Origin of the sequence: Micromonospora sp. NPDC005215, assembly GCF_040607915.1 — a bacterium.
Classification (GTDB): Bacteria; Actinomycetota; Actinomycetes; order Mycobacteriales; family Micromonosporaceae; genus Micromonospora.
This window is the reverse complement of record NZ_JBEXHQ010000011.1, coordinates 75,516-133,186: the sequence shown is the minus strand read 5'-3', so window position 1 is coordinate 133,186 and position 57,671 is coordinate 75,516. Positions and strand designations below refer to the sequence as shown.

Annotated in this window: 49 protein-coding genes and 1 tRNA gene (2 of these 50 cut by a window edge); 19 read left to right on the top strand and 31 right to left on the bottom strand. The window is 67.0% G+C overall.

The features are described from left to right. A protein-coding gene (locus tag ABZU25_RS11785; protein ID WP_355029299.1) for a TetR/AcrR family transcriptional regulator crosses the window boundary here: on the top strand, positions 1–629 show its 3' portion. Its footprint begins 16 nt before the window's first position; the window shows 629 of its 645 coding nt (coding positions 17–645); the start codon falls outside the window, past its left edge; it ends in the stop codon at positions 627–629. Positions 630–753: 124 nt separating this feature from the next. Here ABZU25_RS11785 and ABZU25_RS11780 read toward each other — a convergent pair whose 3' ends face one another. The 7 genes from ABZU25_RS11780 to ABZU25_RS11750 all read right to left on the bottom strand — a co-directional run bounded on the left by ABZU25_RS11780 (position 754) and on the right by ABZU25_RS11750 (position 9,626). Next, positions 754–2,790: an ABC transporter permease subunit gene (locus ABZU25_RS11780; RefSeq protein ID WP_355029298.1), complete on the bottom strand. Its 2,037-nt coding sequence runs from the start codon at positions 2,788–2,790 to the stop codon at positions 754–756. Beyond that, positions 2,787–4,217, bottom strand: a complete 1,431-nt coding sequence (locus ABZU25_RS11775) for an extracellular solute-binding protein (protein WP_355029297.1) — start codon at positions 4,215–4,217, stop codon at positions 2,787–2,789. The genes ABZU25_RS11780 and ABZU25_RS11775 overlap by 4 nt, the downstream gene beginning before the upstream one ends. A 463-nt stretch (positions 4,218–4,680) precedes the next feature. After that, positions 4,681–5,451 (bottom strand): IclR family transcriptional regulator, encoded by a 771-nt coding sequence (locus ABZU25_RS11770; protein ID WP_355029296.1) that lies wholly within the window; start codon positions 5,449–5,451, stop codon positions 4,681–4,683. Between the two features lie 163 nt (positions 5,452–5,614). After that, positions 5,615–6,541, bottom strand: coding sequence for a SpoIID/LytB domain-containing protein (locus ABZU25_RS11765; protein ID WP_355029295.1), 927 nt, complete (start codon positions 6,539–6,541; stop codon positions 5,615–5,617). A 6-nt stretch (positions 6,542–6,547) separates the two neighbouring features. Further along, on the bottom strand, positions 6,548–7,432 hold the full coding sequence (locus tag ABZU25_RS11760; protein WP_355029294.1) for a peptidase inhibitor family I36 protein: 885 nt from the start codon (positions 7,430–7,432) through the stop codon (positions 6,548–6,550). A 53-nt stretch (positions 7,433–7,485) separates the two neighbouring features. Continuing rightward, a complete protein-coding gene (locus ABZU25_RS11755) occupies positions 7,486–8,349 on the bottom strand; it encodes a peptidoglycan-binding protein (RefSeq protein WP_355029293.1) in 864 nt (287 codons plus the stop codon). 248 nt (positions 8,350–8,597) lie between these two features. Further along, on the bottom strand, positions 8,598–9,626 hold the full coding sequence (locus ABZU25_RS11750; RefSeq protein WP_355029292.1) for an NBR1-Ig-like domain-containing protein: 1,029 nt from the start codon (positions 9,624–9,626) through the stop codon (positions 8,598–8,600). Positions 9,627–9,759: 133 nt separating this feature from the next. On the opposite strand from ABZU25_RS11750, the gene ABZU25_RS11745 reads away from it, so the two are divergent. From ABZU25_RS11745 to ABZU25_RS11735, 3 genes are all read left to right on the top strand, one after another. Beyond that, the gene (locus ABZU25_RS11745; RefSeq protein WP_355029291.1) at positions 9,760–10,176 is read left to right on the top strand and encodes a hypothetical protein; all 417 of its coding nucleotides are present in this window, start codon (positions 9,760–9,762) and stop codon (positions 10,174–10,176) included. A 236-nt stretch (positions 10,177–10,412) separates the two neighbouring features. After that, a complete protein-coding gene (locus ABZU25_RS11740; RefSeq protein WP_355029290.1) occupies positions 10,413–11,672 on the top strand; it encodes an acyltransferase in 1,260 nt (419 codons plus the stop codon). 280 nt (positions 11,673–11,952) lie between these two features. Continuing rightward, positions 11,953–12,327 carry a hypothetical protein gene (locus ABZU25_RS11735; RefSeq protein ID WP_355029289.1) on the top strand — a complete coding sequence of 125 codons (375 nt, stop codon included), beginning with the start codon at positions 11,953–11,955 and terminating at the stop codon, positions 12,325–12,327. Positions 12,328–12,861: 534 nt separating this feature from the next. On the opposite strand, the gene ABZU25_RS11730 is transcribed toward ABZU25_RS11735, so the two are convergent. After that, positions 12,862–13,035 (bottom strand): hypothetical protein, encoded by a 174-nt coding sequence (locus ABZU25_RS11730; protein WP_355029288.1) that lies wholly within the window; start codon positions 13,033–13,035, stop codon positions 12,862–12,864. A gap of 482 nt (positions 13,036–13,517) precedes the next feature. Between ABZU25_RS11730 and ABZU25_RS11725 the strand changes: the two genes are divergently transcribed. The 3 genes from ABZU25_RS11725 (at position 13,518) to ABZU25_RS11715 (ending at position 15,375) form a co-directional block, all read left to right on the top strand. Then, positions 13,518–13,919: a winged helix-turn-helix domain-containing protein gene (locus ABZU25_RS11725; RefSeq protein ID WP_355029287.1), complete on the top strand. Its 402-nt coding sequence runs from the start codon at positions 13,518–13,520 to the stop codon at positions 13,917–13,919. 219 nt (positions 13,920–14,138) lie between these two features. Beyond that, on the top strand, positions 14,139–14,672 hold the full coding sequence (locus ABZU25_RS11720; protein ID WP_355029286.1) for an AAA family ATPase: 534 nt from the start codon (positions 14,139–14,141) through the stop codon (positions 14,670–14,672). A 199-nt stretch (positions 14,673–14,871) separates the two neighbouring features. Beyond that, complete coding sequence (locus ABZU25_RS11715; protein WP_355029285.1) at positions 14,872–15,375, top strand: O-acetyl-ADP-ribose deacetylase; 504 nt, start codon at positions 14,872–14,874, stop codon at positions 15,373–15,375. A gap of 257 nt (positions 15,376–15,632) precedes the next feature. Here the strand turns inward: ABZU25_RS11715 and ABZU25_RS11710 are convergent, their stop codons facing one another. Continuing rightward, the gene (locus ABZU25_RS11710; protein WP_120328095.1) at positions 15,633–15,890 is read right to left on the bottom strand and encodes a Txe/YoeB family addiction module toxin; all 258 of its coding nucleotides are present in this window, start codon (positions 15,888–15,890) and stop codon (positions 15,633–15,635) included. Then, a complete protein-coding gene (locus ABZU25_RS11705) occupies positions 15,887–16,162 on the bottom strand; it encodes a type II toxin-antitoxin system prevent-host-death family antitoxin (protein ID WP_355029284.1) in 276 nt (91 codons plus the stop codon). The genes ABZU25_RS11710 and ABZU25_RS11705 overlap by 4 nt, the downstream gene beginning before the upstream one ends. A 1,234-nt stretch (positions 16,163–17,396) precedes the next feature. On the opposite strand from ABZU25_RS11705, the gene ABZU25_RS11700 reads away from it, so the two are divergent. Together ABZU25_RS11700 and ABZU25_RS11695 are read left to right on the top strand one after the other, a co-directional pair. Beyond that, positions 17,397–22,688 (top strand): RHS repeat-associated core domain-containing protein, encoded by a 5,292-nt coding sequence (locus ABZU25_RS11700; RefSeq protein WP_355029283.1) that lies wholly within the window; start codon positions 17,397–17,399, stop codon positions 22,686–22,688. Then, positions 22,685–22,942: a hypothetical protein gene (locus ABZU25_RS11695; RefSeq protein ID WP_355029282.1), complete on the top strand. Its 258-nt coding sequence runs from the start codon at positions 22,685–22,687 to the stop codon at positions 22,940–22,942. Before ABZU25_RS11700 ends, ABZU25_RS11695 begins: the two co-directional genes overlap by 4 nt. Positions 22,943–23,193: 251 nt before the next feature. Here the strand turns inward: ABZU25_RS11695 and ABZU25_RS11690 are convergent, their stop codons facing one another. Both ABZU25_RS11690 and ABZU25_RS11685 read right to left on the bottom strand, forming a co-directional pair. Continuing rightward, on the bottom strand, positions 23,194–26,790 hold the full coding sequence (locus tag ABZU25_RS11690; protein WP_355029281.1) for an AAA domain-containing protein: 3,597 nt from the start codon (positions 26,788–26,790) through the stop codon (positions 23,194–23,196). Then, entirely contained in the window at positions 26,790–27,170 is a 381-nt protein-coding gene (locus ABZU25_RS11685) for a hypothetical protein (RefSeq protein WP_355029280.1), read from the bottom strand. The genes ABZU25_RS11690 and ABZU25_RS11685 overlap by 1 nt, the downstream gene beginning before the upstream one ends. A 583-nt stretch (positions 27,171–27,753) precedes the next feature. On the opposite strand from ABZU25_RS11685, the gene ABZU25_RS11680 reads away from it, so the two are divergent. Continuing rightward, on the top strand, positions 27,754–28,761 hold the full coding sequence (locus tag ABZU25_RS11680; RefSeq protein WP_355029279.1) for a Shedu anti-phage system protein SduA domain-containing protein: 1,008 nt from the start codon (positions 27,754–27,756) through the stop codon (positions 28,759–28,761). Positions 28,762–28,819: 58 nt separating this feature from the next. On the opposite strand, the gene ABZU25_RS11675 is transcribed toward ABZU25_RS11680, so the two are convergent. Then, a complete protein-coding gene (locus ABZU25_RS11675) occupies positions 28,820–30,868 on the bottom strand; it encodes a hypothetical protein (protein ID WP_355029278.1) in 2,049 nt (682 codons plus the stop codon). Between the two features lie 273 nt (positions 30,869–31,141). On the opposite strand from ABZU25_RS11675, the gene ABZU25_RS11670 reads away from it, so the two are divergent. After that, entirely contained in the window at positions 31,142–31,294 is a 153-nt protein-coding gene (locus tag ABZU25_RS11670) for a hypothetical protein (RefSeq protein ID WP_354948851.1), read from the top strand. A 279-nt stretch (positions 31,295–31,573) separates the two neighbouring features. Here ABZU25_RS11670 and ABZU25_RS11665 read toward each other — a convergent pair whose 3' ends face one another. The 7 genes from ABZU25_RS11665 to ABZU25_RS11635 form a co-directional block, all read right to left on the bottom strand. After that, positions 31,574–33,115, bottom strand: a complete 1,542-nt coding sequence (locus ABZU25_RS11665) for a hypothetical protein (RefSeq protein ID WP_355029277.1) — start codon at positions 33,113–33,115, stop codon at positions 31,574–31,576. A gap of 239 nt (positions 33,116–33,354) precedes the next feature. Beyond that, entirely contained in the window at positions 33,355–34,098 is a 744-nt protein-coding gene (locus ABZU25_RS11660; RefSeq protein ID WP_355029276.1) for a serine/threonine protein kinase, read from the bottom strand. 29 nt (positions 34,099–34,127) lie between these two features. Next, positions 34,128–35,369 carry an NUDIX domain-containing protein gene (locus ABZU25_RS11655; RefSeq protein ID WP_355029275.1) on the bottom strand — a complete coding sequence of 414 codons (1,242 nt, stop codon included), beginning with the start codon at positions 35,367–35,369 and terminating at the stop codon, positions 34,128–34,130. 120 nt (positions 35,370–35,489) lie between these two features. Continuing rightward, entirely contained in the window at positions 35,490–35,939 is a 450-nt protein-coding gene (locus ABZU25_RS11650) for a SitI3 family protein (RefSeq protein WP_355029274.1), read from the bottom strand. Between the two features lie 15 nt (positions 35,940–35,954). Next, complete coding sequence (locus ABZU25_RS11645; protein ID WP_355029273.1) at positions 35,955–36,353, bottom strand: hypothetical protein; 399 nt, start codon at positions 36,351–36,353, stop codon at positions 35,955–35,957. 194 nt (positions 36,354–36,547) lie between these two features. Then, positions 36,548–37,075: a DUF6244 family protein gene (locus ABZU25_RS11640; protein ID WP_355029272.1), complete on the bottom strand. Its 528-nt coding sequence runs from the start codon at positions 37,073–37,075 to the stop codon at positions 36,548–36,550. A gap of 213 nt (positions 37,076–37,288) precedes the next feature. Beyond that, positions 37,289–38,092: a class I SAM-dependent methyltransferase gene (locus ABZU25_RS11635; RefSeq protein ID WP_355029271.1), complete on the bottom strand. Its 804-nt coding sequence runs from the start codon at positions 38,090–38,092 to the stop codon at positions 37,289–37,291. A 145-nt stretch (positions 38,093–38,237) separates the two neighbouring features. Between ABZU25_RS11635 and ABZU25_RS11630 the strand changes: the two genes are divergently transcribed. Continuing rightward, the gene (locus ABZU25_RS11630) at positions 38,238–39,227 is read left to right on the top strand and encodes an aminoglycoside phosphotransferase family protein (protein ID WP_355029270.1); all 990 of its coding nucleotides are present in this window, start codon (positions 38,238–38,240) and stop codon (positions 39,225–39,227) included. On the opposite strand, the gene ABZU25_RS11625 is transcribed toward ABZU25_RS11630, so the two are convergent. The 9 genes from ABZU25_RS11625 to ABZU25_RS11585 form a co-directional block, all read right to left on the bottom strand. After that, the gene (locus ABZU25_RS11625; protein WP_355029269.1) at positions 39,220–40,050 is read right to left on the bottom strand and encodes a class I SAM-dependent methyltransferase; all 831 of its coding nucleotides are present in this window, start codon (positions 40,048–40,050) and stop codon (positions 39,220–39,222) included. The two genes, ABZU25_RS11630 and ABZU25_RS11625, sit on opposite strands and share 8 nt — an antisense overlap. Next, complete coding sequence (locus ABZU25_RS11620) at positions 40,047–41,354, bottom strand: ATP-grasp domain-containing protein (protein ID WP_355029268.1); 1,308 nt, start codon at positions 41,352–41,354, stop codon at positions 40,047–40,049. The genes ABZU25_RS11625 and ABZU25_RS11620 overlap by 4 nt, the downstream gene beginning before the upstream one ends. Then, complete coding sequence (locus ABZU25_RS11615) at positions 41,351–42,556, bottom strand: glycine amidinotransferase (RefSeq protein ID WP_355029267.1); 1,206 nt, start codon at positions 42,554–42,556, stop codon at positions 41,351–41,353. The genes ABZU25_RS11620 and ABZU25_RS11615 overlap by 4 nt, the downstream gene beginning before the upstream one ends. Continuing rightward, the gene (locus tag ABZU25_RS11610) at positions 42,553–43,515 is read right to left on the bottom strand and encodes an aspartyl/asparaginyl beta-hydroxylase domain-containing protein (RefSeq protein ID WP_355029266.1); all 963 of its coding nucleotides are present in this window, start codon (positions 43,513–43,515) and stop codon (positions 42,553–42,555) included. The genes ABZU25_RS11615 and ABZU25_RS11610 overlap by 4 nt, the downstream gene beginning before the upstream one ends. Before the next feature lie 76 nt (positions 43,516–43,591). Continuing rightward, a complete protein-coding gene (locus ABZU25_RS11605; protein WP_355029265.1) occupies positions 43,592–44,935 on the bottom strand; it encodes a hypothetical protein in 1,344 nt (447 codons plus the stop codon). A 92-nt stretch (positions 44,936–45,027) separates the two neighbouring features. Then, positions 45,028–46,191, bottom strand: coding sequence for a cytochrome P450 (locus ABZU25_RS11600; protein WP_355029264.1), 1,164 nt, complete (start codon positions 46,189–46,191; stop codon positions 45,028–45,030). A gap of 278 nt (positions 46,192–46,469) precedes the next feature. Further along, positions 46,470–46,904 carry an NUDIX domain-containing protein gene (locus ABZU25_RS11595; RefSeq protein WP_355029263.1) on the bottom strand — a complete coding sequence of 145 codons (435 nt, stop codon included), beginning with the start codon at positions 46,902–46,904 and terminating at the stop codon, positions 46,470–46,472. 275 nt (positions 46,905–47,179) lie between these two features. After that, positions 47,180–47,896: a creatininase family protein gene (locus tag ABZU25_RS11590; protein WP_355029262.1), complete on the bottom strand. Its 717-nt coding sequence runs from the start codon at positions 47,894–47,896 to the stop codon at positions 47,180–47,182. Positions 47,897–47,899: 3 nt separating this feature from the next. Continuing rightward, the gene (locus tag ABZU25_RS11585; RefSeq protein WP_355029261.1) at positions 47,900–49,132 is read right to left on the bottom strand and encodes a helix-turn-helix transcriptional regulator; all 1,233 of its coding nucleotides are present in this window, start codon (positions 49,130–49,132) and stop codon (positions 47,900–47,902) included. Between the two features lie 278 nt (positions 49,133–49,410). On the opposite strand from ABZU25_RS11585, the gene ABZU25_RS11580 reads away from it, so the two are divergent. The 7 genes from ABZU25_RS11580 (at position 49,411) to ABZU25_RS11550 (ending at position 54,613) form a co-directional block, all read left to right on the top strand. After that, complete coding sequence (locus ABZU25_RS11580; RefSeq protein ID WP_355029260.1) at positions 49,411–50,817, top strand: APC family permease; 1,407 nt, start codon at positions 49,411–49,413, stop codon at positions 50,815–50,817. Further along, positions 50,814–51,827: an acetamidase/formamidase family protein gene (locus ABZU25_RS11575; RefSeq protein WP_355029259.1), complete on the top strand. Its 1,014-nt coding sequence runs from the start codon at positions 50,814–50,816 to the stop codon at positions 51,825–51,827. Before ABZU25_RS11580 ends, ABZU25_RS11575 begins: the two co-directional genes overlap by 4 nt. Before the next feature lie 10 nt (positions 51,828–51,837). Then, complete coding sequence (locus ABZU25_RS11570; protein ID WP_355029258.1) at positions 51,838–52,515, top strand: GPP34 family phosphoprotein; 678 nt, start codon at positions 51,838–51,840, stop codon at positions 52,513–52,515. Between the two features lie 32 nt (positions 52,516–52,547). After that, positions 52,548–53,516, top strand: a complete 969-nt coding sequence (locus ABZU25_RS11565; protein WP_355029257.1) for a hypothetical protein — start codon at positions 52,548–52,550, stop codon at positions 53,514–53,516. Between the two features lie 35 nt (positions 53,517–53,551). Continuing rightward, positions 53,552–54,181: an N-acetyltransferase gene (locus ABZU25_RS11560; RefSeq protein WP_355029256.1), complete on the top strand. Its 630-nt coding sequence runs from the start codon at positions 53,552–53,554 to the stop codon at positions 54,179–54,181. Between the two features lie 74 nt (positions 54,182–54,255). Continuing rightward, positions 54,256–54,327, top strand: a tRNA-Lys gene (locus ABZU25_RS11555). 61 nt (positions 54,328–54,388) lie between these two features. Further along, complete coding sequence (locus ABZU25_RS11550; protein ID WP_355029255.1) at positions 54,389–54,613, top strand: hypothetical protein; 225 nt, start codon at positions 54,389–54,391, stop codon at positions 54,611–54,613. Positions 54,614–54,800: 187 nt separating this feature from the next. Here the strand turns inward: ABZU25_RS11550 and ABZU25_RS11545 are convergent, their stop codons facing one another. Then, positions 54,801–55,409: a DNA-binding response regulator gene (locus tag ABZU25_RS11545; RefSeq protein WP_355029254.1), complete on the bottom strand. Its 609-nt coding sequence runs from the start codon at positions 55,407–55,409 to the stop codon at positions 54,801–54,803. A 488-nt stretch (positions 55,410–55,897) separates the two neighbouring features. Beyond that, positions 55,898–57,671, bottom strand: partial view of an AAA family ATPase gene (locus ABZU25_RS11540; protein ID WP_355029253.1) — the end only. Its footprint extends 2,438 nt past the window's final position; only the last 1,774 of its 4,212 coding nucleotides appear in the window; its start codon lies beyond the right edge, outside the window; it ends in the stop codon at positions 55,898–55,900.

The following is a 57,671-nucleotide window of genomic DNA, read 5'->3' as shown; positions in this document are numbered from 1 at the left end:
GTTATGACTCTTCCCGCCGACAGGAGCAGGCCCGACAGACCCGGCGAGCAATCCTCGAAGCGGCTGGCCGGCTGTTCGTCGACCCGGGCTACGCGGCCACACCGCTGACCGCTGTCGCCGTGGAAGCCGGCGTCGCGGTCCAGACCCTGTACGCGGTGTTCGGCAGCAAACGGCAACTGCTCTCCCAGTTGGTGGACGTCACTCTGGCTGGAGACGACGAACCGGTGGCCCTGCCGGACCGGCCCTTCGTCGCCGAGATCCGCGCACTCACCGACCCCCGCGCCAAGCTCGCCCGCTACGCCCGCCATCTGGCCGAGGTCAACGCCCGGCAGGCTCAGGTGATGCTCGCGCTGGCCGGGGCTGCCACGGCCGATCCGGACGCCGCCGAGATCTGGCGCAAGAACATCGACGACCGCCGCCGCGGCATGGCCATGTTCGCCGCGGAACTCGTCGGCACGGGGGGCCTCCGCCCTGACCTGGACGTCGAACAGGTGGCCGACATCCTCTGGTTGGCCCAGGACGTCCGCAACTTCGACTGGCTCGTCCGGCAACGCGGCTGGCGGCTGGAGCAGTACCAGCGCTGGTATGTCGACACCGTGAGCGGCGCCCTGGTCGTCAACACCGACTAGCGGACAGGCCCAGCCCACCACCGCATCTCGACCGAGCAGCAATGGTCGAGATGCGGTGGTGGCGGCGAATGCTCGGATGGGTCCGTCTCGGTGCCGGTGCGACAAGAGTTGCGGCCAGCCCCGATCAGCCCTTCACCGCGCCAGCGGTGAGCCCTTCGGTCAGGAAGCGCTGCCCGAGGGCGTACATGACGACCACCGGGATGCTGACGAGCAGCGACGCGGCGGCGAGTTGTCCCTGCGGCACCACATCTCCGGCGATCATCGACTGCATCCCGACGGGAAGCGTCTTGTACTCGTCCTTCGTGATGAACACGAAGGCGAACAGGAATTCGTTCCAGGCATTGGTCAGGGTGAAGAGTGCGACAGCCAGCAGCCCTGGCTTGGCGAGGGGCAGCACCACCCGGCCGAACGCCTGGATGCGGGTGCAGCCGTCGACGAGCGCGGCCTCCTCCAGCTCGATGGGGATCGACGAGAAGTACCCGACCAGCAGCCAGGTGGCGAACGGAAGCGTGAAGGTCGGGTACGTCACCACCAGGGACCACAACGAGTCGGTGAGCCGCGCGCCGATGAGCATCTGGTAGAGCGGGATGAACAGCAGCGCGCCCGGCATCACGTAGGTGAGCAGCACCGTGACGGTGAAGCCCTGCGCCCCGCGGAACCGCAGCCGGGCCAGCGCGTAGCCCGCCAGGGCGGCGCAGACCAACGCCACCGCTGTGGACGCCGCGGACACCAGCAGGGTGTTGAGATACCAGCGGCCGAACGGCTGGTTGTCGAAGAGCGCGCCGAACTGCTCCAAAGTCCACGGCGTTGGCCACAGGTCGTCGGTGCGCATGACGACCTGGCCCTCGGACTTGAAGGCCGTGACGGCGATCCAGTACAAGGGGCCCAGCACGAAGAAGAGCAACCCGGCCAGCGCGACACCGGACCCCAGGCCCGACACCGCCGACGACGCCCGGCGACCGCCCCGGGACTGGAGCGTCGAGACCACCCGGCCGACCGCCGCCGCGATCAGCAGAATCACCCCGAGGACCACCGCTGCCTTCCAGAAGATCTCTGGCGATGCCCAGAAGAGCAGACCGGTGACCACTGCGGCGACAACCCACGGCAGCGCCCTGCGCGCCGTCCCGGCCCACCGTCGCGCCCCGATCCGCCACGCTGCCTGGCGTCCCCGGGGCAGTCTGATGTTGGTGTCCTGGCGTAACAACCGGACCAGGACGAACACCAGCCCGCCGATGACCGGCAGCATGACGAGCGTGACCGCCGCGCCGGCGCCGTACTGCAACTGCAGAATCGCCTTCGAGTACGCGATGAGCACGTACGGCGCTGTCACGTCACCCGGGCCGCCCTGCGTCAACAGCCAGACCAGGTCGAAGTTGTTGAACGTCCAGATCGACGACAGGGTCACCGTCACGGTGATCACGTGGCGAAGTCCGGGCAGCGTCACGTTGACGAACCGCTGCAACGACGAGGCACCGTCGATTGTCGCCGCCTCGTACAGATCCGCCGGGATGGCCTTCAACCCCGCGAGAAAACACACTGTGAAGAACGGCACCCCCTTCCAGACGTTGACCAGGATCACCGACGGCATGGCCAGTGACGGATCGGACAGCCAGCCCGCGGGCCAGCTGTCCACCAGGTGCGCGCTGGCCAGCAGCGGCCCGATTCCCGAGGCGGTGAGCAGCGTGTTGACGCTGCCGAAGATCGGGTCGAGCAGCGCGCGCCAACTGAACGCCGTCACCACCGTCGGCACCACCCACGGCACGAGCAGCAGCCCGGTCAGCACGGCCCGCCCGCGACGCCGGTGGTGCAGCAGCAGAGCCGCGGACAACCCCAGCACAACCTTGAAGACCTCGGCGTACGCGGTGAAGACGAACGAGTTCACCACGCCCGTGTGGAACTGCTCGTCGCCGACGAGCGCGAGGTAGTTGTCCAGGCCGACGAACACGGTGTCCTGCCCGTGCCGTTCGGTGGTGCTGGTGAGGATCGACCGGGCGATCGGCACGAGGACGAGGCCGCCGACCAGCACGGCCATCGGGGCCAGGAACAGTGTCGCCAGCCGCCAGTCCCGACCCAGCCGCCGCTGGGTCTTGGTGAGAGAGCCGGGTCCCGGCGGCGGGGATCTCCTCGCCGCCGGGACCCGCGCAGGACGGATCGACCTCACTGCGGCATTCCCTGCTGGTTGAAGATCTGCACCATCTTCGCGTGGGCGCTCGTCACAGCCTGCGCCGGCGCAGTTCCTTGAACGACCTGCTGCATCATGTCGGTGAGGACGTAGGCCGCGCCGACGGCCTGCTGGCCCGCGCTGGCCTTCTGCGGGAAAGCCAGGCCGTTCTTCGTGTTCAGCGGCAGCGACAATTGGGTGATCTTGCGCAGCATGGGGAACGCCGGGTCGCCGCTGCTGAAGAACGGGTCGGCGTCCCAGACCTTCTCCCAGGCGGGCAGCACCAGGCCGGGCGCCTCCTTCGCCACACCGAGCAGCGCTGGCGCGCTGACCAGGTACTGCGCCAGGAGCTTGGCGAGCGCCGGGTTCTTAGCACCCTTGAAAACAACGAAACCCTGCGACTGGCCCAGCAGTAGGGGATTGTTCGTCGCCGGACCGATGCAGTCGGAGAACACGTGGGTGTTCTCGTACACCGGGTTCTTCTTGGTCCTGGAGTCCGCGTAGACGCTGAACTGGTTGCGGGTGTAACCGAGGATCCCGGCGAGCCAGTTCTCGTTGTTGCTGGTGTCGGTCCAGCTCGCGATCCCCGGCGGCAGCATCGGCTTGTACCTGGGGTTGGTGTAGATGTCGCCCAGGAAGGTCACGGCCTGCACCGTCTCGGGGGAGTTGAACGTGACCTTCCGGCCGTCGTTGGAGGCGATCGACCCGCCGTAGGCGTTGATCAGCGCCTCGATCATGCCGTTGCCGTCACCGGATCGATTCACCGTCATGCCCCAGCCGAACCGGCGTTTGGCCGGATCGGAGATCTCCAGGCAGAGATCCCGCAGCTCTTCCCAGCTGTAGATGTCCTTGGGGGCGATGCCCTTGTCCTGCATCCAGTCCTTGCGCAGGAACGACCCGATCCCGATGAAGTGGTACGGGATGGCGAACCACTTGCCGTCGAAGACGCAGAAGTTCTTGGCCTCGGCGCAGGGTTCGCCGTACTTGGCCGTCAGCGCCGTGACGACGTCCGTCACGTCCTCCAGGTCACCCAGCGCCTGGAACTGTGCGACGAACCGTGAGTCGGTCATGAACGCCAGGTCGCGCGCCACCCCGCCCTTGACCTCGGCGTCGATCTTGGCCACCACGTCACCGGCGTCGGCCTGGACCAGACTGTTCTCGATCTTCGTCCCGGTGGTGTCGGCGAACTTCTTGATCGAGCTGTCGAGGGCCCCGTTTGCCGCCGTCGAGTACAACTTCTGCGACAGCATCCCCATCGAGGAGCCCTTCATCGCCGCCGCGGCGTCGATCAACTCCTGCGGAACCTCCGCCTGCACTTTGGGGGGCGCGTCGGAGTCGCCCCCACACGCGGCCAGACCGGCCGCGCCGAGCGCACCCACTCCCATCCCCAGAAAGCCGCGTCGCGACCACACCAGCTTGTTCTCCATGACATTCGCCTCCTATGAGTCCCCGCACCACTGCACGCCGAAGGCGTGCTTGACGAACACCGCGGTGCTCGTGTTCCAGGTGTGTCTTCATGACGGCGACGATGGACGCGTCGCCCGCATCGATCAGTGCGTTCGCGTACTCGTTGTCGACGTTCGTGGGGTTGCCACGGTGGCGACGGGCTCACTCGCGCCGCCGATCACCGTCGCTGTGCCCTGGCGACCGAGCGAGTCGCGTGAGAGATACCGCGTGCCGCTCTCCGGAGGGCGCGAAAGGGTTGCGGCGATCGGCGACCGGGCCGGATGAGCGGGGCTGATGTTCCACTTCGGTCGGGCCACGGGACCACCACCGTTCGAGATTTCGAACTGAGTTCGAGATTCCGTATCGAGTGGTCGCGACGCTAGGGCAGCACGAAGAGAAATGTCAATGTTTCGATGTTGTTTCGAGCCGAAAACGGGAGGTTGGCTATCGAGGCGGGGCCCGGTAGCCCATGCGCGCGGACAGCGCGGCGGCGCCCTCACGAACCAGCCCGGTCCACGTCACGTGCGCCTCCGGGGTCCAGCGAATGATCGGCGCGGACAGGCTCATCCCGGCGATGGTCGCGCCGGAATGATCCCGGACAGCCGCGGCGACGCAGCGCATGGCGCTGTCCGACTCGCCGACGTCGACGGCGACGCTCTCCGCCCGGACACGTTCGAGGTGCGCGCGTAGCCGGTCGGCGTCGGTGATGCTGTCCGGCGTCATGCCCGGCAGGTCGCCCTTCGGCAGGACGGCGTCCAGGTCCGCCTGATCGAGGTCCGACAGCAGAATCTTGCCGACCGCCGTGCAGTGCGCCGGCAGCCGCCGCCCAACCGCGGAGACCATCCGAACCGGGTGCGTGCTGTCGAACTTGACGAGATAGATGACATCGGCGCCGTCGAGCACCGCCACGTGAACCGCCTCGTCGCACGCGGCGGCCACGTCCCGGGCGACGCACTGCGCCTCCCGGACCAGGTCGAGCCGGCCGGCGAACGCCGCGCCGAGCTGGAACAGCGGCATGCCGAGCCGGTACCGCACCGGCTGGCCCGGCACGGAGATCAGGTACGCGCGGGTCTCGAGCGTCACGAGCAGCTCGTGGACGGTGGTGCGCGGCAGGTCGAGGCGTTCCATCACCTGCCGGGCCGACAGTTCAGGGCAATCCAGGAACAGTTCGAGGACGTCGAGTGCGCGGTTGACCGCCGGTACCACACGAGGCATGTCGATAGTCCCTTCGCAGTGCCGGGCCCGCGTCAACGATCTCCACACGGGCCGGCACCTGAAGAGGATAACTGCGTCAGCCCCGGCACGGGCTGCGGCGACGAGCGTGCCGCCCGCCACGGACTCGCGGCGGGCGGCACTGTCGGCGTGTGCTCTCAGCAGATCAGGAGAGGGTCACGTCGCTGTAGTAGTAGTGCAAAATCGTCTGGTAGCTCTTGCCCGCGTTCGCGAGATCACGCGAGCCGTACTGCGACATCCAGTTTCCGTCCACCCAGCCACCGCACGCGGTCGTGGTCGCGCAGTAGTGCGCCCGCAGGATGTTGCCGCTCCGGGTCATCCGGGTCGACCAGGTGCGGTCCACCGCGGCTGACGTCGAGGCCACCGCGGACGACGGCCGGTACACCTGGTCGTTGGTGTTGTCAGCGACGTCGTAGCACTGCCCGGAGGACGTCTTCCGGGTCGAGTGCAGCGCCCAGTACCAGCCGTAGCTCTTGACGGCCATCGCACCGGCGTCCAGCGAAGCGGCCGGCCAACTGGTCACCCATTCGTTCGGGAGGACGTTCTTGACGTACGTCTTGAAGTCGACCCGGTCGACTCGCCCGAGACTGACCCGGTAGACGAGGATGGTGCTCGGCAGCTTGCTGTTGGTGCCGTCGGTGCTGCAGCCCGTCACCCCACCCGTCAGCAGCTCGTGCGAGGCGTTGTTGTTCTTCAGCGTGGAGTTGAGGTTGCCCTTCGCTCCGGCGGCGAAGTCCTGGGTCGCACCGGCGAAGTTGCTGTTGAAGTAGACCCGCACGGTCTTGGAGGTGCGGTTCCACACCGACGCGGCGTTGTTCTTCACGCACAGGCCCTTGCCGCTGCCCGCGCCCTTGAACTCGTAGCAGGACGGCTGGGTGGTGCCGTAGTCGTCCTGCGAGTCGGTGAAGTCGGAGACCGAACCGGCCTGGTTGCTGTTGTAGTAGTAGCAGAACTCGCCGCTGTCGCAGGTCCCGTCCCGCTCGGCGGCGGACGCCGGCGAGGCGACACTCAGGATCGAGGCGGACATGGCGAGGACGGCGCCGACGACGGCGAGGGCTTTGCGAATTTTCACGACGTCCTACTTCTCGTTGTAGCCCTGGGAGTTCCAGAACGAGGTCGGGTCGGCGTTGTCCAGGGTGGAGTCACCGACGCTGACGGCCGCGTGGGTCTGCCGGCCGGCCCGGACCTCGACGTGGGTGTGCGCACCGGAGCTGGAGGACACCCCGTGCCACGACTCATCGGCGATGATCTCGCCCTTGCTGATGGCGTCGCCCACGCTCACGCCGGACCTCGGCGCGGTGTGCAGGTAGATCACCGACTTGTTGAGCGAGGAGTTGTACACGGAGATCGTGGACAGGCCGCCGCTGCCGGTGCTGCCCTGCGCGACGTAGATGACAGTTCCGGAGACCAGGGCGTGCACGTCCGAGCCGACGCTGCGGGCGATGTCGATGCCCTCGTGCCGGCCGGGCGTGGTGGTGTAACCGTCGAAGCCGCACGTGACCGCGCCGCCGCTGGCCTGGTACAGGGCGTACGACATGTTCGTACGCGTCGACGGGGAGAACTGGTGCGAGGCGTTGTTGTTCTTCAGCGTGGCGTTGAGGTTGCCCTTGGCGCCGGCCGCGAAGTCCTGGTAGGAACCGGCGTAGCCGCTGTTGTAGTAGACCCGCACGGTCTTGGTGCTGCGGTTCCAGACCGAGGCGGCCTCGTTCTTGATGCACAGGCCCTTGCCGGCGCCAGCGCCTTTGAAGTCGTAGCACGAGGGCTGCTCGGTGCCGTAGTCGTCGAGCGAACCGGTGAAGTCCGAGATCGATCCCGCGTTGTCGCTGTTGTAGTAGTAGCAGAACTCACCGCTGTCGCAGATCCCGTCCCGGGCCGCCGCCTGCGCTGGCGAGGCGACGGTCAGGATGGCGGTGGACATGGCGAGCGCGGTGCCGACGACGGCGAGACTCTTACGAATGTTCATGGTGTCCTTTCATGGACGGTGAGCGATGGTCTGTGGATCGGGGCGGGCGCCGGTCACTGCCCGCGTTGGTACTGCTCCCAGGTCCTGATCGGGACCTGTGGGCCGTCGTCCGGGCCACGGTTGGCCAGGCCGTTCATGCCGAGGTGGTAGTCGCCGACCTGGTGTTGCGCCTGGCTCGACAGGTCGGTGTCGTTGATCGCCGTGGCATGGATGTGCCACGGCCAGTCACCCTGACTCGGATCACGGACCCAGGCGGCGAAGCCGACCTGCCGCAGCGCGCGGGCGACGGCGGTGCGCCTGGCCGCGGTCATGCCGGTCACCGCGATGTCCACCACACCCCCACCGTCGTGCGTACCGGCCGAGGTCGGGTCACCCCCGGGGTTGTACGAGCCCTGCTCCAGCACCAGGGTCTGCCCGAGCAGCCGCTGAGCCTCGGCCAACATTGCCTGCGTACGGGCGTTGACGACGTACCCGTCCCGGGGGACCTTCGGGCCGGGGCCGATGGTGTTGGCGACTGTGTACCGGTTCTGCCCGAGCTTCGTGAGCGACGTCGTGCCGGGCAGCCCGTTCGCGGCCAGGCCGGTGTAGCCGAGCGACCGCTGGTAGGCCGAGTACGCCGAGATGGTCACTGTGCCGTAGTAGCCGTCGACCCACTGCGCGTCCAGCAGGCCCTGTGCCTGGAGCGCCTGCTCCACGGCGAGCACGGAACTCTTCGCGCCGGTGGTCAGGGTGTTGTCGGCGCGGCGGGGGTCGATCTGGGCGGCCAGGACGGTCGCCTCCATGTTCACGACGGGCCGCGCGGCCGTGGTGACGCTCGGTTGCGCTCTGGCGCCGGATGTCGCGCCAGAGGCATGGGCCGGGACGCCGACGGCACCGCAGAGCGCGGCCAGCCCGACGGCTATCCAGGGACGGCGCATAGAGGGTCCTCCTCGAAGGTGAGTCACGTTGGGAACGGACATCACACTGCGAGAAGGGGCCACCTGTTCGGTACCCCGCTGTCCTGTCAGATTCGTCAGGCCCGCAGCGACCTCGGTTGATGCGGTGTTGTCAGCTTGGGTGCCGCCCGGTACTGACATCGGGCACGCGCGCCCTGACACCCGCTGGGGGTACCCGGGACCCGGGGTGGCGGCGCGGCGGGCCGGCGCGCGACTGCGGCCGGGCGCGCTCAGGCGGTGACGTTGACCATGAAATACACCGGCCGGCGGCTGGGAAAGAACTCCTTCCCGTACTCGTCGACCATCTTCCAGCTGACCCAGCACTTCCCGGGGCGGTTCGGCGCGGTGACCTGAACGCTGATGTTGACCTTCTCGCCGGGCGGCGTGTCGCCGATCGGCACCCGGTCCGGCACCCGGCAACCGTCCGCGTCGGCGGTCGGGTTCGTCCGCGCCAGGAAGCGGTTGTGCCAGTCGACCTTCCCCACGTTCGCAAGCGTCCACACCTTCACGAAGGTGGCGTTCACCGGCACCTTCGTACCGTCGGGGATGGTGGCGTCGGCGACGAACTTGCTCGAGTCCCCGGCGATCAACGCGTCCGAGAACGGCGTCGCTGTCGGCGACGCGGTCGCCGCGCCGGAGTTGCCCGAGGACTGCCTGTCGCGGACGATGACGCCCACGGCGGCGACCGACACCACCACCATCACCGCGGCGGCCGCGAGCCACGGTGACCGGTGCCGTCGCGCGCCCGTTGGCTTGTGCTCCGCCGCCTGCGGGTCCTCGACGGCCCCCAGCGCGGGCTGGCCCTCCGGCACGTGGTCCGACGGTGCCGCGACGCCGGACATGACGGGCCTACCGGCCGACGGAGTGTCAATGGCGTCAGACGTGGCGGCGGTCAGGTTGGTGCCCACGGCGTTCGGGACATCGGCCTCGGTCGGGAAATCGCTGCTGACCGGTGCCGGTTCGCCGGCCGGGACGGCGCGGACCGTCACCTGACGCTGAGCGTTCTCCCAAGCGCGCCGCCACTGGGCCTCGTCGGCCTCGCAGGCCCGGACGAACTCGCGCGTGGTTTCCCACGAGGGGAACCTCGTCCCAGCGGCAGCCTCGTGCAGTGTCGTGTGCGAGATCCGGCCCGATCGCCCAGCCATCTTCCGGAATGACGGGTCGCCCACAGCGTTGCGCAGCGTTCGCAACTGTTCGGCGAATTCCTCCGCGGCCACGCGGTCCTGAATCGACTCGGCAGCAGCACGCTGGTCTTCCATCCGTCCCCCATGTCAGACATCGTCGTCAGCCGTTGTCAGGGCGTGTAAGAGGGTACCGAACGGGCCTCGTCGACGATCACCGTGATGGATGAACACCGGGCGTACGGTCCCGGTGCAGCAAAGGAGGTCACCGATGAAGAGTCTTTCCCGACGTGGTGTGCGCATCCTCGCGGCCGCCGGGCTGGCGATGCCCGCCGCGCTGGTGGTCGCCGGACCCGCCTACGCCGAGACCAACCCGCGTTGCGCGAGCTCGGTGCAGATCGGCGCGACCGCGTACGTCACAGTCGGTGGGCAGACCGCCGCATCGGTCAAGCAGTACAAGGGGTGCGGCAAGAACTACGCCTACACGTACGTGTGGCAGCAGTACCGGGCGAGCCACGGCTCGTACCAGGTCTGCACCTCGATCGTGACCGGGAGCACGCTGCGCGACCTGCAGTGCTCAAGCGGACCGGACGTCTGGTCCTCGGGCGCCAACACGCTGTCGGTGTGCACTCGGGCTCTGGGTGGGATCTCCGACGTGGCGCAGAAGGAGACCGCGGAGCGCTGCTGACCGGCGAGCCCGGTCTCTCTGTTGAGTCCGCCCCCGCGACCGATCGGCCGACGGCATGTCACGGCACGGCCGGGATCTGCACGTCGCCGGCCGGTCGGTCGGGGGGGCTTTGACCGGCCTACGCGGAGGCTGGTCGCGACCCGCCCCGCTGCCACGGCAGATGGAAGCCTGGCATTATTCCTGGAGCGCCAGCCGACCCTCGGTCAGGCCGATGCCCCAAAAGGTGCCAGATCACGATGAATCCTCCCAAAGAACGCATGCCTCGGGTCGAATCACTGACCGGGCTGCGCTGGTTCGCCGCGTTCGCCGTGTTCCTGTTCCACGCGAACCAGATCATCAAGCTGCCCACCGTCTACGGCATCGAACTCGGCGACTTCTTTCGATTCGGGGACGCCGGGGTCACGTTCTTCTACGTCCTCTCGGGCTTCGTGCTGACCTGGTCGTTCTCCCCCGCAGTGGGCACCGGGACGTTCTACTGGCGCCGCTTCGCCAGGGTCTGGCCCGCGCTCGTGGTCAGCACCATCATCGCCTGGGTCAGCTTCGACCAGGTCTGGCACGACAGCTGGAAGCGCACCCTGCTGAGCCTGACGCTGACCGAGTCGTGGTTCCGCCCGGCGGACTTCCTCGTCGCCAACCCGGTGGCCTGGTCGGTCTCCTGCGAGGCCTTCTTCTACCTGCTCTTCCCGTTCGTCATCCGGCCACTGCTACGGCTGCGGCTGCCGGCGCTCGCGATCATCGCGGCGGTCGGCCTGTTCATCGAGTGGGCCTACTGGTTCTTCGTGCAGGACCTGATCGACCCGAAGCAGTACTGGGTCCAGCTCTCCTGGTACCTCCGCTTCCCACCGATCCGATTCATCGAATTCCTGCTGGGGATGATCGCCGCCGCCGCGCTGCTCCGCGGATGGCGGCCGAAACTCAATCTGTGGCTCGCCCTGTCAACGGTGCCCGCATCGGTGCTGCTGCTGTGGTGGGGTGCCCAGCAGGGCTGGTGGGGTGCGCACTGGTCACAGCAGGGTCTGGTGCCCGCCTGCGTACTGGTGGTGCTCGCGGCAGCGATCCGCGACATCTCCGGGCGGCCCTCGATCTTCCGGAGCAAACCACTTGTCGCCCTCGGCGCCTGGTCCTACGCCTTCTACCTGGTCCACCTGTCGGTCATCCACTGGCTGATGGGCCCGGTGACGCCCAGCTCCGCGAGTTGGGCGAACCTCAAGATCCTGCTGATCTGGGCCGTGATGGGCATCGCCCTGGCCTGGGCCTGCTACCGCTGGGTCGAACACCCGGTGGAGAGATTCCTGCGCAACGTCTACCCGCGCCGCGTGCCCCCCGCACCGCAGGAGCCGCCTGCACCGCCCGCCGCGCAGGAACCGCCGGAGCCGCAGGAGTTGGCTGTGGCATCCGAGCAGCCCACCGAAGTCGTCCTCACCGGGCACGGTGTGCGGAGTCAGGAATTCGAACCAGGCGTCTATCGGAGCACCGGGAGTTTCGACGTCCGATGACCTGGAACGGGGCCGGGGAAATCCGGTTCGGCTGCTCGGGCTGACCTGGGCGGAGGCCGACCTCGATCGCGCGGCTACGCCCCAAGGCCCTCGTGATCGGCTTCGTAGCCGACCGCTTCGTCATGCTGGAACTGGTGATTGGCGTGGGGCTCTCGCTGTGGCCGGCCTCATGTTGTTGTCGCTCCAGACTGGCGGCGGGGAGTCGGGTGGGCGCGTCCCGGCCGTCGCACGCCGACCGGCATCGCGCTCTAGTCTCGGCGCTGCCGATTGGAGGGTGGCAATGGCTGACGACACAGGCGACAACAAGGCTCGCAGACGGCGAATCGTATGGTTGGTCGGGTCGGCCGCAGTGGTGGTGGCCGGGGCGGTCCTGTCCATATGTATCGATCACCGATACCAGCGTTCTGGTGTGTTCCAGGCCGGCACCTGCTTCCAGATGAATGGCGAAACGGGCATCGTCACGACTGATGGACTGCGCGAAGTGAGTGGTCGGGTGAAGGTGGTCGACTGCGGAAGTGCCCACGATGCCGAAGTCACCCGGACCGCGCGCCATGCTTCGGACTGCGCCGCCGACGGTGCATGGCTGAAGAGTCTCGACCAGATCCGCTGCGTCACCTTCACCACCAACGTCGGGCACGCAGCGTCACCTTCGTGATCGGCCCACGAGCAGAGCACGGCTGGCGACCATGCGACTGGAACTTCACTCCCCAGTGAGCTGCGGGGCTCGGGAGTATCGGCTGAGCCCCACGACGTGTCGCAAACCGACCGGTGCGGTGTGCAAAAACGGCCATCCGGCGACCCACTGCCCGCGTAGCAGGACTGCTGATCAAGTGCATACCATCGCCGAAATGGAGGGGACCCTGTTGGGACTCGTCATGTTTCTCTGCGCCGGGTTCAGTTGCCTGATGCTGTGTGCTGTCGTAGCGGCGTTCGCCGCTTGGCCTCGACGCGAAAGTAAGGGCTGGTAGGTGAGGTGTCGCCGGCTGTAGCTTTGCGGTCGGTCACAGCGGCCCCGCAAAGGCCGCTGACCAGCGGAGGAGTGGGCCGTCAGGGACTCGAACCCTGAACCTATGGATTGCCGGCAAGCCGGCCGGATCGGGTGCGGTACGAGGTCATCCGGCCTGCCGGTGCGCTTCTCGGTGTGGTTCGGCTGGCACGGTTGCTGTACTTCGCTGCTGTACTGCTGGCCTCAAACGAGGCGCTGGATGCGGATCTTCGGGTGCTCGTGTCTCAGGTGGCCCTCCTTGTGCTGGCGGACCTGCTCGTCCCAGACCTCTTGGTCGTAGTCGGGGTCGGGCGGGATCCACTTGTGGGAGCCGTCGCTGTAGTGGAACTTCTCGTCGCCGGGTCGCAGGATGCTCATCGGGTCCAGCCGACGAACCGGTGGTGTAGTTGGCGGGTGTGACAGGGCCAGTCGGCACCACAGCCGCCGCAGGTCCAGGCCGGCGTGATCGGGAGGTGGTTCGTCACTTCGGCTCCCCCCGCTCGGCCAGCGGCTCCGATGACGAAGCGGATAGCCGGCCGCCCTCTGAGGGCCAGTGACCCCGGTTGATCGGGATTCGATGCCTCGTATGGCAGGGCAACTCGCTCCCGCATCGGCAGACCTTCCGCCATCGCTGCCATGACCAGACCGGCCGGTGCCGCCTTGCCAGGGTTAGCGCGACGGCCACTAAGTACTCCTCGTACGACACGCGAGGCAGGCACCAGGTCTCCCCTCGGGCGTTCTTCGATCTCACGGGCAGGTGGAGCCGGTCGCCGGCTGTTGTCCCAGCTCATATCACCGTAAAGACGTAGGACTGTAGATACAATAAGATGTAGAACTGTTGGACACGTAGCGTCACATTCGTGATCGACCCCAGCGCGGATCGCGCCGTGTTCCGGCAGCTCGCAGACCTCCTGCGAGACCGGATCGCGTCTGGCGACCTCGCGCCCGGGGCCTCGCTTCCCAGCGAGCTGCGGTTGGCTCAGGAGTACGGGCTGAGCCGCACGAGCGTCCGACAGGCGGTAGCGCTACTCCGGTCGGAAGGGCTCGTGATCGTGGAACCACCGCGCGGAACGTTCGTCCGCGCCGACGAGCCGACCGAAACGGTGTCCCTCCTCAAGGGCGACACCGCCACCGCTCGGATGCCCACCCCCGCCGAACGGCGCGAGCTGGAGATCGGTGAGGGCATCCCGGTCATCGTGATCTTTCGGTCCGACGGCTCACGCGAGGTGTATGCCGCCGTCCGCATCCGCGTTGGTCGCTGACCCTTGCCGCAGCCGTCAGCGACCCCCGTTGGGGGATGCGACTCGCGCTGTCGACCGCTGCCAACTGGTGGCGGCGCGCGTCAGCGAGCAGGTGCCGGCCCTCGTCGCTTGCCATTCGAGGCCGACCAGCACCGGCGCTAGCGCTGCTTCCTTGCTGCCTGACGCTCGCTTACAAGTCCTGTGCAATCGTCCGGTTGCTCAGGCGCGTTAATGTGTCCCGTGATCGTATGGCTCAACGGCACCCACGGTGCGGGCAAGACGACGACCAGCTCGCTCGTGCAGCAACTGATCCCGGATTCACGGGTATTCGACGCCGAGAAGGTCGGCGAGACGCTCATGGACATCACGCCGGGGCTGCCCGAGACGGACAACTTCCAGCACTGGCAGCCGTGGCGGCAACTCGTCGTCGAGACCGCCCGCCGCGTGCTCGACTACACCGGCGGCACTTTGGTAATACCCATGACTGTCCTGGTCGAGCAGTACTGGCGCGAAATCAGTACGGGCCTCGCCCAACACGCCATCCCGGTAAGGCACTTCGTCCTCCACGCTGATCAAGACACTCTTCGCGGGCGTATCGAGGAAGAACACCCCGTTCCGTCGCCGTTCCGTCTCAAGTACCTCGAGCCCTACGCCGAGGCGGCCCGCACGTGGCTGCATGCCGAGGCCGATGTCGTCGACACCACGCACCTGACTCCCGCACAAGCCGCTATGCAGATCGTCCTCCGAGCTTCCGGGGGAAGCTCAGGGGCCTAACCTCAGCTTGGCAATCGCGTTGATCTGCAACGAAGGTGGCTCAGCGGACCGGCAGCATGCACGGCGCGATCTGCGGAAGTCGTCCACCAAAGTCTCTCAACATCCGGCCATGTCCGTAGACGTCGTCACTCAGATCGTCACCAAACGGTCGCCGATGCAGGCCAGCCGACTCGTACTGCCGTGGTGACATCATCTAGGTATGCCCGTGATTGAAGTTGTGCTCGGTGATATCACTAGCGAGGACGTCGACGCCATCGTTACCGCCGCCAATGAGTCACTGTTAGGTGGCGGCGGTGTAGATGGGGCGATTCATCGTGCGGCAGGACCGCGACTCGCCCAGGCGGGTGCAGCGCTCGCACCCTGTGATGACGGCGATGCAGTCGCCACACCCGCGTTCGGCCTGAACCCACCAGTACGCCATGTCATTCACACCGTCGGCCCCGTCTGGGAAGGCGGTAGCTACGGTGAGGCTGACATCCTGACATCGTGCTATCGGCGCAGCCTTGAGGTTGCCGACGAGGTCGGAGCCCGCAGCGTTGCCATCCCAGCTATCGCCACTGGCGTATACGGCTTCCCGCCTGCGCAAGCAGCGAAGATCGCGATCTCGACCATCAGAGCAACTCCTACAGATGTCGAGCACGTCCGCCTGGTCGCCTTCGACGAAGAGACGTACGAGCTGCTGGTTGCGGAAGTGCAGGCGTGACCGGCAGCGATACAAACGCCCCGACGGGACGCCTGGCCATCCCGTTCGCCGTCGACCCGCCCTCTTGGGTTGCCGGCCGCCGCCGGCCCGCCACGTCAAGACGGCCTTGACGCGGGGTCGGACGCTAGCGGGTCGGGCGGTGAACTGCTCGGCTCGCCCGGGTCGACGGTGGGCGGGGGGATGGCTCCTCACCGCTCAAGCGACTTGGCCAGACGCCCGACCGATGACCGCCGCGCTGTCGGTTCCAGTCCAGTCCGCTACCGGTCGCCGTAGTGGTATCGGCAGGCGATGATCTCGACGTCGTCCTTGGTGATCCGATACACCAGTCGGTGTTCGCGATCGATCCGGCGGGACCAGAAGCCGGACAGCTCACCCCGAAGGGGCTCCGGCTTGCCGATGCCCTCGTATCCGTTGCGCATGACGTCCGCGATGAGATCGTTGATGCGCTTGACCAGCTTTCGGTCCGTGTGGCTGAGGTACTGGTTCCACGCCGTCGCGGTGAAGACCAGCCTCATGCGACATCCCGGACGGTGGCGGGGTCGATCAGATCCCGCTCGGCCGCATCATCCTTGTCAAGCTCCGCCATCGAGCGGCGCAGCGCGGCGGCGTTGCTTGGGCTGCGTAGGAGGTACTCGGTCTCCTTCATCGACTCGTACTCGGCAAGTGGCACGATCACCACGGGCTCGTGGCCGGATCGGGTCACCACCACTTCCTCCGCGTCGTTGATGACGCTGTCGAGTTCAGCGGCCAGGTTCTGCCGTAGTTGGGTGAAGTTCACGGTTCGCATGACCACCTCCATGGAAAGTACAGAAAACTGTACCTCAAGTAGGTTGTATGCGCGTGCGTCGCCGGCCACTGCTGTACGTGGCTGCTGTACCGGCCCGGATGACACCACCGGCGGCCCGGCCAAAGCCGCTGACCTGCGGAAAAGTGGGCCGCCAGGGACTCGAACCCTGAACCTATGGATTAAAAGTGGCCAGGAGTGGACAAATTAGTGCTAAGCGTCGCGCGGTGTTGACGGTCCGGACTCCGCGTGTGTCGTCCGGCCGTATCCGCGCTGGTCCGCGCCCAACCTGCGTGTCGTGATGTTGCGGTGGGGTGTCTGACGAGGGCTCGTATCCGTGGATGGCGCGGTGAATCCGCCTGGTGGGGCGTCGTCCGAGCGCCCGTAGAGCACCCACGAGCCGATGGGGTCCGGCATCGGTGGTCCCTGATGGCAGGCCGCAAGCGCCTGCGTCAGCTCCCTAGTCTGCCTGGTCGGCTCATCATGCCCAGCACCCCAACGCCCCGGACGCGCAGCCGCGGGCGGGTGCGCCTTACATGACAGTCAGTTGTCGGCTTCGGCGCGGCGATGTCAGCGCCGCACCCCGCATGGGCGGGAGGAAAACCGCGCATCGTCCTGTGCGGTCACCCTGCCGGGTTGACACCCTTATCATCCCGGCCGTTTGACCGAATATCCACGACCGCCTACCTAAGTCAGGTCGTGCCCTTACTTATCCCTGCTACGCAATCTCCGCCATGATGCTGCGATTGTGGTCTGGATGCCTGTTTGGATCATGTAATTCTGCGTTGATGTTGAGGCCGGCGATCTGGTTGCGTTCGATTTCGTAACACCTTCGACATGTTGCAGCATTGGTGGCGGCCCGCGCAGTCGGGAGGTATCCGCAGGCTGTGTCATTCGGCGGCGATCACCCGACGGAGTTGTCTGCGGCAGAGCGGATGGCTGGCCGGAGTTTTGAGCCTCCCCGAGCGCATAGCACACGAACACCCTTGATCGCCATTCTTCTAATCGAAGTGACTCGATGCTGCCGTCGCCGGCAGCCGCATTCATCGGGGACGTGGCTGTCCAAAACGGGGGACGCTACATGCAGCACTCAATGCGATTCCGCCTGTCCGCTTTCGTCAGCGCGACCCTACTCGCAGCACAGATCGCCGCAGTTCCACCGGCCCAGGCGATGCCACATCAGAAGTGGGCGACACCGAGTTCGTCGGTTCGGCAGGTCTCGCCGCCACCCAATCCGATGACCCTGGCCGAGCGGCGGGCGCAGGTGAACGAACTGCGGGCGAAGGATCGCCAGCTCAACGCCGACAGTGCGGAAGGGAACCGCATCACCGAGGGCCGCTCCGCCAACCTACGCAAGGTGTCCGGACAGCGGCAGAAGGTGCGCGGTGGTTACATCACGTTCGATGCCCCGCCGGCCGACGCGCTCCCGCCTGGGCAGAGGCGCTCCACCCCGCCAGCCACACTGGCCGCGATACCCACAGCACCCACCAACTTCACCTGGCAGGGCAGCTTTCCAATAGTCATCTACGGAGCCTGGTGGGGCGTCGCCTGGGACAACGAGCCCGACATCGCCGCTGTCCACCTGACTTTGTACCGGGCCGCGGACGGCTTCGTCATGTACGAGAGCTGCAGGAGCGGGCCGGACGGTTACGCCCATCGGAGTTGGCGGTTCGACGGCGACGGCACCGATCCCGACTGGGGGCCGCAGGCCGGCGAGCGCTACTACGCGAAGATCGCAGTCTCCCGGAGCACGAGCCCAGGGAACGTCTCGACCAACGACTGGACCTGCGGCACCGGCTGGAGCGCCGAGGCCACGACGCCCACCTGGGCGGCTCGGGGCGAGGGTCCGCTGCTGGCCGGTGCCGAGACGAAGGGATGTTGGTGCGACGGCACCAGCGGCCGACCTGCCTTTCAGAATTTCCGCGGGGATCCGGTCAACACGGCCACCGGGGCGCTGACCGAGGTTTTCACCGACGCGGTGGTACCGGCGCCCGGGGTCGACCTGCGGATCACCCGAACGTACGCGTCGAGCAACACCATCCAGTACCTCATCGGGCCACGGTGGACTCTGTCGTACCCAGGTTGGTTGTCCTTCTCCACCGGCTGGGCGACCTACAAGTCCGAGGATGGCTCGGTCGTCTACTTCGAGGACGAGGGAAACGGAGTGTGGTCGACCTACTCAATGGGCGCCCGCGTCACCCTGGCCGGCACGCCCACGGCCGGCTACACGATGACCACTGCCGACCAGCAGAAGCTGACCTTCGACGGGGCGGGCTGGCTCACGTCCTGGAAGGATCGGTCCGGTAAGGGGCTGACCTTCACGTATGTCAACAGCAAGCTGGTCACCATCACCGACGGGGCCGGTCGCAACACGTCCTTCACCCATGACACCACCACGAACCTGCTCACGAAGATCACGCTGCCGGACGGGCGGTGGATCGGCTACACCTACACCGCAGGCAAGCTGACCGGCGTCCGTGACGTCAATGGCGGCACCACGGCCTACACGTACGACTCCTCCTCCCGGATGACCAGCATCACCGATCCCAGGGGCAAGTTGGTGATGCAGAGCAAGTACGACTCGTCCGGCCGGGTCATCGAGCAGACCGACGCCAGCGGTACCGTCATCAAACCGGTGTGGGACGCCTCGGAGTCACACTTCCCGGACGCCAAGGGAGGCATCTGGACCGACGTCTACGCAGGCAGCGTCCGAATCAAGGAGATCGATCCGTACGGCAAGGTCACCAGCTACCGGTACGACTTCGAGAGCCCGATCCTGCGGCCGCTGGCTATCACCGACCCAAACGGCAACGTCACCACGATGACCTACGACGCCCGGGGCAACATGCTGACCCGAGCCGCGCCGGCGTCGGTGGGCATTACCGAGACGTGGACCTACGACTCCGCCAACAACGTCACCTCGTACACCGACGGCCGGGGCAAGCAGAGCACCTTCACCTACGACGCCGCGCAGCGGCTGGCCACCGAAACCGACCCGCTCGCCGGTAAGACCAGCTACACCTACACGGCGGCCGGCGACGTGGCCACGGTCACCAGTCCGGCCGGCCGGATCACCCGTTACGGCTACGACACGGCAGGCAACCAAACGTCCGTTATCAGTCCCGGGGGCGGCAAGACCACCAACACCTACGACTCCACTGGTCGGATGCTCACCCGCACCGATCCGAGGGGCAACGTCACGGGCGCGGACCCCGCCAGATACACCACCCGGTACACCTACGACGCGGCCGGCAACGTGGTGACCATCACCGACCCATCCAGTCGGGTGACCACTTACGGCTACGACGCCAACGGCAACCGGACCAGCGTCACCGACCCGGCCACCGCCGTCACCCGTTACACCTATGACGCGGCCAACCGGTTAACCGCGGTGACCGACCCCGCAGGGCACACCAGGACCACCGGCTACGACCCGGCTGGAAACGTCACCTCGGTGACCGACGCCGTGGGCGGCAAGACCACCTACGGCTACGACGCCGCAGGCCGGCTGACCTCGACGGTCGGCCTGCGGGGCAACGCCTCCGGCGGTGATCCCGCGACCGACACCATCAGCTACGGCTACGACGCGGCCGGAAACCAGACCTCAATCACCGACCAGACCGGAGCGCTGACGCAGACGGCCTTCGACGCGAACAACCGGCCGACCACGGTCACCGATCCGCTGGGCCGCATCACGCGGTACAGCTACGACAAGGCCAGCAACCAGACAACGGTTACCGACCCGACCGGCGCCGTCACCACCCGGCAGTTCGACGCCCGCGGCTGGCTGACCGGCGTCACCGACCCGCTGACCCACACCACCACCTACGGCTATGACGCCGACGGCCTGCGTACCCAGCAGACCAGCCCGCTCGGCGACAGGACGACCTGGGGGTACGACGCTGACGGCCTACTCACCTCGACCGTCGAGCCCAGAGGGAACGCCAGTGGCGCGACGCCCGCCGACTTCACCACGAAGGCGGAGTACGACGCGGCGGGCAACCGCACCAAACTCACCGACCCGCTGGGCCGGTCGGTGGCCTCCGAGTACGACGCGGACAACCGCCTCAGCAAGAGCGTCGACCCGAACGGCCGGGGTACCACCTACACCTACGACGCCAGTGGCCGGATCACCTCGGTCGTGACTCCCACCGGCGCCACCACCCGATTCGCCTACGACACGGTCGGCAACCTGAGGACCGTCACCACGCCGCTCGGAAAGGGCTACGGCTACAGCTACGACGCGGCCGATCGAGTCACCACCGCCACCACCCCGACCGGCGGGACCACCGGATACACGTACCGGCCCGACAGCAGCGTCGCCACCGTCACGCTGCCCGTCGGATCCATCAGTTATGCGTATGACAACGCGGGTCGCACCACCGGGGTGGACTACAGCGACAGCACACCCGACCTCGCATACACGTACGACAGGGCCGGCCAAACCACAACGGCGAGCAACGGCACCAGCACCGCCGCCTACGGCTACGACACCGCTGGGCGAATCACCAGCGTCACCCGGGGCGGGCGGACCTTCGGCTACGCCTGGAACAAGGACGGGCAACTCACCCGGCGGACCCTGCCCGACGGGCGGGTGCAGAACTACGCCTGGCAGGCCGACTCCCGGCTCGCTAGCACCACGCTGACCAGCGGCGCCACCAACCGGCAGGTCGGCTACGGCTACGACGCCGCCGGCAACCGCACCAGCGTCACCCGACAGGGTGGCCCGAGCAGCAGCTACACGTACGACCGGGCCGGATCGCTAACCAGGGTGGCGCACACCAGCGGCAGCACCACCCTGGTCGCCCAGGACGTCATCCGTACCGCCACCGGCGCCCCGGGCTCGGTCACCACGACGCGGGGCACGACCACGACCCGGGCCGTCTATTCGTACGACGCCGCCGACCAGGTGACGGGGGTGTGTCGCCCGGCGAGCGGGACCAACTGCGCCGCCACCGACCCGAAGACCACCTACGGGTACGACCTGAACGGCAACCGGACCAGCAAGGTCACCGCCAACACCGGCGGCGCCGGCACCAGCACTTACACCTACGACGCCGACGACCGGCCGACCGGCCGGACGGTGAACGGGGCCGCCACCACAGTGGCGTACACCGCCAACGGCACCCTAGGCAGCGAGACCGGACCAGCCGGCACCACCAGCTACACCTATGGACTCGACGCGAACCTGCGTCAGGCCCGGCTTCCCAGCGGGGCCCTTGTCGATTACGAATACGACGAGGACGGCAACCGCATCCGACGCACGGTCAACTCCGCCACCGACGCCACCTGGACCTGGGACACCCTCGGCCTGCCCACGCGGGTGGAGGAGAACAACGGCGCCGGCACGGTGACCCACCGGTGGTGGGATGAGCCGCAGGGCCAACTCGGCACCGCGCTGGCTGACACCGTGGGGGCCAACCCGAGCTGGCTGCTGGACGACTACCAGGGTTCGCTGACGGATCTCGCCAACGCCACCACGCTCACCGGCAGCGCCTCTTTCGACCCATTCGGTGAAATGGTGACCAGCACCGGCGGCTACGCGGCAAACCCGTTGCGGTTCCACGGGCAGTACCTGGATGACAAGATCGGCCTGTACGACGTGCGGGCCCGCGACTACGACGCCGCGAGTGGCCGGTTCACCGCTCCGGACCCGGTGCCAGCGGCGGACGGGTCGCCCTTCGTCCAGACCTACCACTACGGCAACAACCGGCCGACGGTGCTGACCGATCCGACCGGGCAATGCGCCATCGTCTGCACCGCCATCATCGGCGCCGTCGTCGGCGCGGCGGCTGGCGGAGTGGACTGCTGGCTCAGCGGCGACGACCGAAACACCTGCATCAAGAAGGTGGCCGTCGGCGCGGCCGCCGGCGCGCTCACCGGCGCCACCATGGGCATGGCCGGAGGAGCCGGTGCCGGCCTGTACGGCGGGGTGACCGCCGGCGAGGTCGGCACCACCGCCCTCGTCGGCGGCACCGGCAGTGCACTGTACGGCTCAGGCGTGGCGGCCTGGACCGGTCAGCCCTACGGGTACGGCGATGCCGCGCAGGACTTCATGTGGGGCGCGGCCTTCGCCGGGGCGGGCGGCACCGCCAGCGCCCTCGCCGGGCGGTCGGGCGCCCAGGCGTTCCCCTGCCCGCCACCGGGCGGGACTGCCGGCACGCCGAACTTGCCCTGGACTAGCTGGAACAACTACACCAAGATGACGGCCGCCAACGGGCAGGAGTACGCCCTGATCGGTGGTCGGCTGTACAGCCGGCACGCGGTGGACCGGATGCAACCGAGCTGGCTGCGGTTCAACGCCCGGCCGGGTCCGGACGAGGGTGGAAGCGTCGGAGGTATGCCGCAGCTGCGGCAGACAGGCGGAAGCTACGACTATGGCCGCGGTGTCTCGCCGAACTGGGTCGAGTACGTCATCCGTAACTCGCCGGGTGTGCCCCAGGACAACGGGAACCTGTCCCACGTGCTCGGTACGCTGCAAGTCATCGTCAGTCCGGAGGGTCGAGTGGTGACTGTGATTACGCATTGAGAGACGAGCGGACCGTGCGCCGGCTGGTTGAGCTGCGGGACTCGCTCCGCGGCGGAGAGTTGGACCTCGACGGCTTCTACCTGGCCTTCGAGATGGCCATACACGCAGCGCCGTACGAGGGCAGGCAGCTGCCACGCGAGTTCAACGAGCTGATTAACCAAGTGGAACTCGTCCGGTTCACAAAGCGGCCGGAGAACCAGGTCGATGCCGCGGCTCAGGTAGCGGACGCCGCCATCCGCCTATTGTCCGGGTAGCGGCATCAACGGTTTTTGCGGCCCGTCCACGCGAGGGTGGACGGGCCGCACGTCCTGCCTTCCTTACCGACCGCCCCACCGACGAACCATCCCTACTGGACCGCTGCCGGCGTTCCCGCTCGACTGCCTCACGCAGGCCAGGACTACACCCAGCTGGCGTCCCAGCTGCACCAATTGCTGCTGGAGCCGATTGCAACGCGAACCGGGGATTCCGCGATACCTGCCATCGCGAGCTGCGGTACGGCTCTGGCCTACCCGCCGTTTTGCGGCTGCTGTTGCCTGCTCAGGTCGCTGAGCAACTCTGCCGCCACCTGCTCCGGCTCGGCCAGGCAGCGCCAGGCGGGCACCCGGTGGACAGGCGTTGCGCTACCGATGATGTCGAGTTGGGCGAGCACCTTACGCAGCTCCCGGCCGGCCGGATCACCCGCTGGATCGTCGACGGCGACAGCCAGCTCGACATCGTCGCGTCGCACCATCAGATCGACAGCGCGCCCGGCGACGGCGACGTCGCGCCGCACGGTGAGGCCAGCGCCGCGAAGGGCACGATGCAATCGGTCCGCTGCCCCGGTCGCGGAGTCCAGCGGAGCGTCGGCGACCTCACGGATCGACGCCAGGGCGGTCAACAGTCCGCGTTGACCCGACCACCACGAGCGGTCACCGATCACGACGAGATGGGACCGCGCCCTGGTGATGGCGACGTTCCACAGGTTGGTCTGGTGTACCAGCCAGCCGCGGGTGCGGTCCGGGATGCCATGCGCCCCCACCGGCGAGACGACCATGATGTCTCGTTCGCTGCCCTGGAATTTGTGGATCGTGGCGCAGAGCAGGTTGTCGGTGAGGCCGGCGCTGCGAAGGGCTGCGGCCAGACGACGTTGATGCGCCGCCAGCGGCGTGACGACCCCGATCGAGACATCGGGGTACGCGCTGCGCAAGGCCGTCACCTCGGCGACGACCGCGTCGATCTCGGCCTCGTTGAACCCGGATCCGGTTACTCCGGGGCTGAACGCTCCTGGCACGTCGCGCCAGCCCACGGCAGGGTCGGCCGCAGCGGCCAGTCGGGCCGGGTCGGTCAGTACGGTGAGCCGACCCTGGTAGACCTCCTGGTTGGGTACCTCGATGATGTCCGGGTGGCATCGGTAGTGCTCATCGAGGAGAAGTGCGGTGCCCGCTGCGGCGGCGAAAGCGTCGTACGCGGAATGGGCGGTGTAGGTGAGCCGCCGGTTGTTGAGCCAGCCGGTGCTCAGACCGGCGCGGGCCCGCTCGGTGACGTCGTCGGGTTCGGGCAGGTCCACGACGGGTGCGAGCTGACGCGGGTCCCCGATGAGCAGGGCGCGCTTCGCCCGATAGAGCATGGGCAGGATTGCCGGGATGGTGCACTGCGCCGCCTCGTCGATTACCACGAGGTCGTACATGGCGGGGCTTCTCTTCAGGCGCCGGGCGGAGAGGGCGGTTACCGCCCAGCCCGGCAGCACCCGCAGCAGTTCCGGAAAGTAGGCCCAGCTGTCCGGCTGCGGCCTGGACATCTCATCGGCTCGATCTTCGAGCAGGCGTGTGCCCGCAGCTATCCGCCGAGCGATTTGGGCCCGCAACAGGTCGATGCTGAGAGCGGGTCGCTCGGTGCTGATCAGGTCGACCAGTCGCCGCCAGGAACCGTCGGCGTCGGGTAGCTTGGCAAGGCGCTGCTGGCGCTCTCGCCAGCGCAGCTCGATCACCGCCCGCTCGGCGAGCGCCTCGATGGCGTTCCGGTCGACGAGCTGGTACGACCGCAGCCGCCACCGGTACCACCAGCCGAACCACCTGCTGGCGAGCGCTCGATCGGTCAGCTGGACAAGATGCTCCAGCGCGGTGTTGTCGCTCGGCAACACGGCCCCACCGACGTCTGAGTCAGTGTCACGCTCGACGGCGAGGTCCGTGAGGTCGCGTTCGAGCAGCCGCCGCTCGTCCAACTCGGCACGGAGGCCGGCGATCTCGTCAGCGAGGAGTCTCAACTCATGCAGTGGGGTCCGATCGTCCGGTGTGGCGGGCCGGTCCGTCGGCGGGTACGCGGCCAGGATGTCGGCGACGTGCGTAGGCTCCTGCGAACGGTGTTCCTTGTTGCCGGTACGTAGCAGCAGGCCCGGGCCGATCAGGTCAGTCACCTTCTCAAGCACCGAGTCGACGGCCTGGTTGCTCGTGGAGCCGATCAGCACGCTCTGGCCGGCTGCGGTGGCGGTGGCGAGCAGGGCGGTGACGAGCTGACTCTTGCCGGTACCCGGCGGCCCCTGGGCGACCGTCAACGGCTGGGACATCGCCGCCTGGATGATCTCTTCCTGGGCCTCGTTCGTCGCGCTCATCGCCACCGTCACGACCGGCGTCGCGGTCGCCTCGTCCGGTCGGCGCGCCAGAGCGCTCAGTGCCGTCTGGTCGATGAGCCGAGGATTCTTGATCATGCCGCGTAGGTCGTCGACAAGCTGCCGCTGCGGCGACTCGGCTGCGTCGACGCTGTACAGAATCGCGGCGTTCTGCACCCCGTTCACCGGTCCCGGCCGGATAGTGCCTGCCAGCATCTTCGGGTCCAGCTCCGTCACCGGGTTCAGCCCGAACGTCTTCACCAGCACCTCTACGGTGGCGGTGAGAGAGGTGGGATCACCCGGCGCGAACGCCTGTTCGACCCGTTGCAGCAGTTCGTCGCTCTCCACCTCGGAGAGCTGGAACAGGTCGACGAGCGCGGCACTGGGGCGGGGCGGGAAGGAGGCGTGCAGAACGTCGTCCACGCCGACGGTGACGTCACAGACCAGCAGTGGGGCAAGCCGCACTGGCTTCTGCCGGGCTGGTCGAACGGCGACGACGGGATACCCGTATTGCAGCTCCCTTCCGCCATCACGGGCCCTGACGGCGAGCTCGGCTGCCGAACCACTCAGCTTGACGGGCGTCTCCGAGGTGAAGACCGCCTCAGACCCTGGTGGCGCGGCGACATAGGACCGGGTCTCGCGAGGATCGATGAGCGACTGCAGCACCGTCGACCGCTGCATACAGTTGATGTAGTAGGTCACGAGGCGGCGCCACTGGTCCGCGTCGAATGGCGCCTCGTCCGCAGGGCTCGACGTGACGGCCGTGACCTGTCTCGCCGCGGCGGCGGATCCTGGCGCCGTCGCCAGTTTGATCGGCTCGGTGACGCCCTCACTCGACTCGACCGGTGTGTGCTGGCGACGCCGCGCCATCTCGGTCAGGGTGTATCGGGAGAGGTCGTTGCTGGTGATCCAACCGTCGTCGGACGGCCCTTCGGCCGCGCCGCGCAGACCCTCGAGAAGCACCTCGGTGAAGACCGACGGGCGATCCGGTCCCTGGGCCTTCGACGCCTTCATGTGGGTGCTGGACGTCAGGATGAAGGTGCCGCGTTGACGCTTGAGGCGGCGCGGCTCTTCACGCACCCCACCTCGGAATCGGTTCCGTGTCGTGAACGCGCCGGAGAAGCAGCAGTCGAGGAGGACCACCTTCTGGCGGGCCTTGGTGTCGTTGAGCAGATGACGCAGGGTGCCGTCGGTGTCCAGCGCGGATGCGTGCAAACTGCCACTGACCGTGTCCGTCGCGGCGAGGAACAGCGACTGCCCGTCGCCGTGCAGCACTCCGTGGCCTGAGTAGTAGAGCAGTGCCAGGTCGTCCCCGCGGCGTGCGCCGTAGAATTCCTCTACGACCTGGCGCAGGTGTTCCGCCGGCAGGTCCAGTTCGGCGCGAACGGTGTCGAACTCGCCGGCACCGTCGAGCAGCGTCTTGAGCTGTGCTACGTCGTGATATACCGACGGAAGAGGCGCGAGTTCACGGTCGACGTGGTACGTGGCCGTGCCAAGCAGCAGGGCATGCCGTCCCATCAGAGGCGGGTCCGCTCGATCGCGGCCCGTACCGTGCTGATCAGTTCATCGGTCTGACCGTGAGTGGGCCGGTCGATCGTCAGTTCGATGTCACCGACCCGCAGGTGCACCCGTCGCCCGTCGTGGCGTCGGAGGAAGGCCAGAACCACGTCGACCAACGCCTGCACGTAGCCGGGGTCCATGCCCACCAGTACGGTCACCACGCCGACCGCCAACTCTGCGACGCCTTTGGCATTCGGGTCGACAACCGGGCGTTCGACGCGCTCCACCTCGCCGATCTCGCGGAGGTCGTCCGCCAGATCGTCGGTCAGTTCGCCGAGAACGAACTCGTCGTCGTCGGCAAGCGGTGTGAAGTCAATCCGAACGCGGACGAGGGACATCCATCCTCCTGCATGAGCGGTGCTGACCAAACTACAGAAGACAGTAGGCATCGGGCCGCGTCTGTCGGCTTGCCGATCGAACGCCCCTGGTGTTCGGCAATCAGTTTCCTGCAGCGTCCCTCTTCAAGCGTAGTGCTCATCGAATCAGGATTGACGGTGACCGGGCCTGATAGGCAGCAGAGGCGACCGGCAGGTAGGACCGCAGCCCTCGCTCCCGCCAAAGCACTGCTGCCCACGCTCCATCCGTCCGGCGAGGTACGGTTCGGTATACGACCGGCAACTGGCCATCGGCCATGGGTGCCAAGCGCCACGGCACGAATCTACTGATGACTGGCATCGCCATGATCCGGAAGTCAAATTGGTCGCGCGGCTAGGATTGGTGGGTACTATTTCATCCCGGAAATATGTACTAGAGTCTGCACACAAAAACATGCCCCTTCGGCTAGCAGCGCATCCTGCGAACGGGCATTTGACCAGGTCATACGCGCCAAACCCGGCCTTGAGGGTTGACGTCGAGGGGAATGGATGACGAAAGTGGTAAGCCTCCGCTAGCCCTCGCGTAATAGCGCCAAAGGATCAAGCCATGACCCAGAACGCCCGTTTGGTTTCGCGTCGCACGTCAAGACGCAAGGAAGTCTCCTTTTCGAAACCCATCGTGATCAGGGCTGGTCGAGACACGTACTTCGAGGTGGTTCTGCAGTACGTCACTCGAAGCGTCGGCTCGCAGTTATCGGTCAAAGTGAAGTACTGGAAGAACGTCAAGGGAAACTTTCGCGTAGGCTTCCCGGCGGAATTTACGCTAACTCATGACGAGGCGACTCGCTTGGCGCAGACGATAGAAGATGGTTTAGCCCTGATCCAGGAGAGCGTCGACGGCGACTACCTCGTCGTTCCGCTTGACCGCCGGATCGGTGACGACGATCAGTTGGCCGCCCTCGTAGGGGAGACGGTTGCGTCCCTCGCGACCAACCGGGAGGCGCTCCGCGCTATCGCATCTGGGCCGGAGGGTCGCCAAATTCTCAGTAACCTGCAAAACTCGGTTCGCCTCGCTGAGTTGGAAGCTTCTGCCGCTGAGCTTGAAAAGGCGTTGAACGGTGGCACCGTCAAGGAGCAGTTCTACCAAGAGTGGTGCGAGAAGCACAGTTGGGCGTTCGGAAATATATATGCGATGCGCGACGACGTTCGAGAGATCGCACTCGGCGACTCTGTCGACGGACTGCTTGCGCTGACGAGCAACGGACTGCGCGACATCTTGGAGCTAAAGCGGCCAGACATGAGCGCTATACATTACGACAAGGGTCACAAGTCTTACCACTGGTCCAGTGATGCGTCTAAGGCGATCGGGCAGTGCCACCGCTACCTTGATGCGCTCCATGAAGGAGCGTCGAAGGGTCTTCGAGATCACCCGGGAATCGTGGCCTATCATCCGCGGGCGATCATCGTCTTGGATCGCTCCAATGACTGGGAAGAGCAGAAGCTGCGGGCGTTGCACGGACTTAACGCACGGCTGCACAGCATTAGCGTGATGACGTACGACCAGTTGCTGGCCCAAGCGAACCAGCTTCTCGCCTCACTCAGGACGTCCAGCTAACGAAAGTAAAATGAGCGACGGAACCCAAAGCGGGGTTGCGCCGCGCGACCTTACTCGCCTACCGCGTGTCGACGGCGAATAGCACGCCGCCCGCATCCGATATTGCGGTAAGGATCACCTTGTCGCTAGCATGCCGGATCGGCTCGCCGATCGCTGCATGATTTTCGAGATCCCAGAACCGCACGGTGCCGGTTTCATCAGCCGTCGCCACCATGGTTCGACCGTCAGGCGTCAAGGCAGCAGCGATCGCCTTGACGGCTCCTCGCTGCCCGGTGTCCAAGACCGCCAACAACTGACCGCTCTCAAGGTCTCGTACGACGAGCCTGCCCCTCGAGTGGCCGATGATTACCGATGCTCGCTCCTCTTGCGTGAACACTACTGCCATAGAGCTAACGTGGTCGTCTAACTGCAGCCGGCCTGGGTGCTGGCTCGCTCCTTCATGCAGGGCCCAGCTAAGAATGGTCTTACTGTCGCTGATCGCGCAAAGGACGGCGCGTCTGTCAGGTAGCACGGCTGCGGCAATCGCTGTAACCGGCGAGGTGTTGGCAGGCGGCATGGCGACAATCCGGTTGCCCGGACCCCAGCTCCACCATTCGAGTGTGCCATCGCTGCCGGTTGCGAGCATCACAATACGACCGTCGGCGACTGCAGCCAGTGTTAGGGCTTCGACACGGTGGGTCGGCACTTCCGAGGCGGCGCCTGAGTCGGGCGTGGAGCTATTGTCGCGCGGGTTCCACAGACGGATGGTTCGGTGAGCACCTTCGCTGGCTACGAAAATCCCCTGACCGGTTTGATTGACTACAGCTAGATCGTTAGCCGACGCAGCAACCGGTGGAGCAGCCATATGGGTCAACTCCAGCCGGTCATCGACTTGCCAAAAGGAATGCCGGGTCGGTCCTGGGTCGCGCAACAGACCGTCCAGTCGAATCTGGTCGCCGTCGTTCAGGTTAGCCCTTCGTAGCGCGCGCCAATGCTGCGTCTCGGCGCGCGCGGCCAACTGAGCATGAAGGAATGCCATGCTCTTGCCGCTGCCAGTTGCTGCCAACACCTGAACGAGCCCGGACGAGAACGCGGATAGATTCGGACCCTCTTCGGCACTATTGGCCAAGACGAAAGTCCTGCGCTGCAAAGAATCCGAACCAGCGTTGTAGGGCTCTTCCGGAGACGGTCGAGTCGGCAGCACAATCGTTCGTCGTTCCGAACTGTTGTCGAAGCACACGTCGACGATCAAGACAAGCTGCTTAACTGGACTCAATGCCAGTAGGTACCGGAAATCCCGCACGCTGATGGCGTCGACCGTGAACCCGTCAGCGGTGGTGGTGGTGTCAGCGGCGGTCAGGTACACCTCGGACGTGCGGGCATCGCGTATTCCGTGACCGATGTAATAAATGACCAATGTTTCCCGCGTCTGGGACGCTGCCTCGACGAACGACGACCAAAGGCGCTCTCGAGTGGGATTCAGCAGGAGCTCGTTAGTGGCCGGCGAAGGTCCGTCCCCGGAATCATAGAAGATGTCGGCGAGCTGCCTGGCTGGTGTCAAGTCGCGATGGACGACTGGTGTTGCGTCGGTCGTCAGGTAGCTGTCGACGCCAACGAAAAGTGCTCGCCACTCGTCTTGAGGCGCGTCCGGAACGGAGTCGCGCGCGGCTCCGTCGCTGGAGGATGGTGCCGCCGGCTCGCCGGCGGTGGGAGGTGTGCTCACTCCTCCGCCAGCTGGCCCGACTGGGCCGGGCGGACTGGGCCGGGCACCAGCCGCAGGAGGCCCGAAGCCGTCGTCGTCATCACTGTCAGTGTTCGACGACGGGAAGAGATCCGGCACCCGCTCCGCCATGGCAGCTTCCCACAGCCGGTCAAAACGGTCGCACTGCGCGTCCGGATCGGCCATCCGGTCGAGCTTGGCAAGGAACTCGACGATCTTGAGCAGCCGCGGCAAGTTGGGGATCTGAGGCAGCGAGAAGACGTTCTTGACGACGTTCGGACCGCAGCCGCAGGCACGTGCCATGTCGCGGACCGATGGCCATCCGGCGCGGGCATGGAGGCGGTGCAGCTCATGGTTGAGCTGCTTCAATCCTCCGGTCACGCCAGGAGGGCGACTCAGCGCCGCCATGCCACCCCTGAAGGTCAAGGCTCACCCGCCGGGTGGCAGGCGCGATCAAGCGTAGTGACCTTCGATTTGGTGGTCGAATTGAACGCTTCCTCAGGCTTTCGGTGTACCGGAATGTACCGGGGCGCCCCGGGCCGTAACCCACCGGTGGCCGAACGCACCAGTCCCATCCGGGACAGTCCATGTTGTCGTCTCCCGTAACGCAGCGTGTCTGCGGGCCTGATCCGGGCGCGAGAATTTTCGTCAGGTCCGGAAGGGTAGAAGGAGGACACGCCGATGATCAACGAGCTTTCCGGCGCGGCGCTGGACGGCATCGTCGAGAACCTGCCAACAGCGCTGATCATGGCCGGGCTGGCGGCGGCAACCATGGTTGCTCGCCGTCGTAGCCGCAGGCGCAACGCGAAACATAGCGGCGAAGACGCCGCCTGATCTCGCCGAGCGCTCAAGGCCGTCAACGATCCACCGACGGCCTTGAGCGCTCCACCGGTGAAGTTGCCGCGTACGCCCACGCCGACCACGCCTGCCAAGGTCCCGACTCCCGTTCCGCCCCAGCTCCGCTGGTGAGACGTACAGGTCGGGCTGGCACCCCAACTCGCGCGGCTCCACTTGGACGCGGCGGCACCCAGGCGACTCGATGGTTGCCCCGGTGCCCGTTCCCAAGCGCAGGCCTACGAACGGGGCGATGGATGTCCTCTGTAATACCCGCGGTTAACGCCACCGCCAGGCTTGTGGATTGCCGCGCATGCCGTGGTGCCACGTCTTCTCGTAGGCGAGGATGTCGGCGTACTGGTTGCGGGTCTCCTCCGAGCGGTACGCCTTCTCCGGCTTGGTCGCGCTCCACTCGCCCATGAAGGGCGCCAGGTCTTTGGGACGCGGTTCGATGTCGAAGTCCACCTCGGCGAGCGCAGCCGGGTTGATCGTGGGGTCGAGCCGGTCAGCTTCCTTCCTCGCCCAACTCGCCCAGCGATCGAGATTCTGGCCAGCGCCAGCGCCGTCTGGGGCGGAGGCTTCGAGCGCAGCGCAGAAGCTCCGGATGGCGTCCGCGGCCACCCAGTTGTCGAACGCGGCACGGAAGCGGTCCGTGCGAAGCTTCTCAGTCGCCCGGACCGTGGCAGTCGCCTTGGTCTGCTCCCACTGGGCACGTTCTTCGGCCTTCTGCCGCTCCCGACGCTCCTCCTGTTCCCTGCGACTACGCTCCCACTCCTCGTGCTCGCGCTGGTCGGCCAGATACCCGGCCTCTACGTCCTTCAGGATCTTCTGGACGCGAGTCTCAAGCAGGCTGCGCTTGTCGTCGGTCCAGGTGTCCGAGTTGCCGTGGCCGGAACGATTGACCTCAAGGACAAGACGGCCGCTGGGCACACGGTCGAACTCGGGCAGCGGTGTCCATGGTTGCCGCCTCTTGCGCCGCTGCTCGTCATCGGTGAGGACGTGCGGCACCTTGTCGTACTCCTCGCTGATCCTCACCGCGCGCTGGGACTTTTCCAACCGCAGCGACAGGGTGGGCCGCGCACCCTTGGTGTTGACGACCAGGCGGTGCCCGCGGCTGCGGGCCGCCGCGGCGAGCAGGCGGACGAGCTCCAACGCCCGAGGCAGCAGGTCGGCCGATACGGCGAGCGCGGCAGGGTTCTTCTCCAGGGCAGCGACGATCTCCTCGTCGACCGTGAGCTGGTGCTGCGAGGCGATCCGGAAGGCGTCCCACCCGGTGCTGGCGCCGATGGCCTTGTCGTAGAGCCTGACGACGATGTCACCGCGGCTCCGGCCAGTGTGTCGAAGCTCGTGTCCGTCCGGAACAAGCTTGTACTGCTTCGCCGCGTGGATGGCACGCCGGTATCGCGCCCGGGTCTGCTCATCCGGCTCCTCGATCCGTACTACCCCGTCGCCGTGTGCCAGTTGGTCGACCAGCTGCTGCGCCAGGACCATGGTCGCCGAGGTCGTGCCGTCGGTGCTTGCCGCTGCCGACTGCTGTCGGGGGACGGGTGCCGCACCGCTTTTCCGCCGGCTCGTTGACGGGCTGGCAGCGTGTGCGGGGTCCTCGGGGTGGTACCCGTGCTGAAGGTAGAAACGGCCTGCGTCCGTGACGGTCGCCCGCCACGTCCCGTCCTTACGCGTGATGTCCACCAAGTGGCGGTTCTGAAGAGCACGCGCGGACGTTCGATGTGCGACGCCCTCCGGGGTACTGAGGTCGTCCCCGTTGGCAATCCGACGCAGTAGATTCACCTGGCGCTCGTTGAGCCGATCCCAGCGCTGCATCAGACAACCGTGCCCGCTGCAGACTGCCCGCGCAACGGTATCTACCAGGGGCGGCAGGATGTCTGGTGATCCGCGTACGCGCTGGGTAAAGTGCCGCGCGCTTCAATGGTTGCAGCGATCCGGTCGAGGGCAGGCTTGGTGAGTGCCCCCTGATCTGCGTGAATCGGCGGTGAGGCAAGGGATGCCTCGGTGCGTACGAGGACGACAAGTGACGGGGCGTCGGCGGGCAGAGGCCTTTCTCAATCCGCCAGGGTGGCTCGCCACGCGTTGACCAGTCGCGCTACCTCGGGGTGTCGATCTTCGGGTGCCACGTGGGTGGCGTGGGTGGCAAGCCGAGCCTGGGACGGGGTGCCTCGCCAGCCGTGGGGGGAGTCGAGCAGGTGCCAGATGGTGCGGCCGAGGGTGTACACGGTGGTCTGCTGGTCGATGATGGCACCGCGGACGAACTCTTCTGGGGTCATGTAGCGGCGGGATCCGGGCAGGCGGTCGGTGTCGAGCACGAAGGGGCCGGGCCGGTACTCGTCCAGGTCGATCAGCCACATCTGTCGAGCGTCGAAGTCGTAGAGGAAGCAGCCGTCGTACAGGTCGACCGCGACGTGGCCAGCCGCTGCGACGGCCTCGTGCGCGTCGAGGATCGTGGTGATCGCCGCCTCGACGTCGGGGAGAAGCAGCTGTTGGAACCGGTTAAGTGCGGCTCGGTCCGAGCCGTGCGTGGTGGCGTGGTTGAGTACTGACCCGTCGTGCCACGGGTAGACCAGCACTGGCCCGTCAGGGCTGTTGAGGATCTGCTCGGGGCGGACGATCGCTGGGTGCTGAACCGCGGCGTGGAATCGTGTGGCCCGGATCAGTGCGACGCGGGCGGGCACGGTGGTGGCCTTCTTGACAAACCAGCGGCGCCCGGCATCCACGACGCCGTAGGACAGGCATCCCGAGTCTTGCTCGTTGAAGACCGTGAACGCGGACGCGAGCGGCAGGTCGGACATGTTGGCGAACCTACGCCCCCACGTGGCCGTCAGGTCCTTCGCTTGTGCCGGTCCGCCGGCAGATGCCCGTCTGCTCCCGCGGACCAGGCGGGTTCAAGGTGGTTGGCGGCGGCTTCGATGAGTGCTGCCGGTACACGTGCAGCGAGTTGTTCCGCCTGGTTGAGGGTGCGCGTCTCGGTCCGGCGGAATGCGTCGTAGTCGTACAGCAGGTTCGTGAGTTGCTTGCCCGGCCAGTGACGGAGAGCTTCCGCCACTTCGGGGAGCCGCAGGGGCGCCTGCGGCTGCCGCTGGATGACTAGAAGCCGAGCTGCGCATGAGAGCACGGACAGAACGTGGTGGGCGGCGTCCTCGCGCTGGGTACTGCTGTCGTGTCTGGCGCTGAGGCTGCTCACGGCGATGTGGTGAAGCGCAGCGATGTCCTCAGCAAGATTGGTTGCTGCTGGAGTTGTGGTGTGCGTCGGGCCCGCGCCTGCGATCACGGCGGTGTCGAGGCCGACGCGGTTCAGCACTACCCGCATCGTCATGTCGTGCAGAGCACCGACGCTGCGGACGGCGCCAGCGTGTTCGCCGGTGAGATGCAGCGAGGCCCGTATGCCGTGAAGCTTGGAGGCTTCGGCCACAATTCGGTTGATCTTGATTGCTGTTCGTGAGGTCGCAGGGAGGTTCCAGGCGACGAAGTCGACGTCGCTCCAGCCGTCGATGAAATCGCCGCGGGCGGCCGACCCGCATAGTCCTACGCCCGCTTCAGGATGCCCAGCGGTGGCGGCCTGAGCCTCCGTTGCCACCTGAGTAACGAGTTGGCTGAGGCTGCGATTGAATGGGAGTGGCCCCGCCGAACGCCAGGCGATGATGGCGAGGGCGCGGTCCAGGATCCGCTGGAACTCAACGTGGGTGGCCGCTCGTCGAGCGGCGGGGGCGTCAAGCCAACGAGCTTGAACGAAGCCCTCGTCCCATGCTGGCGTTGTGGCGGTGGTCGCGGTGGTGAAGAGGAACCAGTCGACGGTCTTTGCCGCAGGCGAGCCGTCGTTGTCGGTGAAGACGTACTTCTCCTGTCCGAGGTACGCGCCGTACTGTGTACCGGTCAGACCGGTCTCCTCGGCTACTTCCCGCACTGCTGCCTGCAGGGGTGCCTCGTTCGGCTCGAGACGGCCCTTCGGGGCTACGGTCTGTCGTTCGCCGTTACCCCGGACCTGATCGAGAAGCAGGATCGAAGGAGCGCCCAGGTCGTTGGTCGTGACGACGGCGCCGGCGGAGGAGTATCGACGAATCATGGCCGGGTTCCTCCGGAGGGCTGCCTGGATGGATTCAAGCGCGTCGCGGAGACGAGCTGAACGGTCCTGCGGAGCAGGAACGTCCCATGGTGCCTGGCATCCCAACTCGCGGGCTTCTACTCAGGCGGGGCGATGGTCGAGGCCATAGTTGTTCCACCACGACGGTCGGTGCCTTCGAAGGGTTCCTGCGACTCGGGTCAGTAGCAGCCAGTTACCGTTCAGTGTCAGTGCCGCGTCCTCCGGCCTGCTGGCGAGCAGCCGGTCGACGGCCGCGACCATGTCGGGGACTGCCCTGCCGGACGTGTCGTCCTTGAGCATGTGGAAGACGATGTTGACGTACGTGTCGGGTTCCCATTCCCACTGGGAGCCGTCGTCGTCCTCGGCGTCGTAATAACCGTCTCTGCCGGCATAGACGCTGACGGTGTAGCCGGACTTGGCACCGAGGTCAGCGCCGAGTAATCGGGGGTATCCGGGCAGAGTTGACTCCTCGACGTTCCCAGGAGCCGCGATCTCGGCCACTTCTTCCAGCGGTATGTCGCCCGCCAGCGTCAGTCGGTACTCGATACCCACGCGCTGCCTGCCTTCTCAGTCTCGTCGGACGATCTGAATGATCTCACCGCCGCGGGTCAGCGCCGTGAGTTCTTTGAGGTGGTGGATGGGCCAGTCGTCGAACTGCTTCTGCAGGGTGCCGGGGTCGCCACGCCAGTCCTGCAGGTTGAGCATGATCCGTTGGGTCTGCTGGCTGGCCACCTTTCCCGACACTTCCGTCCAGACACCACGTACGGCTTTCGCTGGAGTCGGTGAGTAGCAGTCGAAGACATGACCTTCGATCAGGTAGTCCGGGTCCTTGTCCGGCTTCCCGCCGTCGCCCGTGTTCCGCCGCGCCTCGGCGATCTCCTGCCTGGTCGGGTTCTGGTGCAAGCGGTAACCCTTGCCGGCGACCGTGTCGGCACACGCGTTCTCCAACTCCAACGCACGCTGCACCCTCTGATCCGCCCGTGGCGGGATTCTGGTTCGGGGCCCGGTGGGTGATCCGCCGAGGACGCCGGTCGGGTGCCGGCTCCACGGCGCGGGGTTGCGGTCACCGGAGGCATCGCCGCCGGAGGCGGGAGGCGGCGGGTTCGGATTGGTGGTGGCAAGAGGGGGCGGGCTGGCCGGTCTGGGACTGCCAGCCCCGATCAGTTTCCCGAGGACCCGATCTGCCGTGCTTCAGCGACCGCGGCTTCGATGAGTTGCCGAGTGGTGCTGGTGCGCTGGACTACCAATACCAGGACCTGCTTGATGCTTTCCAGCGCCTGTAGCAGAGGTCCGGGCTGACCGCCCTGAAGGATCATGGTGACGAGCCGCTGCGCCTCACCGACCTGAGCGATCGTTGCTGCCGTCGCGTCCCGGGTGCTGTCCACCGCCGCGTGGACGGGTGTCAGCCCGGAGATCGTCTCCTGCGGAGTCGCCCCATGCGGAACGGCCGCGGTTGCCTTCGTCGCCTCGCCGATCGAACCGCCGAGGCTGCCCAGGCCGCCTTGAATATCGGTGATCGCACTGCGCACTCGCGTCACGCCCACCGCCACCGCGGCGAAGCCAGCGCCCGCGGCTCGCAGGGCCACCTCCTGTGCCTGGCTGTCGGCTGCGGCTGCCAACCCCTGCGCGCGCTCGGCGCCTGCCGCCAGGGCCCGGAGTTCAGCGGTGACCTTCTCGATGTGCGACACGTGGCCGACTCCCCAATCGAAGACTGTGATGGTGTCCGGCAGCCGAAAGTACCGGGGTATCCGGGAGGCCCACCAGACATCGGCAGTCGAAGAACTCGGCCCCAGTCATGACGTAGATCGGCGGTGGAACCTCGACATAGCTGGCGGTGAAAGTGGATCTCGTTTCGAGGCTCTCGCGCAACAAGCGGTCGACCCTCGCTCCGTAGCCTCGGGCTACCCCTGGGTCCTGGCGCCGATGATGACCTCGGTGCGGACGAGTTCATCGAACAAGCCGGTGGGGCTGTACTTGATGAGGGCGTCTCGAAGGTCGGCTTCGAATGCCGCCTTGTCGGGTCCTAGTTGGGCTGGGCTGCTGTAGGAGTAGGAGAACTGAAGCCCAATGACCTCGTCGAGGGTCCGCGTAACGGTGCGATCCCAGGTGTGGATCTCGAGATGCCGGAACGTTGACCGGGCGAGGACATCTTGGTGGCGTTCTGTGGGGTGCTGGTAAGTACCGCTACCGGCACGCCGGCCGGGACCGAGGTAGCGGGTCCGTACCTCGGCGATGACATCGGTCCAGGGGGCCGGTTCGATGTCACCCGGTGCGCCACCGGAGGCGAGGACAACGGCTCCAGCAGGCTCAATGATCTTCTCGAGGTCGCGCAGGGTCTGGTGCCGGTCGGTCCAATGAAACGACGCACCCATGACCGTGAGTAGGACTGGGCCGATGTTCATCGCCGGTAGGGTCGTGGAGTCGCCGAGCAGCCAGGTGACGTTGCCAATGCGCTTTGCTCCGGCGAGTGCACGGCCCTCTTCCAGCATGCCGGCTTCCGGGTCGACGGCAATGACTTCACCGACAAACGCCGCGAGCGGCAGCGCGATCGTGCCCGTGCCAGTCCCCAGGTCCAGGACGCGCTGAGTGCCGTCGAGGCTGAAGCGCAGGCGAAGATGCTCGTAAATGGCGGGGTCGTAGCCGGGCCGATATCTGGCGAAGTACGGGGCAGTGGAGATGAACAGTCGGTTGGGCTGCTTCGGCATGGGCACGTTCTCCTTGTCGGTCCGCATGCTGGGCTTTAAGAGGCTGGTCGTGGGTGTTGAGCAGAGAGGCCCGGAGGGCCCCGATTTTGGCCTGTCAGACTGATGGCTGTCCGTCCATGCTCACCATGAGCGCAAGGATGCCGTCATGGAATTCCGACCGATCGAGCGCAACTCCGAGTCATTTCAGCAGTCGGTGACCGCCGATGAGATCGAGGCGGTCTGCCAGCGGGTGTTCGGTGCCGACGCACACGTCGTGTCGGCCATCGAGCTGGGCTCGGGGATGTACAACAACACCTACCGGGTCGTCGTAGCCGGGCGGGAGCGGCCGGTAGTGCTGCGGGTCGCTCCAGAGCCGGACAAGCAGTTCCGTAGCGAGCGACAGCTGATGCGAAACGAGTTCGCCAGTGTGCCTTGGCTGACCGTGCTCTCGCCGCTGATGCCGCAGGTCATCGCCGCGGACTGGTCCCACGAGGTGATCGCCCGAGACTATCTGGTGCAGACTTTCCTTGATGGCGTTCCCGCTCCGGAACGTCTCGGTGACTACCCCCGATCGTCCTGGCCCGGTTTCTTCCGACAGTTGGGCACGATCGCTTCCCGAGTTCATGGGGTACGGGGACCATCCTTCGGTCCCGTCGCAGGCCCGGCGTATGCGACGTGGAGCCAGGCAGTGGTCGCCTCGTTGTACGACATTGCCGCCGACCTCGACGGCGTCGGCTTGGACGCTGCCGACGTGCGTAGGGTTGCTGACGTGGCAGGTCAGCACTGCGGCGTCCTCGACGAGATCACCGAGCCGCGAATGCTTGCGGGTGATCTGTGGACCGTCAACGTGATGCTCGACCCCGTCGCCGACGAGCCGACCATTACCGGAGTGCTCGACCTGGACCGCACATGGTGGGGTGACCCGGCTGCGGACTGGACGATCCGGATGGCCGCGGCGAAGCCAGGCACCGAACGTGACGCGTTCTGGGACAGCTACGGGCACCCGGATCGCTCCGCGTCTGCGGTGTTGCGCTCGTTGATCTACGAGGCGCGGCACATCGGCGCCATCCGCTTGGAGCGTCATCGACTCGGCAAGGCCGACGGTGTCCAAGGCACCTTCGAAGCCATGGCCGCCGTGTTGGCCGAACTCACCTGAGAGCGCCCCGAGGAGGCCAACCGGCGGTTGCGGTGACAAGTACCCGGTGCAGCAGGTGGGCGGTCGGGAGGCGGCTTCGGGCCTCCGCCTGGAGACCCGCCAGCGCGCGATCCCCGTCCGGGTCGCCCAAATCCAGCGCTGTTCGGTAGATCCGCAGGTAGACCTCGGTCCAGTCAGGCCGTTCGGTGCACTCCACATCGACGAAGCCGGCATGGGTAAGAACTCGGGGCCAGTCGCTGAACCGGTGCCGCTCGGGTAATCGACTGTCACCGGAATGCCGTGGATGCCAGCCGGTGAGGATAAGGCGTCCTCCGGGACGGAGGATGCGCCGCGCTTCGACAGCGGCCGCGGTCCGATCGGAGGCGTACTGCAGCGCATCAACGGAGATCGCCGAGGTTACGGCGTGGTCGGCAAGTCCCGTGGCACTCAGATCGGCCACCACGAAGTGGGCGTTCGCCTGCATTCCGAAGGTTGCGGCACGTTGCCTTGCCAAGGTCGTCGCGACCGGGGAGAAGTCGACGCCGACCAGGGCGGCACCTGTGGTGCGGGCCAGCCACAGGCCAGGGCCGGCGCGCCCACATCCTAGATCGGCGAGAATCGCTCCCTCATCGAACGCGATCTGCTGTCGGATGTGGAAGAGGAGGTTGGCGGAGAGGAAGGAGAACGGTTCGATCTCCGACGGCAACGCCGGGTCGACCATCCGCACCACTCTGGCGAAGCCCTTGCCGTTACGGGCCTCGCTCCGGAACAGTTCGTCGAACTCATCCGCCAGGGGCGGTGCGGAGTTCCCCCGCTTGGGTGCCGGTCTGCTGGGCATGGTCATCGCGCCTTTCGGCCGGCCAAGCGACGGGAGCGTTGGTGATGTGGTGCCTCGCCGCCGGTGTCCTCCGGGTCGATCGTGATGGTGATTCCGTCAAGTATCTGCTCCACACGGTCATCGACGATCTTCCGGTCTGCGCCCGTGACGAGGAAGTAGCCGAGACGTCCACGATTTGCCTGAGCCGGTCCTACGACATCGCCGACCGCGACGCGCAGCCGTACGTCCGGAATCCCGGTGCCGGGTTCGGGGAGGCCGGCGACCGAACGAAGACGCCCGACCGTCGGACTGGTCAGGAACCGTACGGCGGCATGGCGGCGACGGGTGGCGGTGAGCTCGACGGGGCGGCCGAGCGCGACGTCCAGCAGCGCCGACCACGGATCCACGCCAAGGGCATGGTGGATGAGGAAACCGATTTGGCCAGCCCCGACGCGGGCACCGATTTCGATCACAGCGCACCTGCCGTCCGAGCCGAGGATCACCTCGGTGTGCGAGGCGCCGTTGCGGATGCCGACGGCGTCGATGGCGCGCTCCACCTGCTGATGGACGGCCCTCATTACCGCAGGTGGAAGGGTTGCCGGCAGGCTGTGGCCCACCTCCACTCGGTGCGCTCCGGCCGTGACGTTCTTACGGGTTACGCAGAAGTGCGTCGTCGTTCCGGCCTGCGTCAGCGACTCGACGCTGTACTCGGCGCCCTCGACGTATTCCTGAACGAGGGCTCGCGGGTCGAGCGGCATGCCGTACATGCCGCTCAGGGTGCGGGCGGCCCGCCAGGCACCGGTGGCGGCGGCCGCCTCACAGACGACCGTGACGCCGGCGGAACCGGCGGCCTCGCTGGGCTTGATGACAAAGGGGAAGCTGACCTGGCCCGTGGTGTATCGGCGGCGTAGCTGTTCCTCGTCTTCGATGACGAGGGTGTGCGGGGCGCTGACACCGTGGCGGGCGAAAGCCTGACTCATCGCGATCTTGTTGCGGGCGGCCCCGGCTCGGGCAGGGTCGTTGCCGGGCAGACCGAGTGCGGCGCTCGCCTGCGCGAGCAGCGGGGTGAGGTATTCGTTGGTCGTCAGAACCGCGTCCGCGCCGAGCCGGCTTGCGTAGTCGACGACGTCGCACAGGGCATGCTCGGCCTGGGAGAAGTCGGTCTGCAGAATGCCGGACCAGCGTCGGCGCAGATCGGGACCGTAGGCGGCGTGCTGGTCGGGCGTGATGGCGGCGTGAATCTCGTAGCCGCGGGCGGCCGCAGCTTCGATGAGCGCGCCGGACTCTGGCCCGCCCGGTTCTAGCAGCAGGATGCGCGGGGTGCTGCTCACAGGTAGTCCTCGAGCCGGCCGTTGCGGTGGGTGTCGAGGGTGAAGCAGTGGAACCCGCCGCCAAACAGCCGTCGGTGTCGGTGCCGTACTGGGATGGCGGTGAAGCCCTTGGCGTCGAGGGTCTTGAGCAGGCCAGGGCAGTCCTCGTTCACCAGAACGGTGTCCGTGTCGACGGACAGGACATTGAGATCGATATAGGGGCTGGTGAGGACCAGGTCGGCGTCGTCGTAGGCGGGGAATGTGCCGGGGTCGGGTTGCGGTGGAACGATGAACTCCCATGATCTCAGCGGCGCGGGCAGTTGGTCACGGATACCGTCGTGGCGGGCGAGGAACACACCGGGTTTCAGCGCCAGGAGCATGCTGTCGATGTGGTTGTCGGCCATGCGGTAGACCCGGTGAAGCCGGTAGCGGCCGTGGAGGTGCCGATCGAGCCAGTCGACTGCGATCCGATGGTTGTCGTGAGCGATGTTGACCACCAGGTCACGGCCGAGACGTAGAACCTGGGCGCCGTCCAACATCATCTCGAGCCCGACGTCGTACGGGCTTGGTCGGGCGTCGGCGATCGGTTCGGTTGGGCCGCCCAGGGTGGTGGAGCTGTCCCGGGCGTAGGAGAGGTCGAAGGACTTATCGGTGAGCGTGGGTCGCGGCATCGTCGTCCACCTGGCCCCAGCCTCGTAGTAGTGGCGGAAGACAGGGGCCAGCAGACGGGTCTCCAGGTAGCGGGAACGGATGGCGGGAGGCGTCTCGATGATCTCGTCACCAAGGATGAGGGTGTTGTCGCGGATGTTCAGGGCCGGCGTGGGCGCGGCCTGCCATCCCAGACCGGCGATGGGTTCGCTGTCCGGTGGCAGCGATAGCGGCCGGTGCACCGTGACGCCGAGACCGGCGAGGGTAGCGGCCAGGCCCTCGACGTCCTCATGGAGTTCCGCGGTGTAGCGGCGGCTGATCTCCCACCTGCGCCCCGGGTCTCCATTGCCAGCCACGGCCAGGCGGGGATAGGCCCAGTCCGATCGGAAACCCCCCAGATTGTCGTGGTGGAAGAGCTCAAAGGTGACGTCGCGGTCGTGACTGAGGTAGTTGGCTGCGGATCCCACGATGATCTCGCGCAGCGGTGTGAAGTCGTCGTGGCTGTTCAGCTTCATGATGAACCTCCTTTGTGTGCGTGGATCGGGCGCTGGTCGGGAAGGCACCGTGCCCGTCATCGGAGGTTGGCTGGGAAGGGCAGGCGGTGCTGCTCTCGCGACCGACCACGGCGCGCGTAGAGCACCGTCTCGCCGGGGGTGAGTTGCAGGCTGCGCTGTTCGCTCCAACCAGCGAAGCGGTACTCATCCGGACCGACCGGCGTCAGGGCGAAAACGCGACCTGCGGCGGTGAGCGTCAGCCGTCCGTCGGGCGCATCGACCCGTGCGAGCTGCGGTAGACCGTCCAGCGACTGGTCGTTGTCGAAGTCAGTGAAGCCACGGGGAACATGCACTGCGTGCGGCAGCGTGACCGGGCATGGGGCCGGCGGCGGCGTCGGCCGGTTGATCAAAACGTCCGTGTCGGCGAAGGCCACCTGCCAGGCCGTGGGGAACAGTGCGGCCAACTCTGCGGTGAACAGCGCGTCGATGACCGCGTGTATCCGGGTGACTGGGCCGGTGTTGCGCACCAGGTGCTGCCGAGAGAAGTCCCCGTACCAGAACTCCCCGGGCTGCCAGCAGTGCTCGACGCCGTCGAGGACGAGCACCGCATCCTCGTGGGTCACCAGCGGGATGTGCAGCCGTACGAGGCCCCGGGGAAGGGCGTACTTCGGATCTCGGTGTGGCCGCGAAGTGGCGCCAGGGCCAAGTGCCATCAACCGTACGGCGTTGAGTGGGGCTGGGATCGCAGCGAGGATCTCGCGTAGATAGGGCAGACGCCGTAGCCACATGGTGGGGGCGAAGTCGACCGGACCGGGGCCGCCGGGATCGGTGCGTTCTGCGTCGCCACCGGGGCTTCGGAGCGGCAGGACTCGCCAATCGATCGTGGCGGCCGCGCCGATGTCGCCGCCGGACGCGTGGATGCGTTGGTGCTGCCACCGGTGGCCGGTGACATCGGCCAGTTCGCAGGCGAGCCGGTCGGCGTCGAAGGACGGAGTGAGCCTCGCAGCCTCGGCAAGCGCGGGGCGCTCGGATGGGAGCATTGATGACCTCCTCTAGCTCGAATGTCAGGCGAGGTACCGGCGGGAAGCGTCGACGCTGTCACTGCCGCGGTTAGCCTCAGGCGTGTCCGCGAAAGCGGGAATCGAGCCCGTCCCAGATCGCCTGGTGCTCGGCTTCCTCGCCGTAGGCGACGCAGAAGAGGAAGTGGGCGCCCTCGGCCCCGACCGGGATGATCGGCATCGAGACGATGACACCGGTGCGGGTGACAGGGTCATAGCCGTACCCGAGCTCGTCGACTGCCTTCAAGAAGGTGTCGGCGTCGGAAACGGCCCAGGTCGGAGCGGTGTGGTACTCCACCACCGACCGCCGTGGGGCTGCCGCGGTGTCGACGATGCGATGAGCGATGACCTGATAGATGTGCAGTGAGCCGGACACCTGTGCGTTGACCTCGGTGAACAGCACTCGCCCATCGACGGTGACGATCGCGTCCGCGCTCAGGTAGCCGCGGTAGCCCAACGCGCGGTAGGTGTCGGCCAGCCGTCCCCCGCCCCGCAAGAGCTGTGAACGGACGCCGTCGTCCACGCCGCGCAGCGGCACGATCTGGTGGCTCAGGCGCCGCCCGACGTACAGCAGCTCCCCGGACTCGGTGGGTCGTGTCCCCTCCCTGTCGGCGCAGTGCTCGGAGTAGATGGACCTGGCCTCCGGGACGAACTCCTCGATGACGACGGGGAAGCGCTCATGCGCCGAGGCCCAGTCCCAGCGTTGACGCCAGTACGCCTCGACCGTCTCCCTGCCACCGTCGGCAAGGTGGTAGAGGTGACGGGCACCGACGTGGTCGGAGGAGAGCCGTGGATCACAAAGCAAGAGCTGGTTGCCGACACCAGCGCCGTTGTGCGCTTGTTTCACCACGACGGCGCCCGCCCCACCCAACAGGGATACGGTCGCGTCGACCGCTTCGCCGCCGCTACGACAGACCGCGCCCGCGGGAGTCGGCACTCCGGCGCCGGCAGCGAGAGCTCGGAAGGTCGCTTTGTTGTTGACCAGTTCCCCGCCTCCCTGAGCGAAGAAGTCGCTGCCAGCGAAGCGGGCGCGGATGCCCAAGGCGGCGGCGAAGCGGGCCACGGACGCCGAAGGCCACAGCGCGAAGACCTCGTCGACACGCTCCGGGCCGTCGTCACCGAGCGCGCCGCGGACGGTCTGGAGGAAGTCGTCTCTGATCAGGGTCTCGGGGTCGAGTAGCAGTCCGGCGTGGCTACCCGCCGGCGGGATCAGGATGCGCAGTGTCTGCGGGTCCACATCAGTGAAGGAGGTCGCGTAGTGCAGAAACTGTGGATCGGGTTCGTCGCTGAGCACGATGAGGTCGCCGTCGCGAGCGAACCACAGGACGCGCTGCGTCCATGCTCGCAGGTCCTTCCGGTCTCGGATGGCGGGGTCGATGTGGTTGCCGATGAGAATCCTCATGCTCGCTCCCAGGTAGCGCGGCGCTGCAGGTCGGTGGCCCCGTCTGGCAAGTGGGCCGTCGTCGGCGAGTGCGGGCCGGCAGGGGTGGATCGTCAGGGGTGGAAGGCCGCCGGCAGCGACTCGAAGACGCGCATGGTCGCGGTGCGACGACGAAGTGGTTCTCCGGCGAGCCGAAGCCGCATCGGGTGCTGCAGCAGTCCGTTGACCAGTACGCGCAGAGCCATCTGGGCGGGCAGCGTGCCGATGCACGCGTGGGTGCCCCATCCGTAACCGAGATGTCTTCCCTGCGTGCGGCCCAGCAGGAGGCGTTCCGGCTCCGGAAACTGCTCCGGGTCGTGGTTGGCGGCGGCGAAGAGGAGCAGTACGGTTGCGCCCGCGCGTACGGTGACATCGCCGATCTTGGTGGTCGCGGTCGCGATTCGGCTCGTGCCCTGCACCGGTCCGTCGTAGCGGACGAGTTCGTCGACACCGGTACGTAGGACGGCCGGATCGCGCATCTGATCCAGTACTTGCGGATACCGCATCAAGGTGTGCACGGCGTTGCCGACAGCGGCGACCATCGTGCTGTATCCGCCCTGGAACATCACCCGGGCGGTGTTGCGCACATACTGACCGAGATCAGCGTCGGACAGTGGACCAACATGCTCCCTGACGTGGGACAGAACGCCGGGCCGACCAGAGGCGGCAAACCAGGTCTCGACCATCGCACTCAACTGCTGGCGGGCGATCCTGCCTGGTTCGGCAGTCGTTGGATCCAGGCCGGCGTCCATGCTCCGCATGATCGCGTCCGACGTCTGGGCGAAGGAGTGCACGTCGGGTTGGTCGACGCCGAGAAGGTCCGAGATGACTGCTACCGCCATCGGTGCCGCGATTTCGGTCATCACGTCGAACTCCACGCGACCGGTTATCTCGTCGAGAAAAGCGGCCAAGACCCGTCCGGCTCGCCTCTCTAGAGCGACCAGGTTCTGGGCATGTAGCGCGTTCATGAACAGGCTGCGTACCTGTGACTGCTCCGGCGGATCCAAGGACTGCACGCTCAGGCTTGGCTGCGGCACGGTGCCCCCGGTGCGGCGACGGTCGCGGGCGAAGAGTGCATGGTCGCGCAGCACGGTCACGCAGTCGTCGTACCGGGTCAGCGCCCAGGAGCGCATGCCCTCGTGCCAAAAGACCGGAGTGGACCGTCGCAGAGTGGCGAGAACCGGATACGGATCGGTCAGCGTCGACGGATTCAGCGGGTCGTAGGTGGTCAGGGACACGGGCAACCCTCCTGACAGTCCGGATCGGCTGGAGATCGGGCCGGGGCTGGCGCAGGCCGGCCCCGGCCTCGCCTATTCAGATCAGTGGTCGTAGGACATGGTCGACCTCCTCTCGCAAGCCTTCTGACTGGCCGGCACAATCGACTCACCGCAGGGCACCTGGGCCGAGGCCTCGCTCGGGATCAGGTGCACGCGGCGTGCGGTCGCGCCGCGGACTTCGTGAGGCAGATCAGAGCGCCGGTCCTGATCGTGCGGCTTCGAGCGCCGAGGCGGATCTGTCAGTCGTAGAGTCGGCCCAGGAGCGCACCCTGGCCGGATTGCAGGATGTGCCCCGCCGTCAACGGCACCCAGAAGCATTCGAACTGGGTGGGCTGATGGGTGCCGTCGTGGTCTTCCTGGCTCGACCACCGCGGTGGCGTGGGCTCGGTGAGCTCCAGGTGGAAGATGTGTCGCTGCTGGACCTCAAACCGGAGAGGGCTGACGTCGTACTCGGACTCACCCAGCTTGCGGACAACCTTGAAGTCCGTGAGTCCGGTCTCCTCGCGGGCTTCGCGCAGCGCCGCATCCTCCGGAATCTCACCAGGGCGAATGCTGCCACCCGGTACCTGGATGCCCACCTCTTCGTAGCTGTAGTCGGTATGACGGAAAACGAGCAGCCGCCTGTCCCGCACGATGTAGCAGAGCGCCTTGTGTGTGACGACTTTTTCGGGCATGACGACCCTCCACTCGACGTCGGGGGCTCGATACCAGGCCGCGCCCCTACAGCGCTGAAGCGAGGCATCATCTGCCCGCTCGAACGACGATGGAGCTGTCGTCAGCGCCTCAGGTCAACCATTAGACATCCACTGGCTCCATGATCGATGCGGTCCGGATGCGGACAACAGCCCTTGTCCGCATGGGGCGGTCTCGATCGAGGCGACGATGGCAGACGCCGCCCGGTCAGTCGATCCGGAAACGCGGTGCCCGGACCGCCAGCATCAATTCCTGCTCATGCCTTAGGCCCCGGCAGGAGGCCGTAATGATCGGCGAAAGAGCGGACAAGGTCTTCGAGTACTGCCTTGCCCTTGGCCGCAGTGGCATGGGACGGCAAGCCGATGACGCCGCTGGTGGTGTATCCACCCATCCCTCGCGTGAGCAGATGACGTCGGTCGTCCGCTACGTGGTCTGCATGCTGGAAGCCATCACGCACCACCTCCGGCGCAACATGCAGGAGCAGTGAAACCTCAAGCTCGCCAGCGTGCATGTCCTGGTGGGCGGTGCTGTACAGGCCGGCGGCCAGTCGAGCGTCGTCCCAGTCGGCCCGAGCAGGGAACAGAGTCATCCGCGGTCCGGCGACGTTGGCTTCCTGAACGACGTTGGCAAGCGCGTAGTTCCCGCCGTGTCCGTTGATCACGGCGAGCTGATCGATGCCCGATTCATGCAGGGAGGCGGCGATGTCAACGACCACGGCGGCGAGGGTGGTGGCGCTGATACTGACCGTTCCACGCCACGAGGCGTGCTCGTGGGAGCAGGAGATCGTCACGGGCGGAAGCAGGAAGAGGTCGTAGCGCTCAGCGACTGCCCTTGCAATCGCGCACGCCACGATGGTGTCCGTCAGCAGCGGCAGGTGGGCGCCGTGCTGTTCGAAACTCCCGACTGGGAGGACCGCGACGGACGCCGCTCGCTCGGACTCGTCGGTGCTCGTTGCCGTGGTGATCAGGTCCACGAGCTAATGGTTACACGCTTCGAGAGTCGCCTGCCGATAGGCGAGCACGAAGGCCGCCGCCTCGGGAACGGCTGGCTGCTGTCGAAGGGCCACCGCCGTGGGGTTCAACCAGCGCAGAGCCCGTGCGGAGGAGGTACCAGCGGCCAGGGTCAGGGCCTTGGTGGCCTCGGTCGCAGCGCGTTCGACGTCGCCGCTGTTGACGTAGGCGGTGGACAGGAACGATCGCCACAGGGCCTCGTCGACGCGCCACTGAGCTGGCCAGTGCTGGAGGAGTTGCTCGTAGAGATTGGCTGCAGCCGCCGGCTGGCCGAGCAGCAGACGGCACTGCGCTTCGTGGGCAGCCACGTACACCGGGTTGCAGTGGGCGCCAACATCGACCGGCAGCTCTGAGTCCCCGTCGGCGCTGCCGGCGACCCTGTGCGCCTTGTCGATGCTGGCTACGCAGGCGCTCTGGTCACCTCCCATCGCGTAAGCCTGGGCTTGGCGGACCAGCAGAAGAGCGCGAATGCGGCCTGGTAGCCGGACCTCGTCCAGCGCCTGCCGCGCCAGGACAGCGGCCCTACGCGGGTCGAATCGTTCGAGGGCGCGTTGGCTCTGTCTCATCAGGACGTAGCTTGCCAGTGACGGCGCCTTGGCCTCGACGGCGTGTTGCTGGGCGCGTCGCAGCCATGCGTCCGCCTCGGCGGCATCGCTCTGCTCGTCGATCCAGCTGAGGAACTCGGCCCACAGTGCCTGGGCGATGAGTACGTCTCGACGGCCGGTTGAGTTGCTCCGCCGCCCGATGGTGGCTGCGGCGCTGATCTGCGCATGGGCGGCGGACGCCATCCCCGCGTACCCGATGCGATTTCCGGCAGTGGCGAGGCCGACGAGTTGTTCGTGCCACGGTGGGAGCAGGTCAGTCTCCTCGGGATGATCCATGACGCCATCGAGCAGGCCGTCGGCACCCCTGGCCGAGCTCTGGTCGAGGACGGTCAGTCGACGCTCGCGTTCGAGGTCTGGCAGGAAGCGGAGCAGCTCGCCACCCGTCTGCAGTGCGGCCTCACACGACTCGACGAGGCGGGCGGACGGCCAACGTTCGGCCTTCTCCACCTTGCCGACGAGGTCCCCACTGACGTGCACCAGCCTGCCTAGAGCGCGCTGAGACAGCCCGCGGCACTCGCGCCACCGTCGCAGCGCGGCACCGAACCCATGCAGCACTGATCGATGCGGGGTCAGCCGTCGTGGAACCTGAGCCACCGGTACTCCTGGATGCCGTTGCCCATCGCTGCCGCAGTCAGACGGGCCTGACTATACGTGATCGAACGTTACGCGGACAGTTGCATGCGGACAACGCCCTATGTCCGCATCACCGCTATCGACTCGTCTGGCCCGGTGCGCAATTCTCGTTGTTGAGATACCCGTCGGGCGCCAGGCGAATTATTGGCGGCGATTCGGGTCGACGGGCAGATGCCCTTCCTGACGGGCCAGCTGCAAAGTCGTGAGAGCAGCCAGGCGTCGACTATTTGAGGAGTCTAATGAGTCTTCAGAATGAGCTGTCCCGATACGGGTATCGGCAGGAGTTGAGCCGCCAACTGCGGTTCCGGGATCTACTTGCCTACGGCTTGGTGTACATGGTGCCGATCGCGCCGATGGCGATCTTCGGCAGCGTCTACGCCGGCTCCGGTGGGATGGTGGCACTCGCGTACGCAGTTGGTGTGGTGGCGTTGGTGTTCACGGCGTTCTCGTATGCGCAGATGGTGAAGGCGTTCCCGATGTCGGGCAGCGTCTACAACTACGCCGGCCGGGGCATCAGCCCGCCGGTCGGGTTCCTCGCCGGCTGGGTGATCCTCCTCGACTACGTCCTCGTACCGGGGTTGTTGTACCTGGTGGCGTCGGTGGCGATGCACGCCACCATCCCGTCGGTGCCGGTGTGGCTGTGGCTACTCGGGTTCGTCGCGGTCAACACGGTCGTCAACTCGGTAGGGATCCGGATGACCGCAGTGGTTACCCGGGTGATGCTGGTCGGCGAGTTGATCGTCTTGGCGGTCTTCCTGGCCGTCGCGGGCTGGGCTCTCGCGACCGGGAAGGGCCGGTTCAGTTGGGAGGCGTTCTACAACGCCGACACGTTCACCTGGTCTCTGGTGGCGGGGGCGGTGTCGATCGCGGTCTTGTCCTTTCTTGGCTTCGACGGGATCAGCATGCTGGCCGAGGAGACCAAGGGTGGTTCCCGACAGATCGGCCGCGCGATGGCGGCCGTCTTGATCCTGGCCGGGGTGCTGTTCATCGCGCAGACGTGGCTGGCTGCGATGCTCGTCCCCGACCCCGGCGTGCTTCTCGCCGAGGGTGATCCAAACGGCACTGCCTTCTACGACGCCGCCGCTGTGGCCGGCGGGGGCTGGCTGGCGACGGTGTGCGCGGTGGCCACGGCGATCGCGTGGGGGTTGCCGAATTCGATGGTCGCGCAGGTCGCGACGTCTCGGCTGCTGTACGCGATGGCCCGTGACCGGCAGTTGCCGGCGTTTCTGGCGAAGGTGTCGATCCGTCGCAACGTGCCGATCAACGCGACGCTGCTCACCGGCGCGGTGTCCGTCGCTCTCGGCCTGTACATGGCGACCCGTGCGGATGGGATCACGCTGCTGTCGTCGCTGATCAACTTCGGGGCGATGGTCGCGTTCCTGGTCCTGCACGTCTCGGTCGTGGTGCATCACCTCATCCGGGAGCGCAGCGGGAACTGGTGGGCGCACCTGGTCATGCCCGCCGTCGGCTTCACCATCTTGGTGTGGGTGGTGGTCAACGCCAACATCGCCGCCCAGCGCCTCGGCCTGGCCTGGCTCGCCCTCGGCGTCATCATCCTGGCCGGCCTGTACCTGTCCGGCCGCCGACCAGTCCTCTCGGGGTTGGCACCCCCGCAGCCGCAGGCACGTCACGTGGAGCGGGTGTGACCGCCATGGAAACGTTCACCTACCGGCCGGCTCGGGACGAGCTGGCGTACACCTTCGGCGGGCGGATGCCGGTGGCGCACGTGCGCGGCGGGGACGTGTTCACCGTCGTGACGGAGGACTGCTTCGGTGGTCTCGTTCGGGGGCCGGGGGACCTGCCGTCGCAGGTGTGCCGCATGCCGTACCTGAATCCGGTGTCCGGGCCGTTCTTCGTCGAGGACGCTGAGCCCGGCGACACCCTCGCCGTGCACCTCGCCGCCATCACCCCGGCGCGGGACTGGGGTGTGTCCTCGACGTTCCCGCATTTCGGGGCGCTGACGTCCACCGCCCATACCGCCACCCTGCAGCCTCCGTTGGAGGAGCGGGTGTGGGTGTACGGCATCGACCGGCAGGCCGGGACCGTCCGGTTCGAGGCCACGCGCAGCGACCACAGCGTGGACCTGCCGCTGGAACCGATGATCGGCACGATCGGTGTCGCCCCCGGCGCGTTCGAAGCCCGATCCACACTCGTGCCCTACACCCACGGCGGGAACCTCGACACCTCGCACCTGCGCGCCGGCACCACCCTCTACCTGGGCGTGAACGTCCACGGGGCGATGCTCGCTCTCGGCGACGGGCACGCCCGCCAGGGCGAGGGCGAGGCCTGCGGCGTCGGCGTGGAGATTGCCACGACCACCACCCTCGCCATCGACGTCATCAAAGGCGTCACCACACGGTGGCCGCGGTTGGAGACTGACCGGGACATCCTGACGATCGGCTGCGCGAGGCCCCTGGAGGACGCCTACCGCATCGCCCAGCACGACCTCGTCGGCTGGGCCAGCGCCCTGACCGGCCTGGAAACCCTGGACGCCTACCAACTCGTGTCGCAGGCGGGACGGGCACCGATCGGCAACGTGTGCGACCCCAACTACACCGTCCTCGCCGCCGTCGACAAGACCCTGCTCCCCGCCGCCGGTCCCGCGTATGGCGGGGCACACGAGCGGCTGCGGCGGCTCACCGCAGGACTGCGGTAGGAACCCACCGATGACCGCGTCGATCCCGTGCCTGCCACTGCGCGACGACCTGTTCCTCCTCGGCCACGACGACGACACCGGACACCCCCACGTGCACCGACAGGCCCTCGCGCTCGGGCTCGCGGGCGCGGTCCTGATCGACCTGTACCTGGCCGGGCGGGTGACCCTCGACCCGAACGACGACACCCGCCCGGCCAGTCACCAACGGATACACCCGCACATCGACCGGCCGGTCGGGGACCTGATCGCCGACGCCGCGACCGCCACCATCCGCAACGCTCACCCGCTGCTGCGCATGTGGCTGCGGGGGTTCTCCGATGACCTCTACGACCGCACCCGCGCCGGCCTCGTCGCCGGCGGGATCCTGCGCCACCACACCCGACGGCGCCTCGGCGGGCTCATGCGCAGCGACGCCTACCTGCCCACCGACAGCAAATGGGCGGTCATCGCCCGCTCTCGCCTGCGCTACCTCGCTGCCGGTCGTGAACAACCCGACAACCACACCGCCGCCCTCGCCGGCCTCGTCGCTGACCTCGGCCTCACGAGCCACCTCTATCTCGACGACGACATCACCACCCTGACCGGCCGCTTGAAGGCCATCGCCGGGCAGCACTACCAGCCGGTACGCGACATCACCGCCGCCGTAGACGCCGCCGTGGGTGACCTCGCCACGGCCGCCTACCGCTAGCCCTCATTCACCTCACCTCGAGAAAGTTGACCGTGAACAACCTGCCCCACGTACGACCCGCGACCGAGACGCCCCACCCGGTGGGCCGGCGAGCCGTGAAGGTCACCGCCGCCGTCTGCGCGCTTGGCCTCCTCGCCACCGCCACAGCTATCCCGAACTGGACGGGCGTCGCCGGGCCAGCCCAATCCCCACCCTCGTCTTCCACCAATGACCCGGTCCGGTCGGCCGTTTCGCCGTGTCTGTCACCCGCCGCCCTGACCGCGGCACAGCTCAAGGCACGCGCACAGCAGAAACTCGACCCGTCGCCGACGCATCTGCCGGAGTCGACCTCGGCGCGGCAGGCTCTGGAAGCGGTGACGGTTCGGTCGTCCGGCTGCGACGCCATTCCGGGCCGGTTCGCCTACGTCCACCTGCTGCAATGGGCCACGGACACCACGATCGCGGACAACAGCACCACCACGCGGATCGTGCTGTTCGAAGAGCAGCGCTGGCGTGCCGACGATGCCTCCGGACGCGTCATCCGCAGCCGCTACCCCACCGATCAGCGGCCCACCGACGACAGCACCTACAACCCCGGCGAGCTTGACGGACCCATCGGGCCGATCGCTGCCGACCCGGCTGCACTCACCGCGCACATCGACTCCACCCAGCCCCGATTCCTCGGACCCGCCGCCGTCATTCGCGGCCTCGTCAGCCTGCTCGGCTGGCGTACTCCCAACCAAACAGCCCGCACCGCGGTCCTCACCGTCCTGCGCGACACCCCCGGCATCGCGTACCACGGCTCGGTGACCGACAGGGCGGGCCGAACCGGCGTCGGCGTCAGCGCCACCTCCGACGCCATCCGCTTTCTGCTGATCCTCAACCCCGCCACTGGCGAACTACTCGCCTACGAAAGAGCCGCGCTCACACCGCCACCTGGCAGCGACCGGACCGGCCCCCTGGTCGACGACTACCACCTGTTCCTCGTCCACACCCGTGCCAGCCGCAGCGGCAACTCCTGACCTGCGCAACCGACAAGATCGAGGGAAATCTCGCCATGGACGCTGTAACGCGCATCCGCGCCGCTCGCTGGTCGGACAAAGACCACGTCGCCGCACTGATCGCCGACGCACTGCATCCCAGCCCTCTCGCCACATGGCTGATCCCCGACCCAGGACCACGCCGCCGAATCCTCACCGACGTCCTCGGCATCTGGATCGAACACGCCATGTTCTACGGCGACATCCACCTCACTGACGACGCCGCCGCCACTGTCGGCTTCCACCGATACCGCAGCATCCCGCCACCGGCGAACTACCAGATGCGGCTGGCCGACGCGGCAGGCCCGCACACCGGCCGCTTCGATATTCTCGATCGGTTGCTCGCCAGGGCGCGACCCACCGAGCCCCACTATGAGCTGGCGTTTCTCGCGGTGCGGCCCAACAGCACAGGTGCCGGTTACGGCACCGCCATGCTCGCCCACCACCGCAGCCGCCTCGACCACGTAGGCATGCCGTCCTGGACCAGCACCACCTCGACCAGTGACCTCTACAGCCGGCACGGCTACACACCCCGTCCCCCGATCATCCTGCCGGACGGTCCAACCCTGCACCCGATGCGCCGCAACCCCGAGTCAGACGGCGATCGGCTGTTGGTCATCACCGCTCAGGAGTCGCGGCGGGCGTAGATCAGCATCGCTCGTCTGGACCGGGGGCGGACATCAACCCGGGCACAGGTGGTCGGGTAGCCTGATAGCGCAGAGGGCCGTTAGCTCAATGGCAGAGCTGAGGACTTTTAATCCTTAGGTTCTGGGTTCGAGTCCCAGGCGGCCCACTACCTGCTGACCTGTAAATCCGTACGGGTCGGATGGAGCATTGCGCGAACCAACTGCTTGTTGTTCGGCACGAGCGGCGCGCTGCGGGCCGGTGGCAGCGGTTCCTGCTCAAGGTACGTCGCCCCGGCCCACCTGCTGCGCGCCGTCACTGTCGTCGCCTGCGGCGAGGCGCTGCTGCCCCCGGTGGTCATCCACACGCTGATCAGCGAGTTCGTCACCGCGCCCGCCCCGCCCGCCTCGCCCGACCCGGCGGTCGACCGGGACCTGCAGAGCATCCGCGAGTAGGAGATCGTCCGAGCTGGTAGCCCGAGGGCTGAGCAACGACGCGATCGCCGCGAGCATGTGAGCAGCTCGCTCACCGCCATGACTCACGGCAAAACCGCGCGATGACCAAGCTGCACTGCCGCGACCGTGCCCAGCTGATGGTGTGGGCCTACGAGCCGGCCTGATCACGCCCCAGCGCCGACAGCTTTCAGATCCAGCCGTTTCCGCGTGCGTGGACGATTGCCTCGGTGCGGTTGGCGACACCCCATCGTCCATAGATGGCGCGCAGGACGCGAAACATCATTCTCTCGGAGTAACCCGCGTGCGCGGCCAGCCGCGCGACCGTGAAGCCCTGGGCGAGCAGGCGTATCCACGAGATCTCGATCTCCGTAGGGACATGTCCGGCTTGCGGTGACCGGGGGGGTGACGTCAGAGCCCGAACCACGTCGGCCGGAAGGAGGCTGTGGCCCGAGGCGGCTGCGGACAGGACGCTGCGCACCGTACCGGCGTCGGCCTCCCGCGCCATTACGCCGACGGCGCCGGAGGTCAGCGCTCGCACGCATCGGTCCACATCGCCGTTCTCGATGACAGCAACCACCGCGGTTCGCGGCCGGCTGTCCCGCAGCGTCGCGAGCAGTGTCCAATCTGACGGGCCGAGCAGGGTCAGCGAAATGAGATGCGGTCCTGCATACCCGCTCCAGGTAAATAGATCGCCGGGAAATTCGACATCGTGGTCGGTGTCGCCCATTACTTGGGCGATTCCCCGGCCGAACATGGGAAGCGGATCGGAAACGGCGATCCGAAGACGACTCGACAAGCTGCTCCTACCGTTATTCGCCGGTGCGCGAGCGGAGGCCGGAAGGCAGTGCCGACGCGGCATGGCCGCGACAGGATACCGCCATGTACGGCACTTCACCGCCATCAAAGACGTCATAGACGCGCAGCGTGCTGGCACCCTAACTTCAGGTGTGCGCACCTTGGCGTCGCCATCCTTTCGACCGTGCCGGACATCCTATTCGCGCTGGCGGAAAATCAGTTCCGCGCAGCGGTCTTTCTGCACCTTGGATGCGACCGAGGAGTGACGACAGTGGTCAATGAAAATTACCGATCCATTGGCCCGGGCGACGCTCCGTCGAATCGGAGGGGATGGCGGCGCGGTGACTGGGTCCGGCGGCGACAGCCCCGGCCAGGTCAGGAGCCTACGGGCGAGGTCGTGCACGTCAACCGGGCCGGCCTGCGCCGACTCCAGGTCCACTGGGCCGACGGGACCGTAAGCAACGTGTCGGTACGGTCGGTAATCAAGATCTAGTAAGAGAAGGGGGACGCGGACCCCCGGGCCACCGCTGTCATTGCGGCGACCAAATCGTCATCGGCCCGCTCGCCGAAGGCGCCGAGCAGGACAGCGCTGCGATTGACGGCGCCCAGCGCCGAGGTGATCTGCCGGGCCTGCTCGAAGGCTTCCCCAGCCTCGGCGAGGCGCCTGCGCCGCTGTGACTCCTCGATCAAAGCGAGGCCGAAGGAGGCCAGTCCTTTGGCCTCCCACGCGAGATAGTCGCGGGGTTCCCGGCCGATGCGCTGGTTGGCCCCGTCCCGCGAGGTGAGGAATGCCAGCCGCGCCCGGTCTCGCATCCGCTGGCGGAACGCGGCAATCCCGAGCAGGCCGTTCGCCCCAACCGCACGATCCCCGCTGTCCAGCCTCGCGCTGACCTCGGCGGCGGCGAGCGCCTCGTCGTCCCGGCCACCGAGACGCAGGTACGCCAGGCCCAGGTTGAGGTTGGCCTGTCGGATCAGACGCGGATCCCGGGTACGCACTCCCAGTTCGGCGGCACGCCGGGCCGGCTCGACGGCCTCGCCGGCCGCATCCGAGTCGATGTGAACGGCAGCCTCGCCGTTGAAGCACAGCCCCAGGGCGACCTCGTCCTCGGTAGCCGCTCCGGACGCGATGGCGGCACCTTCCTGCAACAGGGCCAACGCCGATCGCGGCTCACCGATCTGCCCGAGGGCCCAGGCATAGTCGATGAGAAGCAACGGGAGGATCCGTTCGCGCTCCACGCTGTCCAGCAGCGCGCGAGCGTTCGCGAGCGCCGTGCTGAAGGCGCGCAGCGCTTGGGCGTGGTGGCCAGCCCGAGCCAGGCAGAGTGCCAGGTCGGCGCGGACGATCACCAACTCGCGTCTTCTGTCGAGAATGCGGCACTGCCAAACCTGCCGGCGAAAGAGTCGCGCGGCGTGGCTGAACTCGCCGGCTTCGAAGCGCACGGTCGCCAGCTGGATGTCGAGCATGAGCCGGGCCTTGGGCGCGCCGAACCATGAGCATTTCCGGCGGGCCTCCGCAAGTTCGACAATTGCGTCTTCGATGCGTTCCTGCTGTTGCAGCGCCGCGACGATGCGGCGGTGGTTGTTCGCTTCCTCGGTGTCGTCCCCGATCCGGCCCCGGACCGCACGCCGCCATTCAAGCAGTGCGTTGCTCTGCCCCCAGCGGCGCAGGTGGTAGTCCTCGATGGTGTTCATGACCTCGTACGCGCGACGGCAGTCCCAGGCCCGGATGCGAAGGTCGATCTCGCTGAATGCGGGCCGCAGATCGAGCAGGCTTCGGACCGGAGCCACTCGGCGTTCCTCGAAGTACGTTGCGGCGTGATGCCACATCGCAAAGCGGGTGAAGGGCAGAGGTACCCGGCGGTGGTCGTCGAGATCGCCACGTTCCAAGCCGCGGACCACTCGGTCGCTCTCCGCGGGCGGCAGGAAGTAGTGCCCGTGGTCGTGGTGGGCGACGCGCCGTTCGTGCAGCCCTCGGAGGATAGGGGCGCTGTCGACCCCTGGCACCAGGGCTGCCAGCAGAAAGTCGACCGCCTCCGGTGGGACCGGCCGCCCGTAGACCGCGAGGGCCTGCACGACCCGCTGCTGCGTGCGGTCGAGGTTGCTGAAGGTTGCCTCGAGGAGCGTCGCCTCGACATCCGGCAGAGGCACCTGCTCCAGTTCGTCGAGAAGGCGGGGCACCGGTGTGCCCGGCTCCTGCCGCAGCACGCCGACCAGCAACTCGAGGATGCGTGGATTTCCCTGACTCAGCGTGTACGCACGCTGC

Coding starts and splice junctions, on each gene's coding strand:
- ABZU25_RS11705 (WP_355029284.1), bottom strand. CDS start 16,162: ATGCGAACCGTGAACTTCACCCAACTACGGCAGAACCTGGCCGCTGAA.
- ABZU25_RS11685 (WP_355029280.1), bottom strand. CDS start 27,170: ATGTCCCTCGTCCGCGTTCGGATTGACTTCACACCGCTTGCCGACGAC.
- ABZU25_RS11580 (WP_355029260.1), top strand. CDS start 49,411: ATGAGTCTTCAGAATGAGCTGTCCCGATACGGGTATCGGCAGGAGTTG.
- ABZU25_RS11610 (WP_355029266.1), bottom strand. CDS start 43,515: ATGCTCCCATCCGAGCGCCCCGCGCTTGCCGAGGCTGCGAGGCTCACT.
- ABZU25_RS11625 (WP_355029269.1), bottom strand. CDS start 40,050: ATGACCATGCCCAGCAGACCGGCACCCAAGCGGGGGAACTCCGCACCG.
- ABZU25_RS11635 (WP_355029271.1), bottom strand. CDS start 38,092: ATGCCGAAGCAGCCCAACCGACTGTTCATCTCCACTGCCCCGTACTTC.
- ABZU25_RS11735 (WP_355029289.1), top strand. CDS start 11,953: ATGGCTGACGACACAGGCGACAACAAGGCTCGCAGACGGCGAATCGTA.
- ABZU25_RS11615 (WP_355029267.1), bottom strand. CDS start 42,556: ATGACGGGCACGGTGCCTTCCCGACCAGCGCCCGATCCACGCACACAA.
- ABZU25_RS11690 (WP_355029281.1), bottom strand. CDS start 26,790: ATGGGACGGCATGCCCTGCTGCTTGGCACGGCCACGTACCACGTCGAC.
- ABZU25_RS11710 (WP_120328095.1), bottom strand. CDS start 15,890: ATGAGGCTGGTCTTCACCGCGACGGCGTGGAACCAGTACCTCAGCCAC.
- ABZU25_RS11665 (WP_355029277.1), bottom strand. CDS start 33,115: ATGCAGCGCTGGGATCGGCTCAACGAGCGCCAGGTGAATCTACTGCGT.
- ABZU25_RS11770 (WP_355029296.1), bottom strand. CDS start 5,451: ATGCCTCGTGTGGTACCGGCGGTCAACCGCGCACTCGACGTCCTCGAA.
- ABZU25_RS11655 (WP_355029275.1), bottom strand. CDS start 35,369: ATGATTCGTCGATACTCCTCCGCCGGCGCCGTCGTCACGACCAACGAC.
- ABZU25_RS11775 (WP_355029297.1), bottom strand. CDS start 4,217: ATGGAGAACAAGCTGGTGTGGTCGCGACGCGGCTTTCTGGGGATGGGA.
- ABZU25_RS11750 (WP_355029292.1), bottom strand. CDS start 9,626: ATGGAAGACCAGCGTGCTGCTGCCGAGTCGATTCAGGACCGCGTGGCC.
- ABZU25_RS11680 (WP_355029279.1), top strand. CDS start 27,754: ATGACCCAGAACGCCCGTTTGGTTTCGCGTCGCACGTCAAGACGCAAG.
- ABZU25_RS11740 (WP_355029290.1), top strand. CDS start 10,413: ATGAATCCTCCCAAAGAACGCATGCCTCGGGTCGAATCACTGACCGGG.
- ABZU25_RS11675 (WP_355029278.1), bottom strand. CDS start 30,868: ATGGCGGCGCTGAGTCGCCCTCCTGGCGTGACCGGAGGATTGAAGCAG.
- ABZU25_RS11730 (WP_355029288.1), bottom strand. CDS start 13,035: ATGAGCATCCTGCGACCCGGCGACGAGAAGTTCCACTACAGCGACGGC.
- ABZU25_RS11745 (WP_355029291.1), top strand. CDS start 9,760: ATGAAGAGTCTTTCCCGACGTGGTGTGCGCATCCTCGCGGCCGCCGGG.
- ABZU25_RS11660 (WP_355029276.1), bottom strand. CDS start 34,098: ATGTCCGACCTGCCGCTCGCGTCCGCGTTCACGGTCTTCAACGAGCAA.
- ABZU25_RS11715 (WP_355029285.1), top strand. CDS start 14,872: ATGCCCGTGATTGAAGTTGTGCTCGGTGATATCACTAGCGAGGACGTC.
- ABZU25_RS11560 (WP_355029256.1), top strand. CDS start 53,552: ATGGACGCTGTAACGCGCATCCGCGCCGCTCGCTGGTCGGACAAAGAC.
- ABZU25_RS11670 (WP_354948851.1), top strand. CDS start 31,142: ATGATCAACGAGCTTTCCGGCGCGGCGCTGGACGGCATCGTCGAGAAC.
- ABZU25_RS11570 (WP_355029258.1), top strand. CDS start 51,838: ATGACCGCGTCGATCCCGTGCCTGCCACTGCGCGACGACCTGTTCCTC.
- ABZU25_RS11605 (WP_355029265.1), bottom strand. CDS start 44,935: ATGAGGATTCTCATCGGCAACCACATCGACCCCGCCATCCGAGACCGG.
- ABZU25_RS11700 (WP_355029283.1), top strand. CDS start 17,397: ATGACCCTGGCCGAGCGGCGGGCGCAGGTGAACGAACTGCGGGCGAAG.
- ABZU25_RS11755 (WP_355029293.1), bottom strand. CDS start 8,349: ATGCGCCGTCCCTGGATAGCCGTCGGGCTGGCCGCGCTCTGCGGTGCC.
- ABZU25_RS11630 (WP_355029270.1), top strand. CDS start 38,238: ATGGAATTCCGACCGATCGAGCGCAACTCCGAGTCATTTCAGCAGTCG.
- ABZU25_RS11760 (WP_355029294.1), bottom strand. CDS start 7,432: ATGAACATTCGTAAGAGTCTCGCCGTCGTCGGCACCGCGCTCGCCATG.
- ABZU25_RS11595 (WP_355029263.1), bottom strand. CDS start 46,904: ATGCCCGAAAAAGTCGTCACACACAAGGCGCTCTGCTACATCGTGCGG.